General features: G+C 72.6%; 49 protein-coding genes and 1 pseudogene (1 of these 50 cut by a window edge). 21 read left to right on the top strand and 29 right to left on the bottom strand.

The window, feature by feature from the left end; genetic code table 11:
* From QSK45_RS01045 to QSK45_RS01030, 4 genes are all read right to left on the bottom strand, one after another.
* A protein-coding gene (locus tag QSK45_RS01045) for an eCIS core domain-containing protein (protein WP_285552249.1) crosses the window boundary here: on the bottom strand, positions 1-290 show its start. Its footprint begins 1,534 nt before the window's first position; only the first 290 of its 1,824 coding nucleotides appear in the window; it begins with the start codon at positions 288-290; its stop codon lies off the left edge, out of view.
* 196 nt (positions 291-486) lie between these two features.
* A complete protein-coding gene (locus QSK45_RS01040) occupies positions 487-1,095 on the bottom strand; it encodes a histidine phosphatase family protein (protein WP_285552248.1) in 609 nt (202 codons plus the stop codon).
* Entirely contained in the window at positions 1,092-2,444 is a 1,353-nt protein-coding gene (locus QSK45_RS01035; RefSeq protein WP_285552247.1) for a cation:proton antiporter, read from the bottom strand. Before QSK45_RS01035 ends, QSK45_RS01040 begins: the two co-directional genes overlap by 4 nt.
* A gap of 194 nt (positions 2,445-2,638) precedes the next feature.
* The gene (locus tag QSK45_RS01030; RefSeq protein WP_285552245.1) at positions 2,639-4,000 is read right to left on the bottom strand and encodes a hypothetical protein; all 1,362 of its coding nucleotides are present in this window, start codon (positions 3,998-4,000) and stop codon (positions 2,639-2,641) included.
* 117 nt (positions 4,001-4,117) lie between these two features.
* Between QSK45_RS01030 and QSK45_RS01025 the strand changes: the two genes are divergently transcribed.
* A complete protein-coding gene (locus QSK45_RS01025) occupies positions 4,118-4,609 on the top strand; it encodes a MaoC family dehydratase (RefSeq protein WP_285552243.1) in 492 nt (163 codons plus the stop codon).
* Between the two features lie 17 nt (positions 4,610-4,626).
* Here QSK45_RS01025 and QSK45_RS01020 read toward each other — a convergent pair whose 3' ends face one another.
* The 7 genes from QSK45_RS01020 to QSK45_RS00990 are packed head-to-tail and all read right to left on the bottom strand — an operon-like array spanning position 4,627 to position 11,835.
* Positions 4,627-5,592: an ornithine cyclodeaminase family protein gene (locus QSK45_RS01020; protein ID WP_285552242.1), complete on the bottom strand. Its 966-nt coding sequence runs from the start codon at positions 5,590-5,592 to the stop codon at positions 4,627-4,629.
* Complete coding sequence (gene dmpG, locus QSK45_RS01015) at positions 5,589-6,599, bottom strand: 4-hydroxy-2-oxovalerate aldolase (protein WP_285552241.1); 1,011 nt, start codon at positions 6,597-6,599, stop codon at positions 5,589-5,591. Before dmpG ends, QSK45_RS01020 begins: the two co-directional genes overlap by 4 nt.
* Positions 6,596-7,516 carry an acetaldehyde dehydrogenase (acetylating) gene (locus QSK45_RS01010; RefSeq protein ID WP_285552239.1) on the bottom strand — a complete coding sequence of 307 codons (921 nt, stop codon included), beginning with the start codon at positions 7,514-7,516 and terminating at the stop codon, positions 6,596-6,598. The genes dmpG and QSK45_RS01010 overlap by 4 nt, the downstream gene beginning before the upstream one ends.
* A complete protein-coding gene (locus tag QSK45_RS01005) occupies positions 7,513-8,430 on the bottom strand; it encodes an HpcH/HpaI aldolase/citrate lyase family protein (RefSeq protein WP_285552237.1) in 918 nt (305 codons plus the stop codon). Before QSK45_RS01005 ends, QSK45_RS01010 begins: the two co-directional genes overlap by 4 nt.
* Complete coding sequence (locus QSK45_RS01000) at positions 8,427-9,701, bottom strand: 8-amino-7-oxononanoate synthase family protein (RefSeq protein WP_285552235.1); 1,275 nt, start codon at positions 9,699-9,701, stop codon at positions 8,427-8,429. Before QSK45_RS01000 ends, QSK45_RS01005 begins: the two co-directional genes overlap by 4 nt.
* Positions 9,698-10,585 carry a cupin-like domain-containing protein gene (locus tag QSK45_RS00995; RefSeq protein WP_395484368.1) on the bottom strand — a complete coding sequence of 296 codons (888 nt, stop codon included), beginning with the start codon at positions 10,583-10,585 and terminating at the stop codon, positions 9,698-9,700. Before QSK45_RS00995 ends, QSK45_RS01000 begins: the two co-directional genes overlap by 4 nt.
* Positions 10,582-11,835 carry an MFS transporter gene (locus QSK45_RS00990; protein ID WP_285552233.1) on the bottom strand — a complete coding sequence of 418 codons (1,254 nt, stop codon included), beginning with the start codon at positions 11,833-11,835 and terminating at the stop codon, positions 10,582-10,584. Before QSK45_RS00990 ends, QSK45_RS00995 begins: the two co-directional genes overlap by 4 nt.
* A gap of 324 nt (positions 11,836-12,159) precedes the next feature.
* Here QSK45_RS00990 and QSK45_RS00985 point away from each other — a divergent pair, with 324 nt between their 5' ends.
* Positions 12,160-13,617: an aminopeptidase P family protein gene (locus QSK45_RS00985; protein WP_285552231.1), complete on the top strand. Its 1,458-nt coding sequence runs from the start codon at positions 12,160-12,162 to the stop codon at positions 13,615-13,617.
* Positions 13,618-14,218: 601 nt separating this feature from the next.
* Here the strand turns inward: QSK45_RS00985 and QSK45_RS00980 are convergent.
* From QSK45_RS00980 to QSK45_RS00955, 6 genes are all read right to left on the bottom strand, one after another.
* On the bottom strand, positions 14,219-16,495 hold the full coding sequence (locus QSK45_RS00980) for an amino acid adenylation domain-containing protein (protein WP_285552230.1): 2,277 nt from the start codon (positions 16,493-16,495) through the stop codon (positions 14,219-14,221).
* 66 nt (positions 16,496-16,561) lie between these two features.
* Complete coding sequence (locus tag QSK45_RS00975) at positions 16,562-17,275, bottom strand: thioesterase II family protein (RefSeq protein ID WP_285552228.1); 714 nt, start codon at positions 17,273-17,275, stop codon at positions 16,562-16,564.
* A 6-nt stretch (positions 17,276-17,281) separates the two neighbouring features.
* Positions 17,282-19,285, bottom strand: a complete 2,004-nt coding sequence (locus tag QSK45_RS00970; RefSeq protein WP_285553353.1) for a S9 family peptidase — start codon at positions 19,283-19,285, stop codon at positions 17,282-17,284.
* Between the two features lie 28 nt (positions 19,286-19,313).
* Complete coding sequence (locus QSK45_RS00965; protein ID WP_285552226.1) at positions 19,314-19,847, bottom strand: hypothetical protein; 534 nt, start codon at positions 19,845-19,847, stop codon at positions 19,314-19,316.
* Entirely contained in the window at positions 19,828-20,661 is an 834-nt protein-coding gene (locus QSK45_RS00960) for an alpha/beta fold hydrolase (protein ID WP_285552224.1), read from the bottom strand. The genes QSK45_RS00965 and QSK45_RS00960 overlap by 20 nt, the downstream gene beginning before the upstream one ends.
* A gap of 97 nt (positions 20,662-20,758) precedes the next feature.
* Positions 20,759-24,190 carry a non-ribosomal peptide synthetase gene (locus QSK45_RS00955; RefSeq protein ID WP_285552221.1) on the bottom strand — a complete coding sequence of 1,144 codons (3,432 nt, stop codon included), beginning with the start codon at positions 24,188-24,190 and terminating at the stop codon, positions 20,759-20,761.
* A 739-nt stretch (positions 24,191-24,929) separates the two neighbouring features.
* Between QSK45_RS00955 and QSK45_RS00950 the strand changes: the two genes are divergently transcribed.
* The 13 genes from QSK45_RS00950 (at position 24,930) to QSK45_RS00890 (ending at position 38,552) form a co-directional block, all read left to right on the top strand.
* On the top strand, positions 24,930-25,673 hold the full coding sequence (locus tag QSK45_RS00950) for a GNAT family N-acetyltransferase (RefSeq protein ID WP_285552219.1): 744 nt from the start codon (positions 24,930-24,932) through the stop codon (positions 25,671-25,673).
* Between the two features lie 34 nt (positions 25,674-25,707).
* Positions 25,708-26,664 carry a nucleoside-diphosphate kinase gene (locus tag QSK45_RS00945; protein WP_285552217.1) on the top strand — a complete coding sequence of 319 codons (957 nt, stop codon included), beginning with the start codon at positions 25,708-25,710 and terminating at the stop codon, positions 26,662-26,664.
* Complete coding sequence (locus QSK45_RS00940; protein ID WP_285552215.1) at positions 26,624-27,943, top strand: nucleotidyltransferase family protein; 1,320 nt, start codon at positions 26,624-26,626, stop codon at positions 27,941-27,943. The genes QSK45_RS00945 and QSK45_RS00940 overlap by 41 nt, the downstream gene beginning before the upstream one ends.
* Entirely contained in the window at positions 27,940-28,986 is a 1,047-nt protein-coding gene (locus QSK45_RS00935; RefSeq protein ID WP_285552213.1) for an aminotransferase class I/II-fold pyridoxal phosphate-dependent enzyme, read from the top strand. Before QSK45_RS00940 ends, QSK45_RS00935 begins: the two co-directional genes overlap by 4 nt.
* Positions 28,983-30,101, top strand: a complete 1,119-nt coding sequence (gene aepY / locus QSK45_RS00930; protein WP_285552211.1) for a phosphonopyruvate decarboxylase — start codon at positions 28,983-28,985, stop codon at positions 30,099-30,101. Before QSK45_RS00935 ends, aepY begins: the two co-directional genes overlap by 4 nt.
* A 59-nt stretch (positions 30,102-30,160) precedes the next feature.
* Positions 30,161-30,991 (top strand): isocitrate lyase/phosphoenolpyruvate mutase family protein, encoded by an 831-nt coding sequence (locus QSK45_RS00925; RefSeq protein WP_285552209.1) that lies wholly within the window; start codon positions 30,161-30,163, stop codon positions 30,989-30,991.
* 6 nt (positions 30,992-30,997) lie between these two features.
* Positions 30,998-32,017 (top strand): GNAT family N-acetyltransferase, encoded by a 1,020-nt coding sequence (locus QSK45_RS00920; protein ID WP_285552206.1) that lies wholly within the window; start codon positions 30,998-31,000, stop codon positions 32,015-32,017.
* Positions 32,014-33,012, top strand: a complete 999-nt coding sequence (locus tag QSK45_RS00915; RefSeq protein ID WP_285552200.1) for a class I SAM-dependent methyltransferase — start codon at positions 32,014-32,016, stop codon at positions 33,010-33,012. The genes QSK45_RS00920 and QSK45_RS00915 overlap by 4 nt, the downstream gene beginning before the upstream one ends.
* Before the next feature lie 29 nt (positions 33,013-33,041).
* The gene (locus tag QSK45_RS00910) at positions 33,042-34,325 is read left to right on the top strand and encodes an MFS transporter (RefSeq protein ID WP_285552198.1); all 1,284 of its coding nucleotides are present in this window, start codon (positions 33,042-33,044) and stop codon (positions 34,323-34,325) included.
* A gap of 77 nt (positions 34,326-34,402) precedes the next feature.
* A complete protein-coding gene (locus QSK45_RS00905; protein WP_285552197.1) occupies positions 34,403-35,254 on the top strand; it encodes a class I SAM-dependent methyltransferase in 852 nt (283 codons plus the stop codon).
* A gap of 19 nt (positions 35,255-35,273) precedes the next feature.
* Positions 35,274-36,110 (top strand): alpha/beta fold hydrolase, encoded by an 837-nt coding sequence (locus QSK45_RS00900; RefSeq protein WP_285552194.1) that lies wholly within the window; start codon positions 35,274-35,276, stop codon positions 36,108-36,110.
* Complete coding sequence (locus tag QSK45_RS00895; RefSeq protein WP_285552192.1) at positions 36,107-37,450, top strand: glutathionylspermidine synthase family protein; 1,344 nt, start codon at positions 36,107-36,109, stop codon at positions 37,448-37,450. The genes QSK45_RS00900 and QSK45_RS00895 overlap by 4 nt, the downstream gene beginning before the upstream one ends.
* Positions 37,443-38,552 (top strand): pyridoxal-phosphate-dependent aminotransferase family protein, encoded by a 1,110-nt coding sequence (locus QSK45_RS00890; RefSeq protein ID WP_285552190.1) that lies wholly within the window; start codon positions 37,443-37,445, stop codon positions 38,550-38,552. Before QSK45_RS00895 ends, QSK45_RS00890 begins: the two co-directional genes overlap by 8 nt.
* A 67-nt stretch (positions 38,553-38,619) precedes the next feature.
* Here QSK45_RS00890 and QSK45_RS00885 read toward each other — a convergent pair whose 3' ends face one another.
* Positions 38,620-39,039 carry an ASCH domain-containing protein gene (locus QSK45_RS00885; protein ID WP_285552188.1) on the bottom strand — a complete coding sequence of 140 codons (420 nt, stop codon included), beginning with the start codon at positions 39,037-39,039 and terminating at the stop codon, positions 38,620-38,622.
* A gap of 192 nt (positions 39,040-39,231) precedes the next feature.
* Between QSK45_RS00885 and QSK45_RS38280 the strand changes: the two are divergent.
* The 4 genes and pseudogenes from QSK45_RS38280 to QSK45_RS00865 form a co-directional block, all read left to right on the top strand.
* Positions 39,232-39,415 (top strand): annotated as a pseudogene (locus QSK45_RS38280) (family 1 glycosylhydrolase); the annotation flags it as partial.
* A gap of 90 nt (positions 39,416-39,505) precedes the next feature.
* Positions 39,506-40,096, top strand: coding sequence for a hypothetical protein (locus tag QSK45_RS00875; protein ID WP_285552187.1), 591 nt, complete (start codon positions 39,506-39,508; stop codon positions 40,094-40,096).
* Positions 40,097-40,142: 46 nt separating this feature from the next.
* A complete protein-coding gene (locus tag QSK45_RS00870; protein WP_285552185.1) occupies positions 40,143-40,844 on the top strand; it encodes a YcnI family copper-binding membrane protein in 702 nt (233 codons plus the stop codon).
* A 680-nt stretch (positions 40,845-41,524) separates the two neighbouring features.
* The gene (locus QSK45_RS00865) at positions 41,525-41,962 is read left to right on the top strand and encodes a PPOX class F420-dependent oxidoreductase (RefSeq protein WP_285552184.1); all 438 of its coding nucleotides are present in this window, start codon (positions 41,525-41,527) and stop codon (positions 41,960-41,962) included.
* A gap of 28 nt (positions 41,963-41,990) precedes the next feature.
* On the opposite strand, the gene QSK45_RS00860 is transcribed toward QSK45_RS00865, so the two are convergent.
* Positions 41,991-42,869 (bottom strand): NAD(P)-dependent oxidoreductase, encoded by an 879-nt coding sequence (locus QSK45_RS00860; RefSeq protein ID WP_285553352.1) that lies wholly within the window; start codon positions 42,867-42,869, stop codon positions 41,991-41,993.
* A gap of 118 nt (positions 42,870-42,987) precedes the next feature.
* On the opposite strand from QSK45_RS00860, the gene QSK45_RS00855 reads away from it, so the two are divergent.
* Positions 42,988-43,632, top strand: a complete 645-nt coding sequence (locus QSK45_RS00855) for a TetR/AcrR family transcriptional regulator (protein ID WP_285552181.1) — start codon at positions 42,988-42,990, stop codon at positions 43,630-43,632.
* Here QSK45_RS00855 and QSK45_RS00850 read toward each other — a convergent pair.
* From QSK45_RS00850 to tkt, 7 genes are all read right to left on the bottom strand, one after another.
* A complete protein-coding gene (locus QSK45_RS00850) occupies positions 43,598-44,272 on the bottom strand; it encodes a TetR/AcrR family transcriptional regulator (protein WP_285552179.1) in 675 nt (224 codons plus the stop codon). The two genes, QSK45_RS00855 and QSK45_RS00850, sit on opposite strands and share 35 nt — an antisense overlap.
* Before the next feature lie 237 nt (positions 44,273-44,509).
* Complete coding sequence (gnd, locus tag QSK45_RS00845) at positions 44,510-45,388, bottom strand: phosphogluconate dehydrogenase (NAD(+)-dependent, decarboxylating) (RefSeq protein ID WP_285552177.1); 879 nt, start codon at positions 45,386-45,388, stop codon at positions 44,510-44,512.
* Positions 45,389-45,390: 2 nt separating this feature from the next.
* Positions 45,391-47,049, bottom strand: a complete 1,659-nt coding sequence (pgi, locus tag QSK45_RS00840; RefSeq protein WP_285552175.1) for a glucose-6-phosphate isomerase — start codon at positions 47,047-47,049, stop codon at positions 45,391-45,393.
* Position 47,050: 1 nt separating this feature from the next.
* A complete protein-coding gene (gene opcA / locus QSK45_RS00835; protein ID WP_285552173.1) occupies positions 47,051-47,977 on the bottom strand; it encodes a glucose-6-phosphate dehydrogenase assembly protein OpcA in 927 nt (308 codons plus the stop codon).
* Positions 47,974-49,560 carry a glucose-6-phosphate dehydrogenase gene (zwf, locus tag QSK45_RS00830; protein ID WP_285552171.1) on the bottom strand — a complete coding sequence of 529 codons (1,587 nt, stop codon included), beginning with the start codon at positions 49,558-49,560 and terminating at the stop codon, positions 47,974-47,976. The genes opcA and zwf overlap by 4 nt, the downstream gene beginning before the upstream one ends.
* Positions 49,557-50,702: a transaldolase gene (gene tal, locus QSK45_RS00825; RefSeq protein ID WP_285552169.1), complete on the bottom strand. Its 1,146-nt coding sequence runs from the start codon at positions 50,700-50,702 to the stop codon at positions 49,557-49,559. The genes zwf and tal overlap by 4 nt, the downstream gene beginning before the upstream one ends.
* 20 nt (positions 50,703-50,722) lie before the next feature.
* Positions 50,723-52,798, bottom strand: a complete 2,076-nt coding sequence (tkt, locus tag QSK45_RS00820) for a transketolase (protein ID WP_285552167.1) — start codon at positions 52,796-52,798, stop codon at positions 50,723-50,725.
* Positions 52,799-52,943: 145 nt separating this feature from the next.
* Between tkt and QSK45_RS00815 the strand changes: the two genes are divergently transcribed.
* Entirely contained in the window at positions 52,944-53,867 is a 924-nt protein-coding gene (locus QSK45_RS00815) for a helix-turn-helix domain-containing protein (protein WP_285552165.1), read from the top strand.
* Between the two features lie 522 nt (positions 53,868-54,389).
* On the opposite strand, the gene QSK45_RS00810 is transcribed toward QSK45_RS00815, so the two are convergent.
* The 3 genes from QSK45_RS00810 to QSK45_RS00800 form a co-directional block, all read right to left on the bottom strand.
* The gene (locus tag QSK45_RS00810) at positions 54,390-54,791 is read right to left on the bottom strand and encodes a hypothetical protein (protein WP_285552164.1); all 402 of its coding nucleotides are present in this window, start codon (positions 54,789-54,791) and stop codon (positions 54,390-54,392) included.
* 32 nt (positions 54,792-54,823) lie between these two features.
* Positions 54,824-56,227, bottom strand: coding sequence for a glycoside hydrolase family 16 protein (locus QSK45_RS00805; RefSeq protein ID WP_285552163.1), 1,404 nt, complete (start codon positions 56,225-56,227; stop codon positions 54,824-54,826).
* Between the two features lie 191 nt (positions 56,228-56,418).
* Entirely contained in the window at positions 56,419-57,261 is an 843-nt protein-coding gene (locus QSK45_RS00800) for a hypothetical protein (RefSeq protein WP_285552162.1), read from the bottom strand.
* Between the last annotated feature and the right edge of the window lie 6 nt (positions 57,262-57,267).

Below are 57,267 nucleotides of genomic sequence, written 5' to 3'. Positions count from 1 at the left end.
CCCAGCCTGGACTCCATGTCGCCGCGCACCGCGTCGTCCAGGGGGCGGCCGGGGGACCGCAGCACCCCGCGCACCGACGCGGACCGCCGTTGCGCCGCCTCGGACTGTTCCGCGCGGCCCAGCATCTCGGCGACCGCGGCGTTGCCGACCAGCCGTTGCAGGGACGCCAGCGCGTCCGGCCGCGGCGCGGCCTCCCGCCCGGGACGCCGCGGGTCCGCCGCCCGAGCCGGGGCGGACCGGGACGTGCCCGCCGCCGTGGGATTCTCGTGCCGCTTCCTGTGCCCGTGCACAACTCTCCTCACCACGCCGGGACCGGACCCGTCCTTCCGGTGTACGACAGGGACGGTCCCGGCGAACAGGGCGAAAAGGGCAACGCGCGGGCAGAGTCGCTGCCCGACCCGCCCGGTGACGCGGCGCGGCCGGGGTGCGGGCGCACCACCGACCCCGGAGCGGGCACGTCCGCCCCGGGCGAGCCGGTGCCCTGACTCATGTCGTGCGCAGCGGCACCGGCAGGTGGTCCCACAGATTGACATGGGCGAGGCGCCAGCGGCCGTCGGACCATTCGAGCGCGGTGATCCCGCAGTGGTAGAGCTTGAGGCAGAAGGTGTCGGATTCCGCGACCGCCCGGACCACCGTGCTGATCAGTCCGCCGTGGGCCACCGCGAGGACCGGTCGGCCCGACTCCTCGGCGCGGCGGGTGAGTTCGACCAGCGCGGTGCGCGCCTGGGAGCGGAAGTCCAGATAGCGCTCGGAGAGGAGCCTGCCGCGCCGCTTGGTGAACGGTGCGGCGGACGAGGGGAGTTCGGGCGGGACGGGGAAGTCGGCCTCGGCGAGCGTGGGTTGGACCTCGGCCGGCAGGCTCAGCGATGCGCGCAGGTGCTCGGCCGTCTCGCGGGCCCGCGCCAGCGGGCTGGTCACCAGGCTGCCCACGGTGAGCGACGTGTCGCCGTCGAGGCGCCCGTCGTCCGCGAGCCACCGCGCCAGATGACCGGCCTGGCTGTGCCCGAGCGGGCTGAGACCCGTGTCGCGCCCCCGACGCCCCTGGCCGGCCCCCTGCCCCAGCGACTGACCGTGGCGCACGAGATAGATCTTCACCGGACGTCCTCCACCAGCGGTTCCCGGTCCACCGCGGCCCCCGGGTCCTCCTCGGCGGCACCCGGCATGAGCGGCTTCCCCCCGGCCACGATCCGGCCCAGCCAGAAGCCCGCGAACTGGGAGGTGACGATCGACAGCAGCACGAGCGAGGTGAAGAAGTTCTCGTTGATGATCCGCGCGCCGAACGCCACGGACGCGAGCACGATGCCCGGACCGCCGCGGGCGTTCATCGCGACCGCGAGGTTCCCGGCCGCCGCGGAGGTCTCTCCCGCCAGCCGCGCCCCGAGCCACACGCTCGCCGACTTCACCAGGCAGGCCAGCGCCAGGAACCAGCAGAAGAACACCGGGTCGAAGTGACGCACCAGATCCAGCTTGATGCCGACGATCGCGAAGTAGATAGGCACGAAGAAGCCGAGCGAGACCTGGCGCAGGGTCTCCTCGGGCCGCTCCGCCCCGGCCCCGGAGGCGCCCGCCGCGCACATGCCCGCCACGAGCGCGCCGAAGATCGGGTCGATGCCGAGTCCGGCACAGGCGGCGCACAGCAGGAAGAGGACGACCAGCCGGAAGGCGAGCGGGCTGCGCCGCTCCAGCACATTGGCCCGCGACCGCGCCAGCCGCTTGAGGACCCGGGGCCCCAGCCACAGGGACAGCGCGAGGAACAGCAGGGGTACGACGGTGAAGTAGGCGACGGTCGGCGGCAGTTCGCCGGAGCCGTACGACGCCCACAGGCCGTACGCGTCGGCGCCGCGGGCCTGGGCCATGCCGAGGACGATGGCGAGGACGACGTAGAGAAGGATGTCCTCGACCACGGCGACGGCCAGGACGATCCGCGCGAACAGGGTCCGCAGGATGCCGAGGTCCAGCATGATGCGCGAGATGACGGGCACACTGGTGACCGCGACGGCCATGCCGAAGACGAGCGCGAGCGCCGCGGGCGAGCCGTTGGGGCCGGTCAGCCCGTCGGTGTGCACGGCGGAGGCGACGGCCAGCCCGAAGGCGAAGGGCAGGGCGAGACCGGAGACGGCGGCGTAGGCGATGGTGCGCCGCCCCCCGGCCCGGCGGCGGGCGCGCAGCTCGGTGCCGGTCAGGTACACCAACAGCAGCATGCCGAGCTGGTAGAAGGCGCCGAGCACGTACGACGTGGCGCCCGAGGACGGGAACAGCCAGTGCCATGCCCCCGGGGCGAACTGCCCGAGCACCGTCGGCCCGAGCACCAGGCCGCCCGCGATCTCGCCGATCACCTGGGGCTGGCGCAGGCGTGCGAACAACTGGCCGCCGAGGTGGGCGGCGGTGAGCAGGAGGACGAGTGCGAGGAGGAGGTGGGCCACCTCAGCGGCTTCGAGGGACACGGCTCCTCCTTCCCTGCGTATGTGCGCGGACAGGTGTGGAAACCACGGGTGTCCCTTCTGTCAGTCGTGCCCCTGGAACTACTCGTGCGTGGAACTGCTCGTGCCTGGATTTGATCGTGATCCCGGAACCGTCGTGCTCCGGGAGCGGACCGCGCCCCTGGAGCCGGCCGCCGCCCTCCGGAGACGGCCGCGCCCTACACGGCGACCACGCAGTCGTCGGAGCATCCGGCGCCCGCGACGCTGACGATCCCCGTCCTGCCGTCACCGAAGAACCGCGCGAACAGGCCCGCGGGACGGCCGCCGAACATCAGCGGTCCCAACACCGGGGCCACCTCGGTGTCGTAGGGCTCGTCCACCCCGTCGGCCACCACCGCGAGCCGGCAGGTGCGCGGCGCCACGAACTCCTGCACCACACTGGTGCCGGTCTCCGCGGCCGCCGTCACCGCCGCCGCCCACTCGGCCTGGCCGGTCTGCCGGCCGATGACGACCTGCCGGCCGCTCATCCCGATGCTCTCCTTGAGGACCAGCGACTCGCGGTGCGCGACGGCGAACTCCACCAGGTCGACCTTGCGCCCGCCCCGGGTCGTCCACCGGTGGGACAGAACGCGGGTCCAGGGCAGATAGGTGTCGACGAGGGCGCGTTCGGCCGCGCTCATCCACGGGCGGCCCTCCGACAGCATGCCCATGGTCAGCTTGCTCGACAGGAACGTGGAGGTCTGGGTGCCCACCAGGAGGCAGCCGTTGTCCAGCGCGGTCTGCACCGGCGCGGTGTCGATGCCGAGTTCGGCCCAGTCCGGGATGGTGAAGTCCCGCAGCCCCACGGGGTAGCGCAGTCCGGGCGGGCAGTCCCATGCCTCGTGCAGGTCCTCCGGCTCGAAGAAGCGCGCGAGCAGGCCATGGCTGTTGAAGTGGTCCACCTGGAGGTCGAAGTACCGCGTGTGGCCTCCCTGGTCGCGGGCGCTGCCCGCGATCGCCACCCGGGGCGGCACCCCCGACTCGGCACACAGGTGCCGGAACATCTCGGTGCGCACGGCGAACGGGTCCTGGTACTCGAACGGCAACCGCCCCCGGGCGTCGGTGTAGAGCCGCCGCCAGACCTCCATACGGCAGTGGAACTCCACCGGTCCGCCGAGCGCGCCGCTGACGTTGAACTCCAGGAACTGCGGGCCGTTCGGTCCGATCACGACATCGGGACGGGCCACGCAGTCCGCGTACCGCTCCTCGGTGAACCGGTCGGCCAGGAACAGCTGCCGCTCGCTGTCCGGCATGCGGTACGCGGCCAGTCGGCCCTCGGTGGTGGCCGCGGCCTCCAGGGCGGTGCGGCGCACCAGGTCGAGCAGGGCCCGCGAGACGCGGAACAACTCGGCGTAGGACGCGCTCGGCAGCGCGATCGGCGCGGCGGGCAGATGCGTCTGGTACCAGTAGCCCGTGTCCCGTATCTCGTGCCGCAGCATGTCGCGGAGCGTCGCCGCACCGGCCGCGGGCGCCAGCCGGTGGCGGCCGAACCACGGGTGGCCCGTCGCCGGCGAGGGGTCCGCCTCCAGGAGCACGGTCATCCGACTTCCTCTCTCTTCCTTCTTCTGATCACGAGGTGCGGCGCACCGCTAAGGTGTGCGCGGCGCCGCCGCACGACCGGCGCCCGCAAGACCTCAACGCACACGGGAGAAGGTCCGATGACACTGCGTCAGGTAGGCGACAACGAGTACGTCGAGGAACACGGCGGCGACTACGAGGACTTCGAGCCGGGGATGGTGATCAAGCACTGGCCCGGCCGGACCATCACCGAGTCGGACAACACCTGGTTGACGCTGCTGACGATGAACCAGCACCCGCTGCACTTCGACAAGGCGTACGGCGAAGGGGCCGAGTACGGGCGGGTCCTGGTGAACAGCGGGATCACGATCTGCCTCGTCAGCGGCATGACCGTACAGGCGCTGTCCGCGCGGGCCGTGGCCAACCTCGGCTGGGACCGGGTCCGCCTGAAGGACCCGGTGTACGTCGGCGACACCCTGTACGCGACGAGCCGCATCCTGGACAAGCGGCTGTCCAAGTCCCGCCCGGGACAGGGCATCGTCACCGTCGAGACGACCGGCACGAAGTCCACCGGGGAGACCGTCATCGTCTTCGAGCGGTCCTTCATGGTCCGCTGCCGCGAGACGGCCTGACGGCACCACCGGGCACGTCACCGTGCGGTGCCCGCGCACAGGGCGGCCGCGGCGGCCGTGTCCTCGATGGCCAGACCCACGCCGCGGAACACCGAGGTACGGCCGTCCGCCGCGGCCGTACCGCCGACCAGTTCGCCCAGCTCGCACAGCGCCTCGGGGCCGATCAGGCCCGCGGCCAGCGCGGCCCGCACCTCGCCTGCCTCCGCGTGCGCGGCCGCCCGCTCCTCCACGACGACCAGCGCGTCCGCGAGCAGCGCCGGGTCCACCTCCAGCGCGTCCTCGTGGGTGCCGCCGATCACGTTCAGATGGGCGCCCGGGGCCACCCAGCCGGCCTCGACCAGGGGTTCCGGTGCGTCGGTCGACGTCGTCGTGCAGATGACGGCGGCATCGGTGACGGCCTCCCTCACCGTGTCGCACACGGTCACCCGCAGCGCCCCGCCGGAGGTCTCCCGGACCCACCGCGCGAACCGCTCGGTGCGTTCAGGGGTACGGGAGAACACCCGGACCGTGCGGAGCGGGCGCACCGCGGACACGGCCCGCACCAGGGCGCGTGCCTGCACCCCGGCGCCGAGGACGGCCAGGTCGGCGGCGTCCTCGGGGGCGCACAGCCGGGTGGCCAGCGCGGCGACCGCGCCGGTGCGGACGGCGGTCAGCTCGGCGCCGTCCAGGAGCGCGGTGATACGGCCCGTCGCCAGGTCGGTGACGGCGACGACCCCGTGGACCAGCGGCAGGCCGCGGTCGGGGTTGCCCGGCGTCAGCGTGGTGATCTTGACCGTGCCCACGCCGTGCCGCTCCCACACGGAGGCCGCCGCCAGCAGCTCCCCTCCGCCCCGGTGCGGGACGACCGTACGCGGGGGAGAGGACGTGCGCCCGGCGGACAGGTCGGCGAAGGCATCGGCGAGCGTGTCGACCACCCGCAGCAGCCGTTCGGTGCCGGTCATGTCCTCGGCGGTGAGGAAGACGGGGGACGCCGGCCCGCTCACGCGACCGCCTCCCGCGCGCTCAGCTCCGCGACCACGTCCCCGATCATGTCCTCCTGCCCGGCGATGGCCTGTCGCCTGCCGAGTTCGAAGAAGACGTCGCGGGGGTCGACGCCCGCCCGCCGGGCCTGCTCCAGGACCTGGTGCTTGAACCCTGAGAAGACCCCGGCCAGCCCGCTGACGATGCTGAGCGAACCGGTGACGGGGGGCGCCGGCATGAGCTTGTGCTCGGCGAACTCGGCGGCGTCCAGCAGCGCGTACAGGTCGATGCCGGTGTGGAACCCGGTGCGCTCCAGCACCGGTACCAGCACCTCGAGTTGGGTGTTGCCGGCGCCCGCGCCGAAACCGCGCGCGCAGCCGTCGATGATCCCGGCGCCGGCCTGCGCGGCGGCGACCGAGTTCGCCACCGCCATGCCGAGGTTGTTGTGCCCGTGGAAGATCACCGGCACGTCGACGGCGGCCCGGATGGCGCCGATGCGCTCGCCGACGTCGTCGGGCAGGAAGTGCCCCGCGGAGTCCATGATGCCGACCGCGCGGGCTCCGTAGCCGACGACACGGGCCGCGTTCTCGGCGAGTTCGGCCGGGGAGGCCATGTGGCTCATCATCAGCACGCAGTGCGCCTCGGCGCCCTGCTCGGCGAGGAAGCCCAGGTGCCGCTCGGCGAGGGAGCCCTCGGTGCAGTGCACGCCGACGCGCACCACGTCCGCACCGTGTCTCAGGGCCCGGCGCAGATCGTCGGAGGTGCCCCAGCCGGGCAGCAGGAACACCGCCATCCGGCTGTGCTGGAGGGCCTCGCGCACGGTGGACAGCATCAGGTCGTCGGGCACGGCGGCGCGGCCGACCTGGAGGGAGGAGGCGCCGAGGCCGTTGCCGTGCCCCACCTCCACCACCGGGACCCCCGCGGCGTCGGCCGCCGCCGCGTAGCCGCGCAGCGCGTCCACGCCGAGCTGATGGCGCACCGCGTGCTGGCCGTCGCGCAGTGTGGGGTCGTGGATCACCACGGCGTTCACCGGCTCACCCCCTGCTGGGCGGCCGGGGCGAGCCGGGCCGCGTGCTGCTCGGCGACCAGCACCGCGGCCGCGTCGATGATGTCCAGGTTTCCCGCGTAGGCGGGCAGCACCTCGCTGTCGGCGTCGACTTCGAGGGAGACGACGATCAGCTCGCCGCGCACGTCACAGGCGAGGACCCGGTAGCCGGGCGCGAACTCCCTCACCCGCTCGGCCGCTTCGGCCACCACGGCCCGCACCGTCTCGGCGTCGGCCGCGGGCGCCAGCGCGTGCACGGTGGTGCGGAACGCCGCCGGCGGCGCGGCCGGGCTGATGTTGAGGATCGCCTTGGTGGCGCCCACGCCGGTGAACGCGGTCAGCGCCTGCTGGGTCGTCGCGACGTACTCGTCCAGGTTGAGCCGGGTGGCCCGGCCCGCGACGCCGCTGGCGACGGTCGAGACGACCTCGAAGTAGCGCACGTCGAACCGGTCGGCGAGGGCGTGCGCCACCGGGATCGAGGCCTGGCCACCGCAGCTGATCAGGCTGACGTTGCCCTCGGGCGGCGCGTGTACGCCGGTCACGGTCGGCACCACCATCTGCCCGATCTTGCTCGGGGTCAGGTCGATCAGCAGCGTGTCGTACGACCGCAGCAGTCGCCAGTGTTCGGCGTGCGCCCGCGCGTTGGTGGCGTCGAAGACCACGTCGAAGGGGCGGGGCGCGGCGAGGATCGCGTCGATCCCTTCCGCGCTGGTCGGACAGCCGAGCCCGGCGGCGCGCCGCAGCCCCGCGGACTCGGGGTCGCGCCCGGCCACCAGGGCGCACTCCAGCACGGCCGAGCGCCGGATCTTGGAGACCAGGTCCTGGCCGATGGCGCCGGTGCCGATGACGGCGACGGAGGCGGCCGGGGCCGTGCCCACGGCCCTGTCGTCGGTGACGCTCATCGCACCACCCCCGAGTCCGCCGCCCCCGCGTCCGCCAGCGCGTCCGCCTTCCGCGGCGCCGACCTGGCGAACCGCACGCTCCACGCGTCGCCGCGCTCCACCGTCATCCGCGCTCTGCGGGCGAACGGCGGCCCGACCATGGCGCCGTCCAGCAGCGCCACGCCCCCGTCCGCCGCCCGGACCGCCTCGGTGACCCGGCGGGCCTGGCGCAGTTCCGCCGCGTCGGGCCGCAACGCCCGGTTGATCGGGGCGAGTTCGCCCGGATGCACCGCCACCTTGCCGTGGAAGCCCAGCTCCCGTATCCGTTCGATCTCCTCGGCCAGCACCTCGGGCGCGTCGAGTCGGAAGTTGGCGGTGTCGATGCAGGCCGTGCCGTACCGCGCGCAGGCCAGGGCCATCGCCTGGCGGGCGGCGAGCATGCCGGCCCAGGTGATCTCGACCCCCAGGGACGCGGCCAGGTCGGCCGAGCCGAGGATCAGCCCGTCGGCCGCCTCGGCGATGCCGTCCACGGCGCGGACGGCGGCCGGGGTCTCCACCGTCACATAGATCTCCGGGTGCGCCCCGGCCGAGGCGAGGATGTCCCGCAGCAGCCGTACCTCGACCGGCGACTCCACCATGGTCATCACCACGATGCCCGGCCGGACCGGAGACTCGGCGAGCAGCAGCAGGTCGTGCACGGCCTCCAATGTGCCCATCGGGTTGACGCGCACCCCGGTGTTCGCCGGGGCGGGCGCCTTCTCCAGCGCCGCCCGGCACACCTCGCGGGCCGCCGCCTTCCCGGGTGGCGGGACGGCGTCCTCCAGGTCGATCACATGCACGTCGGCGTCGTACGACCAGGCCTTGACGACCCGGTCGAGGGACAGCGCGGGCGTGTACAGGATGCTGCGCGGCAGCGCCCGGGTGGCGTCCGTCATCGGATGGCCTCCCCGGGCGCGGGTATCGCGGGGGAGGCACCGACCTCGGTGAGGACGGCGCACAGCGCGCGGATCTGCTCCTCGGTCTGACCCGCGCGCATCATCACGCGCAGGCCCGCCGTGCCGCGGGCGACGATCGGGAAGAACACCGGGGAGACGTAGAACCCCTCCTCGAAGACCCGCCGCCCGGCCTCGATCACCGTCTCGTCGGTCATCGGCACCAGCCGGATCGGGTAGGTGCTGCCGGTCTGCTCGGTGTGCACGAGGGAGTCGAAGAGTTCGATGTTGCGGTACAACCGGTTCTGCAACGTCGTCAGTTCGGGCGTGCGGTGGATTTCGGCGGAGGCGAGGCCCGCGCCGACCGCGGCCGTGTTCAGCAGCTGGGAGTAGTTCAGGGCGCCGCCGAACCGCTCGATGATCCGCAGCGTCTCCTTCTCGTACCCGTCCAGCACGATGGCCGCGCCGCTGGTGCCGAACGCCTTGTTCAGGGTGACCACCACGATGGTGCGCTCGTCCAGCACCGGACTGTGCGTGCGCACGTACCCGACGCCTCGCTCGCCGTAGGCCGACAGCGAGTGCGAGTCGTCGTAGTAGACCAACAGGCCGTACTTGTCCTGGAGTTCGGCCAGCTCCTTGACCGGTGCGTAGCCGCCCAGGCTGTCGCTGCCGTCGCAGACGTAGGCGACGCGCGCGTACTTCCTGCACGCGTCCTCGATGAAGTCGAGGTCGTGGTGGGGCGAGGTGACGACCTCGGTCTCGTCCGCGCAGACCGGCTTGAGGTTCGCCATCGAGATGTGCGCGTTCTTGTCGAAGATCATCAGTGGCCGGGTGCCGTCGCCCAGATGACCGGAGGCGATCAGCGGCAGCAGCCCGAACGTGGCCGTGCTCGCCGCGATGGAGCACACCACATGGGCGCCGAACAGCTCGCCGAGGGAGTCCTCCAGCTCCAGCATCGCGGGGATCTGCACGCGGCTGCGGGCGATGCAGTGGTCCAGGACGCCGTAGCGGCGCATGGCGTCGATGCCGCCCTCGATCACCTTGGGGTGGGAGTCCAGGTCGAGGTAGGAGCAGCAGCTGAAGTTGACGAACTCGTGTCCGTCCGCCACGAATTCGTGTCCCTCGGTGGTGCGCAGCACACCGGAGTCCAGGTCGGCCACGATACCGGCCAGGCCGTTGCGCTCCGACATGTCCCAGAACTCGTTGCCGATGCCGATGAGTTTGTCGTTGTTGCGGTACCGGTGGGTGGGGGTGATGGAGATGCGCTCGGTCATGACGCCGCCTGTGCCGGTTCGTAGTTGTAGACGCCCTTGAGCTTGCGGAAGACCGCGGTGTAGACCGCCACGCCGAGCACGTACGGCCGGCGCAGGATCTTCGGGTCGCGCAGCCAGAAGTTCACGTTGATGTTCATCTCGTCCAGCGACTCCGCCTGGTGCCACCAGCCCAGCGGCAGATAGAGCATCTGTCCGGGCTCCAGGATGACCTCACGGCGCTGGACGAGCTTGGCCGCGAGCTTCGGGTAGCGCGCCCAGTCCACGTCGTCGAAGTCGAAGACCTGCGACTTGTCGCCGAATCCCTTCTTCAGCGAGCGCGGGTAGTAGGCGCGAGAGCCCGGGGGCGCCATGACGAACCGCTTGCGGCCCTCCAGGGCGACGTTGAAGTTCTCCAGCTCGTCGAAGTGGCTCTGGGTGAACACCCCGCGGTGGCTGATCCACAGGTTGGCCGCGTTGAGCGCGCGACGGTAGTCGAACAGCTTCCCCGCGTCGAAGCCGAGGATCCTGTTCACGTCGGACGGCCGGTTGCGGATGTTGGACACGACGCGGTTCCAGGTGCTCGCGTCCTTCTGGTAGGTGTCGTCGGCGAAGAACTCCGCGAGCCGGATCTCCCTGGTGGTCCAGCGCTCGGGGTTCTGCTTGTCGCTGGGCTCGGTGAACAGGGTCACCGGCAGCTGCCCGAGCAGCTCGGCCACCCCCTCCTTGCCCATGCCTTCGGTGCCGCCCGGCAGGGTGATCACCACGGGGACGTCGGCCCGGATCAGGGCGTCCCGTCCGAAGGCCATGAACTCCTCGAACGACAGCCGCGGCACGGGCAGACCGCCGAGGCCACTCTTCGTCCGGACCGGCTCGCTTGCGTCCACAACTCTTCCCTCTCCGCTCATTGTTCCTGCACCGCCCATTCCGGAGCGTGTTCCACCACCGGCCGTTCGCCGCGCAGCGCCGGCTGCCCCAGGACGGCCAGCGCCAGGGCGAAGAGCCCGCCCCCGACCCCCGCCCAGGCCCCCGCCGCGGACCCGAAGGAGTCGGCCAGCCGGCCCCCCGCCGCCGTGCCCGTGGCGATGCTGAGGGCGCCGGCACTGGTGAGCCAGGAGAATCCCTCGGACAACGCGCCCTTGGGGCAGACCGATTCGAGGAGCGTGCTGCCCGCGATCAGTCCCGGGGAGATCGCGACCCCGGCGAGAACGGCGAGGAAGCCCATCACGAGGGAGGAGGGGGCGAAGGCGAGCGGGAGCACGCCCAGCGTGAGCACGCCGCAGGTGACCGTCAGCAGACGGGCCTGGGTCAGCCGCCAGTTGACGGCGCCGTAGACGGCGCCCGCGATCAGGCTGCCGACCGAGATCAGGGCCAGGAACACACCGCCGAGCCCGGGTTCGTGCTGCTCCTTGGCGAACGCGATCATGGTGACGTCGACCGCGCCGAACTGGAAGCCCATCCCCGCGTAGCAGAGCATCAGCACCCACACGCCGGGCACCTTGATGGCGCGCTCGCCGCCCCGCCCGGCCGCGCCCTGCGGTGCCGGCTCGGAGCGCCGGTGCAGTGCGACCGCGACGGAACCGGCGAGCGTCAGCAGCCCGCAGGCGACCAGCCCGGCGGCCGGGTGCACGGCCGACGCCAGCACGGTGACCACGAGCGGCCCGAGCAGGAAGATCGTGTCGTCCAGGATGGACTCCATGGCGTACGCCGTGCGCAGCGCCTCCGCCTCGACCATCGCGGCCCATCGCGCGCGCATGAACGAGGTGAACGACACCGAGGTGCAGCCGGACGCCACGGCCGCCAGGATCATCAGCACCAGCGGGGCCTTCAGCGTGATGGCGAGGAGCAGCAGCGTCATGCCCGCGACATGCGCCGCGCCCGCGCCGAGCAGCACCCGCCGCTGGCTGATCCGGTCGGCCGTCCGCCCGAGGAGCGGGCTGACCACGCCCTGCGCGAGCAGCATGGCCGCCGCCACGGTGCCCGCACGGGCCATGGAGCCCGTCATCGCGGAGACGAGCATCAGGATGCTGATGGACCGCATGGCGATCGGGGCCCGGCCGACCACGCCCCACAGGGCCAGTGGCGCGGCACCGGGTAACCGGAGCAGTCTCAGATAGGAACCGAACCCCGAATGCGACCCCGAAACCGCAGCGGACACAGCACTCCTGTCGGCGTGAAATAGGCCATGTGGAAAGCTCTGGCAAATCCGGGCCGGAAACTCGGTTCCGCCACATGTCGGGAAACTATTCGCTTCCCCGCCGACCGTGCCGATCTGGTGCGCCCCCGCCCGCTGCCGTGCCGTGGTGATAGTAGGGTGATCATCGCAGGGTGTCAACGGCTTATATTCGTCAGATGAGTTGGGAAATCTGATGCCGGTGCCGGGACACGGACCCGGCTGTTCCGGACTTCCTGTGCGACGGTGATTTATTTCCCCATACGATGACGGACGACCGCAGGTGAACGGGCGGTCCCGACCGATTCGATGCAGGAGGAAAACGTGACCGAGCGGACGTCCGGCGAGCCAGTCAAACAGCGGAAGAACGGCCTTGACCGCGGGATCAGCGATGAACTCGCCGCCAACATGAACCAGGGCTGGGCCGACACCGAGCGCGACGACCTGCGGCCGATACCGCAGGCCGCCCACACCGCCCGCCGCCGCGCCGCGCTGTCCGCCCGCTTCCCCGGCGAGCGCCTGGTCGTCCCGGCCGGCCGGCTCAAGGTCCGCGCCAATGACACCTACTACCGTTTCCGGCCCTCCTCCGACTACGCCTATCTGACCGGCGACCAGACCGAGAACGGCGTGCTGGTCCTGGAGCCCCTCGCGGACGGCGGCCACGCCGGGACCGCCTATCTGCTGCCCCGGTCGGACCGCGAGAACGGGGAGTTCTGGCTCTCCGACCGCGGCGAACTGTGGGACGGCCGCCGCAACAGCCTCACCGAGAACGCCCGACTGCTCGGCCTGCCCTGCGAGGACGTCCGCACCCTGCCGGACGTGCTGCGCGAGGCCACCGGACCGGTCCGGGTGCTGCGCGGTCACGACGCGGTCGTCGAGGACGCCCTCAGCGACAAGGTGACGGCCGAGCGCGACGAGGAACTGCGGGTGTTCCTCTCCGAGATGCGTCGCGTCAAGGACGACTTCGAGATCGCCGACCTGCGCTTCGCCTGCGAGGCGACCGCGCGCGGCTTCGAGGACGTCGTACGGGTCCTCGACCGGGCGCAGGCCACCTCGGAGCGCTACATCGAGGGCACGTTCTTCCTGCGCGCCCGGGTCGAGGGCAACGACGTCGGCTACGCATCGATCTGCGCCTCCGGTCCGCACGCCACCACGATCCACTGGGTGCGCAACGACGGCCCGGTGCGCCCCGGCGACCTGTTGCTCCTCGACGCCGGAGTGGAGACCCGCAACCTCTACACGGCCGACATCACCCGCACCCTGCCGGTCAGCGGGACGTTCACCCCGCTCCAGCGCAGGATCTACGACGCGGTGTACGAGGCCCAGGAGGCCGGCATCGCCGCGGTGCGCCCTGGCGCCGGGTACGGCGACTACCACCGCGAGGCGCAGCGCGTGCTCGCCGAACACCTCGTCTCCTGGGGCCTGTTGGGCGACCTCTCGGTGGACAAGGTCCTGGAGCTCGGCCTCCAGCGCCGCTGGACGATGCACGGCACCGGGCACATGCTCGGCATCGACGTCCACGACTGCGCCGCGGCCCGCAGGGAGATGTACGTCGAAGGCACCCTGGAGCCCGGCATGGTCCTGACCGTCGAGCCGGGCCTCTACTTCCAGGCCGACGACCTCACCGTGCCCGAGGAGTACCGGGGCATCGGCGTGCGCATCGAGGACGACATCCTCGTCACCGAGTCGGGCAACGAGAACCTGTCGCTCGCGCTGCCCCGCCGCTCGGAGGAGGTCGAGGCCTGGATGGCGGGACTCGCGGACTGACACGACTGCCGCCGGCCGGGCGTGCGCGCGGGCCGGCGGCTGTGCGCGGAGGTGGGCCGGCGGCCGTAGGCGGGTGCGGGTTCCCGGTCCCGGTCGTGGTGCTGGGACCGTCGCCCAGGTCGGGGGCCGCGGGAAGGTGTGGTCGTGGGCCGGCTGTCGTGTGCGGGGGCGGACGGTCGGCCCTTCGTGGGTGTGCTCGCGGGCGGGTGCGCGGTGTGCCGAGCGCCCCGGGGACGGTGTGCGGGTCGGCGGTTGCGCGAGGGGGTGGGTGGCGGGTCCCGGGCCGGTGCGGGTTCCCGGTCCCGGTCGTGAGACCGCGCCCCGTCTCGGTCGGGTCGCCTGCCGGGCCGTCCCCGACCGCCCCGGCCGGCCGCTGGTGGGCGCGCGGCGCGCGGACCGGCCCGAGGGCTGGGCCGGGCATGCCGGTCGTTCACGGTGTTCGGCGCGGTGGCGTGCACGGCTCACGGGCCGGTCGCCGGACTCCGTGCGGCGGCAGGCGTCGCTCGCGGGCCGGTCGGCGGGGCCCGTACGGCAGCGCGGTCGGCTCACCGGCCGGTCGGCAGGGCCCTTGCCGTGTACCGGTCGGCCCGGTGCCGCGGTGTCAGCGGGATCGCGCATAGAAGGCCGCCAGCAGGCGCGGTGTCTGATGTCGGTAGAGGTCGGCGAGGCGGGCCGAGGGGAGACCGGATTCGCGCAGGGCGGTGACGAGGCGGGCGGCGAGCAGGGAGTTGCCGCCGATGTCGAAGAAGTTCTCGTCCAGGCCGGCCTCCAGGCCCATCGCCCTGTCCCAGCAGGCGAGCACCAGGGCCTGGGTGTCGTCCACCGGGTCATCGGTCCGGTCGGCGCGGGGGACGGGGAGGGCCGCCACGTCGAGCTTGCCGTTGGGGGTGAGTGGCATGGCCGGTACGGCGGTGAGCGTGGCCGGGAGCATGTAGTCGGGCAGGGCCGCGGCCAGCCCGCGCCGGACCTCCTCGGCGTTCCAGGGGCCCGCGTCCGGGGCGGGCACGACATAGGCGTCCAGCCGGTCCAGGGCCGGGTCCCCGGGTGCGGGCCGACGGACTACCACGGCGGCGGCGAGCACCTCCGGCCGCGCCAGCAGCACCGCGCGGATCTCGCCCAACTCGATCCGGTGCCCCCGGAGTTTGACCTGCTGGTCGAGGCGGCCGAGGTGTTCCAGGGAGCCGTCGGGCAGCATGCGCCCGAGGTCACCGCTGAGGTAGATCCGCTCTCCGCCCACCGGATCGGCGACGAAGCGCCGGGCGGTCAGCTCCGGGCGGTTGACGTACCCGAGGGCGACACCCGCCCCGCCCACCGCGATCTCACCCGACGCACCGGGCGGCAGCGGCCGCCGGTGCGCGTCCACCACGCGGACGGACCAGCCGGGCAGCGCCGGGCCGACCGACCGGGAGGCGGCGGCCACCAGTTCCCCGGTGATCTCCTGTGCCGTCACATGGACGGTGGTCTCCGTGATGCCGTACATGTTCACCAGCCGGCACTCGGCCGCCGGATGCACCGCGAACCAGCGTCCCAGGCCCGCCGTGTCGAGGGTCTCCCCGCCGAACACGACCAGCCGGAGGGAGAGTTCGGTGCGCGCGCGGCACTCCAGTTCCACCAGTTGCAGGAAGCTGGAGGGCGTCTGGTTCAGCACCGTCACCCCCTGCTCGGCCAGCAGCGCGCGGAACTCGTCGGGAGCGCGTCGTACGGACTCCGGTACGACGACCAGCCGCCCGCCCGTGAGCAGGCATCCCCAGATCTCCCACACGGAGAAGTCGAACGCCACGGAGTGGAACCAGGTCCACACGTCGTCGGGGCCGAAACCGAAGGACGGCGCGGTCGCGGCCACCAGGCTGAGCACGCTCCGGTGCGCGACCTCGACGCCCTTGGGCCGGCCCGTCGAGCCGGAGGTGAAGATGACGTACGCCGGGTCCGCACCGCCGACGACCGCCTTCCGCGGCACCGGCGCCGGGGCGGCGTCCCCGAGCCGCCGGGCGGTGACGGCGGGCAGGCCGAGGGGCCGTACCCGCTCGGCGTCCTCGGTGACGACGAGCGCCAGGCCGCTGTCCCCGGCCATGAACGCGAGCCGTTCGTCGGGCACGTGCGGGTCCATGGGGACGTAGACCGCCCCGGACTTGAGAACGGCCAGCAGGGCGGCGATGGTTGCCGCGGAACGGTCCAGGAGCACGCCCACCCGGCTGCCGCGGACCACACCGGCCGCCCGCAGCCGGCCGCCGATCTCGTCGGCCCACTCGTCCAGTTCCCGGTAGCGGACCCGCCCGTCGGCATCCGCCACGGCCACGGCGTCGGGAGTGCGCTCGGCCTGCGCGGCGAAGGCGGCCGGGATGCTCGCCGGAAGGTCCACGGAAAGCTCCGGAGCGCGGCCGAGCGACACGGACTCCCGCTCCCCGTCCGGTCCTTGGAGCGGTATCTCGGCGAGCGTCCGGTGCTGCCGCGCGGGGTCCGTGAGCTGGTCGCGCAGATGGCTCACGCCGGCGCCCAGCCGCTCCGCCAGCCACGCGGGTACGTCACCCGGCCCGGCGGTCACCGAGGTCCGGCCGCCGTCGGGGTCCCGGGTCACGACGAGCGACGGGTGCCCGGCGTCCTCCTCCGCGGCTTCCACGAGGAGCCGGGCGGGAACGTCCTGACCGGCCGGTGCCGTGACCTTCTCGTAGTGGCGCAGCAGGGCTTCCCGGTACGCGCCGACGGTCGTCCCTTCTTCCGCCCGGACGTCCACCGCCTGGTAGTCGCCGAGGCCCACCCGGACCTCGACGTCCCGCTGTCCGGCGAAGCGGGAGACCGCGAGCACGGCCGCCGCCAGTAAGTCCTGTGGTGGATCGACCGGGGTGCCGGCCCCGGCGTTCGACGACCGCTGTGCACGCATCCGCTCCAACTCCCAACGTCCTCGAAGATCGTGTCGACCGCGCACGGGGGAACCGCGGCGCGTGGATCAGGCTCCGCCGCCGAGTTCCTTCTCCAGGTGGGCCATCAGCGGCCCCCACTGCTCGGTCAGGTACATGTGGCTGCCGGGAAGCTCGAAGGAACCGAACCGGCCCGTCGTGAAGTCCCGCCAGCGGGCCGCGGCTTCGGCGTCCACGAGCGCGTCGCGCTCGCCGCGCACGGTGACGACGGAGCAGGAGGCGAGGGGGTCGGCGGGGGGCTCGTACGACTCGTGCGCGGTCACGTCCGCGCGCAGGGCCGGCAGGATCAGTTCGCGCAGTTCGGGGTCCTCGGGGATGGACCGCGGCTCGCCGGCGTTCAGGCCGACCTGGTTCAGGAGGCCCTCGTCGGGCAGGTCCGCCGCACGCGTCCAGGGGATCTCGCCGGGGGCGGCGGATCCGCTGGCGAAGAGGACCAACTCCCGGGTGGGGCATTCCACTTCGAGGAGCCGGGCCAGCTCGTACGCGACGATCGCGCCGAAGCAGTGCCCGAAGAGGGTGATCCGGCGCCGGTCGGCAACCGCCGTGATCGCGGCGGGGAGTATGGCGCGGGCGAGCCCCGGAACGCTGTCGACGGGTTCTTCGAACAGCAGCTTCTCCTTTCCGGGCAGATCGATCGGGGCCACGTCGAAGACGGACGAGGCCCCGTTCCAGGGGGCGAAGAAACTGGGTCCGCCACCGGCCGGCGGAAAGCAGAGCAGGATGTCCGAACGGGAACCGTCCATGCGTGGTCAACCTTCCGAAGGGCTGAACGTGTCGAGGTACAGGCGCAGTTCTGCTTCCAGCGCGGCGATGATGTTCTCCTCGCGGCGGAATCCATGGCCTTCGCCCTCGAACAGGAGATGGGTGCGCACCAGGTCCGGGTTCTTGACGCGGGCCAGGAAACGATCGCACTGGGCCGCCGGGCAGACCGGGTCCTCGGCGCCGTGGAAGAGCGCGAAGGGCGTGGTGACGCGCTCGGCGTGGTGGATGGGGGAGCGCTCGACGAAGCGTTCCGGGACCTCGTCCGGGCGGCCGATCAGCCCCTCCACGTAACGCGATTCGAAGTCGTGGGTCTCACCCGTGACGGTGGCGGCCGCGTCGAGCAGCGGGTAGTAGATCGCCGCGCACGCGTAGCGGCCCCCGGCGAGCGGAGAGGCCAGGGAGGCCGCGGCGGTCCAGCCCCCGGCGCTGCCGCCGCGGATCGCCACCCGCGCGGGGTCGGCCAGTCCCTCCGCCACGAGCGCCGAGACGACGTCGGCGCAGTCCTGGACGTCGCCGACCCCCCATTGGCCGCGCAGCCGTTCCCGGTAGGCGCGGCCGTAGCCGGTGGAGCCGCTGTAGTCGACGACCACGACGCCGATGCCCCGTGAGGCGAAGTAGGCGATCTGGACGTCGAGGGCCTTCGGTGTCCGGGCGGTCGGGCCGCCGTGCACCCACACCACGAACGGTGGCCTCTCACCCTCCGGGCCGGTGAAGTCGGGGTTGCGGGGACGGTAGAGGCACGCCTGGATCTCGCGTCCGTCCGCGCCCTCGAAGGTGCGCGGCTCCGGCAGCGGGCAGTAGGCCGGATCGAGGCCGGCCCCGGGGGAGGCGGAGACGACCTTCGGGGCCAGGGTGCGGGCCGACGTCTCCACGACCTCGTAGCCGGACGCCGGTCCCGCGGCCACACCGAAGACGCGGTCGCCCCGTACCGCCAGCGTGGGTGCCCACTCGGTCCACGGCCCCGCCACGTCGGTCAGCGTCCCCGTGCCGGGGTCGAGGATGCCGAGGGCGAGCCGACCGTGCCCGTGCAGGACGGCGATCCGGCCGTCCGGAAGCACCCGGAACCATTCCATGCCCACCTGCCACAGCGCCCCGGCGAACTCCTCCCGGGCCGGGTACAGGTTGCGCGCCCGGCCCGTGGCGGCGTCCACCCGGTGCAGGTTCCACCAGCCGCTGCGGTCGGTGCTGACGATCAGCTCGTCGGCGGTGTACCACTCCACCTGGGCGATGGACTCGCGGGACGCGACGGCCTGCCCGCCCCCGTCCGACGTGAGCGTCAGCGTCCGCCGCTCGCGCAGGCCCCCGCCGGCATCGACCTCGGCGAGGTGCAGCGCCGTCGCGTCCCACGGCATGTCCGGGTGATCCCACGACAGCCACGCCGCCCGTCCGCCGTCCGGCGACAGCACCACACCCGTGAGGAACCGGGGCCCGTCGTCGGTCAGTTCCCTGATCCTGCCGCGGTCCCGGGCAGCCGAGCCGTCCAGCGGTACGGCCGCGAGGACGCGGCGGACATCGCCCGGCTGCGGACCCGTGTGCTCCTCCAGGACGCACCAGACCTCACCGCCGCCCGGCCCGACGCGGGGCGCGCACCAGCGCAGCCTGCGTCCCTCACCCGCCGCGGCCACCGGCGTCAGCGCCCGGGGCGCCTCGTCGCGCGCCGGGGCGTACGCGTACAGCCGTTGGTCCGCGTGATGCGTGAACACGACGAGCGGGCCCCCGGTCGCGCGCTCGTGACAGGTCCAGGGCCGGCCGCCGTACTCGTGCACGCTGTTGCGGACGTTCCAGGGCGCGGGCAGCACGTCATGCTGCTGTCCGTCGCGCAGGCACAGCAGGGCCTGCCGGCCGCCCTCGCTCGGGCGCAGCTCGGTCCACCACACCTCGTCCCCGACGCAGCCGAGCCATTCGGCCCGGCCGGGGTGTGAGGCGGCCGCCTCCTCGGTGACGGGGGAGGACCAGGTCCCGTAGGGGGCCGGGTGCGCGGGGCGGGTCATGGTGAGCCTTTCGTCGGCGGCTTCGAAGTCAGCCTTCGAACCAGATGGCGCTGCGGTCATGGAATTCCTGGTCGCGGTCGTGGCAGCAGACGTCCTTCTTCCGCGCCAGCAGATGGGTGCCCGCCCGGGGGTCGTCGCTGTCGTGCAGTCCGCAGGACGCGAGCAGTTCCCGTACTTCCGCGCACCGCTGCGGACCCGCGAGGAGGACGGCGCCGTGCGGGACGACGAGGTCGGCCAGCGAGCCGATCAGCCGGGCGGCCGGTACCTCGTCCAGCTGGGGGCAGGCCGGCTCGACGTAGGCGCCGGGGAAGCGCCGACGGCCGCCGAGGGCCGCCGGGTCCTCGCGGACGACGTCGTGCGCGGTCACCCCGAGCACGGCGAGCCCGCGCCGCGCGAGCGCCGCACGGAGCGCGGCCTCGACCTCGCCGACGGCGAGGACGCAGGGGGCGATGCCCGGGTTGGCCTGGGCGGACATCGAGGCGAAGAGGGCGAACTTGTTGAAGGCGAGGGCGAGGGGGCCGGTCCCGGGGGCGGGCGCGGGCTCAGTCTGCTGAGGGTTCACCGATCTCCTTGAGGAATTCCAGGATCGCGGCGGCGATCGTGGCGGAGTGGCCGGTCGGGACGTGCGCCGCCCCGTCGATCTCCAGGTAGCGGGCGTCCGGCATCGTCTCGACGGCGCGCCGGAGCAGGGCCGGCGGGAACATGCGGTCCCACTCGGAGGCGACCACCAGGGCGGGGACCGTGAGCCCGGCGAGTTCGGTCAGATGGTCCTCGCGGGCCCACTGAAGGGTCGCGGCGGTCTGTCCGACCACGCCGGCGTCGGCCGGCCCGGCGATGATCTCGGCCGTCAGCTCCCGCGCCTCGGCCACCGCGCGGGCGTCGTGCCAACGCGTGGGCGGGACCAGCCCGTCGGCGGCGAGCCAGCGCAGCGCGGCCGGGGGCGGCGGGTCCAGCTTGTACAGCTCCGCCGTGGCTTCGAGCACCGGTACGGCGGCGGGGGAGAGGTCACCGCAGCCCTGGAGGAAGGTGACGGAGCGGACCAGGTCGGGCCGGCGCAGGGCCACCGCCTGGGTGACGAGGCCGCCGAGCGACGACCCGATCACGTGGAAGGGCCCCATGCCGAGGTGTTCCATCAGACCGATGGTGTCCCCGACCAGGTCCTCCCACGTGTACGGGGCGGCGGGCACCGCCGAGGGCGGCATGCCCCGGTTGTCGAAGACGACGGTGCGGTAGCCGGCCGCCAGCAGCGCCGGCACGGTCTGCATCTCCCAGACGACCGACGACTGACCGGAGCCGGCGACATGGAGCACCGGGGCGCCCCGGTCGCCGTCGACCGCGTACGAGAGGTCCGTTCCGTTGATCCTGGCGAGTGGCACGACGGCGAACTCCATGGGGCTGGGCGGTGGGGGGTGGTTCGGCACGGCTCGTTTCGCGTGGCCGGGGGGCGGGGCGGACAGCGGAGGGCGCCGCGGATCACCTCGTACCCGGCGCCGGCCCGGAGCTCCGGGCGATGGTGCGCAGGAGGCCGGCCAGGGTCGGCGACCGCAGGAAGTCCCGCAGCCCCACCTCGACGCCCAACTCCCTTCGGAGCAGCCCGACGAGGCGGACCGCGCGGGTCGAGTTGCCGCCCACGTCGAAGAAGTTGTCGTCGTCGCCCAGCTCGTCCCGCTCCAGGACCTGGCAGAGGAAGCGGGCGACCTCGGGCCGCCGTGCGTCCTGTCCGGCCGGTGCGGCGGGCTCGGCGGCCACCCGGCCGAGCCCGGCGAGCCGGGCGCGGTCGGTCTTGCCGTTGGCGGTCACCGGGATCTGGTCCACGATCGCCCACAGCCCCGGCACCATGTACGCGGGCAGCCGCTCGTCGAGGAACGCGCTGAGTTCGGCCGTCGAGGGGGCGGAGCCGGGGTCCTCGGGGACGCACGCGGCGAGGAGTTGCCTGCTCACGCCGCCGTCGTCGCCGACCACCACGGCCGCGTCCCGCACCCCGGGGTGTTCGCGCAGCGCGGCCGCGATCTCGCCGGGTTCGATCCGGAAGCCGCGGATCTTGACCTGGTCGTCCACCCGGCCGAGGAACCGCACCCGGTCCCTGGAGTCCAGGCGGACCAGGTCGCCGGTCCTGTAGAGGCGTTCGGGGACGTCCGCCGAGAAGTGCCCGAAGCGCTCCCCGGTCCCGTCCGGGTCTCCGGCGTAGTCGAGGGCCAGCCCGTCCCCGCTCACGTACAGCTCCCCGGCGGCTCCGGGCGGGAGCAGCCGGCCGCGCTCGTCCAGGACGTGGACGCCGGAGCGGGGCACCGGGACGCCGATGGGCAGCGGGTCCTCGACGTCCTCGGCGCGTCCGACGGTGTGCACGGTGGAGAAGGTGGTGTTCTCCGTCGGGCCGTACCCGTTGGTGACGAGCAGGTGCGGGTGACGTGCGAGGAGTTCGGCCACCTGGCGGGCGGGCACCACGTCCCCGCCGGTCAGTACGTGCCGTACGCCGGTGAACCCGTCCGGGGCGAAGTCGGCCACCAGCCGGAACAGCCCCGACGTCAGCCAGCACACCGTCACCCCGCGCCGCCGCAGGAAGCCGCCGATCTCGCCCGGCGTGGGCAGCCCGGCCGGCATCACCTCGATCGCCGCGCCGGACAGCAGCGGGCCCCAGATCTCCAGGGTCGACGCGTCGAAGCTCAGCGGCGCGAACCGCAGCATGCGCTCGCCGGGGCCGAGCCGCAGGTAGCGCACGTCGTGCACCAGGCGGGCGACCGCCCGATGCGGGACGCGCACGCCCTTGGGCGTACCGGTGGAGCCCGAGGTGAACGCGAGATAGGCGACCCGGTCGGGGTCCCCTTCACCGGCCGGCCGCACGGCGGTGTCCTCGGCGCCGGCCGGCCACGGCTCCACCAGCGGCAGCCCGATCTCGCCCAGCCGTCCCAGATCCGCCCCGGGCCGAGCCACCACCGCGGCGGGCTTCACGCGCTCGAACATCTGGTCGACACGGCCCGCGGGCAGGGCCGGATCCATCCCCAGGTAGGAGGCTCCGGCCCACAGCGCGCCCAGGACGGCCACGATCTCGGCGACCGACCGGTCCAGGGCGATCACCACGGTGTCCCCGGTCCTGACCCCGACGGCGTGCAGCCGCGCCGCCTGCCGGGCCGCCGCGTCGGCCAACTCGGCGTAGGTGAGGGTCTGTCCGCCCTCGCGCACGGCCGTCGCCGAGGGCTGCCGTTCGACCTGGGCGAGGAACAACTCCTCGACCGTCTGCGCCGGATACGGCTGCTCGGTCCGGTTCAGCCGGTCGAGCCGGTCCCGTTGGGGCGGGGACACGGCCCGCACGTCTTCGAGGATCTCGGTCACCGAGTCCTGCGCCAGACGTGCGACGGCCTCCCCGAAGTCGGCGAGGAACGCCTCCGCCTCCGCCGGAAGCAGCACGGCGGTCGCGTACTCCAGGCTGCCCGCGAAGGAGGGATCGCTGTCGCTGACGAACAGCGTCGCGTCGAACTGCGAGCCACCGCCGTGCAGTTCCTCGATCCGCACGGCGAGATCACGGGTGGCCAGCTGCCGGGGAACCAGCTGGTCGTGCATGCCGAAGCAGAACTGCACCAGCGGGTGGCGGCTGGTGCTGCCGCCCATGCCCAGCCGGGTGACCAGCGCGTCGACGGGCAGCGAGCCGTGTTCGAGGCTGAGGGCCAAAGAGCGCTGCACGGCGCGCAGGTAGTCGCCGATGCCGTGGTCGTCGTCGACGTCGACCCTGACCGGCACCAGATTGCCCGTCACCGCGACCAGTTCGCGCAGTTCGGGGGTGGTGCGGCCCGCGAGGGGCACGCCGATCAGCAGCCGCCGGGCGCCGGTGTAGCGGCTGAGGGTGAGGGCGTAGCCGCCGAGGAGGAGGGCGAAGGGGGTGACACCGCACTCCCTGGCCCGCGCGGCGATCCCGGCGGAGGTCTCGGCGCCGAGGTCGAAGGGGGCGCGGGTGCCGGACGGGTCCTGCAACTCCGGACGCCGGCGGTCGGTCGGCAGCTCCAGCACCGCGGGGACGCCCGCGAGATGCCGCTCCCAGAACGTGCCCTGCCGGTCCCACACCCCGCTGCGGGAGAGGTGCTCCTGATGGTCCAGCAGGGACTGGAACCGGGGGGCGGGCGCCAGCGGCCGGTCGGGGCGGTCGTAGGCGTCGAAGAGCTCGCGCAGCAGCAGGCCGACCGACCAGCCGTCGAGCAGCAGGTGGTGGGCGATCAGCACCAGGGCGTGGCGGTCGCGTCCGGCCGACGCGAAGAGGAAACGCAGCGGGGGAGCGCCGGCGAGGTCGAACACCACCCGCCCCTCCCGGGCCGCCGCCGACCGGTCGAAGGAGTCGAAGTCCCCGTCGCGCTCCGCGTCGTAGGCCAACTCCTCGACCGAGACCGTGAACTCGTCGTCCACCTGCCGGTCGACCCGGCCGTCCACGTCCACGAAGCGGGTGCGCAGGTTCTCGTGCCGGCGGCCCACCGAGGCCACCGCCGCGGCCAGCGGCTCCCGTCGGAGGGGGCCCTCCGCGAAGGCGAGGAAGACCAGGTTGTACGGCGAGCCGCCGACCGCCCGCTCGGTGAGCCACATGCCCTGCTGCGCGTGCGACAACCGCCCCTCTCCAGGGGCGGGTTCGTCGATCCGGCGCCGCTCGCCGGCGGGAGCGGGCTCGGCGCCGGGACGAGGCTCCCCGGGGCCGGTCGCGGTCCCCGCTCCGGCCGCGTCCGCGAGGACCGCGTGCAACGGCTCGTCCGCCAGCAGCCGCCCGAGGGGAACGGCGACACCGAGCTTTTCCTCGGCGAGCGAGACCAAGTGCATCGCCCGCAGGGAGTCGCCACCCAGTCGCACAAAGCTCAGTTCGGCGAGTGCGGCCGTGTCCGCCTCCCCGGGGAGTACCGAAAGCGCGAGTTCCTCAAGGAGATGAGCCATCCTGCGACTCCTTAGGGCGTTCAGATGCTCAGGTGGGCAGGAATAAATGTTTTGACAAAATCCGGAGTGGCCGCACGCATGAGGGCAGGCCGGACCGGCAGGGGTAAGAGGAGATTAGTGGCAGATGGTTCGGGAGCTAATCACGGACCGTCGCGGGGAGTCAACAGCCGCCCCGTCAATAGCCCGAGGCGACTTCTACTCAAGGCGAAGTCGACATAACGGGAAATCGGGACATCTCCGCACGGTCGCGGGTTTGACGATGATCCTCTTGCCTCGCTCTCGGCTGTGTGTTTGACTGCATCGATCATTCGGGCCGGTGTCTGTGATGGATCTGTGCGCGACGGGGGATCTACCCATGCCTCATGTTCGGCATCTTGGCGAGCCAGAAACGACGAAAGCCGCATTAGCGATTGAAGCGGAGCCAGGTGTTCCCGGCTCCTGGGACGACATTGTCGCCGCTACTCCCGCACCCGTCCCCGCGACCACGACGGATCGCTGGTTGCGTCTCGCGCCGAAGCGTCTGCCGGGGGAACGCGTCACCATCTCCCTGCGCGGGATGTCGGGTGAGCCGGAATTAGCGCTCCACGGCTCGGTGATGACGGGTCCTTCACCGAATACGCGCATCGATCCGTATTCGATATTCTCGGGAGCCTCGTCCTATCAGGGCCTGGCGACCGGGGGTCCGCACCCTTGGCGGACGCTCGAACCCGAGGACGTCTATCCCTGCCTGCTCGTGCTGATGCCGCATTACGAGGCGCTCCCGTTGGGCAGGCTCGCGAAGGACCCCGACGCCTGCGGCGTGCTGCTGGAGCGGCTGCGGCAGTGGGCCGGCGACCAGGGGCTGCGGAGCATCGCCTTCGAGTACCTCGCCCCGGAGGCGGCCGTCCTCACGGACGCCCTGCGTGCGGCGGGATGGCCGGTGGTGGAGTTCGCGGCCCGCTGCGACCTCCATGTCACCTGGTCCGACTTCGATGGCTACATGGACACCCTGTCCTCGCGCCGCCGGGTGCGGGTGCGCCGTGAACTGCGCGCCCTCGACGAGGCCGGGGTGCGCGTGGCCACCCGCGCCCTGCGGGACGAGGAGCCCGAACTGGTCGACCTGCGCTGCCAGCTGGTCGTCAAGTACGGGGGGACCGCGGACCCCGCCAAAGAGGCGTCGATGATCCGCCGGCTCCGGTCCTGCTTCGGCGACGACGAGATCACCGTCGTCACGGCCGAACGCGGGGGAAAGACACTGGGATTCGGCGTCTTCGTCCAGGACGGCGAGACGTGGATGCCCACGCTCGCCGGGGCGGACTACACCGACCCCCACTCCCGGCTCACCTATTTCGCCACGCTCTTCTACAAGCCCATCGAGCTGGCACCCGAGCGGGGCATCCGGATCATTCCTTACGGCCTCGGTTCATGGCAGGCCAAGCAGCTGCGAGGATGCGTCGCCGCCCCGCTGTACGGCGCCGCTCTGCGCCTTGACGGCCACCTATAGCGATCCTTGACGGGCATATACAGGGAAAGGCCCCATGACAATCGAAGACGAACGGGCCATTCGAGAGGGAAAGTCTTTCGATGAATCGGTCTGGCAAACTCACGCGTTCTGCCTGATCAGTCCGGACAGTCTGCGCGAACAGCGAGTCGGCGCCATACTCGACCATCTCGCGGTCGCGGGTTTCAGACCCGTCGGGTGGCGGGAAGTGAGAGTGACCGCCCAGCAGATCGACGCCATCGCCGAGATTCAGAACGTCGGCGCCGGGAGCACATTCCGCTATCGGGCCCTCGACGCCCTCTTCTCTCTCGGGCCCTCGGTGGCCGTCCGGCTGCTCGACGAAGTCTCGCGCACGGCCGAGGAGCGATACGCCGTTCTCCACGAAATCAAAGGCGGCACGCCGCCCCGAACGCGTCCCGGTTCGATCCGGCACGAGGTCGGCTCGGTGAACGCCATTCTGAGCCTGCTCCACCTGTCGGACAGCCCCGCGAACGCCGCCCGGGAATCGGCCGCGATACTCGGCCCGGAACCGCTCGCGGCATTCCACGACGGCGGGACGCTCGACGGGTACCTCTCGGTGCTCGCCCGGACCCAGCCCCGGGAATCCCGCGACCACGTCGCCGTCCTCGGCGCGCTGCGCGGCCGCATCGTCGCCGCGCTGTGGACCGACCTCACCGACGAAGGCCGGGCCCTCGCCGACCGGTTGGCCGCCCGCGGCGAACTCGCCCGGCCGGACGCCGGCGCCCGGCTCGCCGGACTGGTCCGTCCCGAGGCCGCCGCCCACCCGCTGCTCGCCGTCCTCGCGCACCCCTTCGACCCGAGCGCGGCCCCCTGGGACCTGTCCGAGGTGGACCTCGTGCTCCGGCGCCACGGCTGCGCGTGCGACTCCTGGGAGACCGCGGTCCTGACCACCTCGCAGTACTTCGAGCCCGTCCTCACCACGAAAGGCGCGCATGGACACGCAGACCGCGATCATGACCTTGGGACGGACTGAGCCGCCGTCCTCGACCGTCGCCGCCGCCCTGAACACCCTGGACGGCGAGATCACCCCCGAGGATCTGTACGCGATCCTCTCCCGCTCGAAGGTCACCCGCCTCGCGCACGCAGCCCTCGACGGCCACACCGGCTCCGCCTGGGCGGACCGGCTGCGCGAACTCCTCGCCGAGGAGGTCCGCCAGGACGACGCCTGGCAGGCCGATGCCGCCCCGAAGATGCGCGAGGTCGTCGCGGCCGTCGAGGAGTTCGGCGGACACATCATCAAGGGACTGTGCGCCCAGTCGGTCTACCCCCGCCCGGAACTGCGCCATCTCGGCGACGTGGACGTGCAGTTCCCGCAGTGGGCCGCCGCCCGGCCACTGGTCGACTGGCTGCGCGAGCGCGACTGGGTGTACGACACCGACGAGATGCCCTGGCTCAAGTGGCATGACAACGGTTCCCTGTACGGCCAGGTCTCGCTCGTCTACCCGGACAACGAGAACCCGTACGCCCGCGTCGACCTGCACATCGGCTCCTTCTCGGTCGGCCACGCCGGACTGCTCCCGCTCGTCGGCTGGCGCTCGGGCACCGCGCTCGGGCTGCCCGCCACCGTGCCCAGCGTCGAGACCTCGATCGCGATCACCGCCGCGCACGCCCTGTGCGACCAGATGCTGTCCGTGAAGGACGTCAACGACCTGCACGCCCTGGTCAGCCACACCACGCCCGACTGGGTGTCGGTGAGCGAGCTGTGCCGCTCGGTGCGGGCCGAGGGCGCCCTCGCCCGGGTGGTCAACGCGGTCCGCCAGGCCTACCCGGAGAGCACCGCCGTACTGCCCCCGGACCTGGGGGAGGAGACGGGCCTGGAGCTGACCCCGCCGGGAGCCGAGGCACGGGCCGAGGCGTTCGCCTCCCTCGCGTACGAGGACGAGCGCGCACGCGGCGCCGGAGAGGCGGCCGCGACCGCTCTCGCCGACTCCGCGCGCCGCTACTTCTCCGCCGACCTGAGCCCGCGCGTCGCGGACCCGGACGGCGGCGCTGCCCCGGGTGATCCGGGACGGGACCGCTGCTGGCGGCTGGTGCCGCGGGAGGTGTGGGAGCCGCTCGCCGGGACCGGGACCGGGGCCGACGCCCCCGCGGAGGTCACGAGCACCGAACTCGCCGCCGGCATCACCCTGTTCGGTGCCGCGAACGCCTGGGCCGTGCGGTACGGGAACGACGTGCTCGTGCCCACCGTCTGGGGTGGGATCAGCCGGGAGAGCCTCGCGCTCGCCCGCCGCCTCACGGCAGGGCCGGCGTGATCGACCTCAGCGGATCTCCCGCCCCCTGGCCGGACGAGGCCACCCGGCTGTGGGCCGACCGGGTCGCCCTGGCGGCCCGGCAGGCCGACCTGTGGACCGTGCCCGCCCCGCGGGGCGACGAGGTCCTCCGGGAGGCGCTGGCCGCACGACTCGGGTTACCGGCCGAGCAGTTGACGATCACGTCCAGTCTGCGGGCCACCGCGCTGACCTATGCCCGGCGCTTCGGGCACGTGGTGCTGGAACGGCCCACCTACCCCGGCGTCGTACCCGTCCTCGCGGGCGCCGGCGCCAAGGTCACCCGGGCCTCCTGGGACGAACTCCTCAAGGGCGCCGTCGGCGGCCCGCCCCGGGACACCGTGCTGTGGCTCACCTCGCCCGGACGCAACCCGGACGGCGCCACGCTCACCGACGAAGGCCGCGACCGTGTCACGGAGTTGGCCGCCGAGGGCTACCGCGTCGTCGTCAACGAGACGTACGCCTGGTTCTGCGGCCACGCCGGCACCCCGGCCGGGGCCGACAGCGCCGGCACCCTGCACAAGCTCCGGGGCGTCGGCGCGCGCCTCGGCTGGATGGCCGGACCCAGCTGCTTCGAGGAGGCGTTCCCCGAACTGCTGGGCACACCGCCCTCGCCGGTCTGGCAGCGGGCCTGGGGCCTGTTCTTCCGGGACGGCGGTCTCGACCTGCTCCGGGACGGCCTGCTGGCCGAAGTGGACGCCGCCAAGGCCGCGTTCAGGGACCGGCTGGCCTCGGCGCACGGCATCGCGTTCCCCGCCTTCGACGGGCCCAACGCGCTGATCCCGCTGGCCGCCCAGGCGCCACCGGAACCCGGGGCCCCGGCCGCCGAGCACGTGGAGGAGTCCGCGCTCGCCGCGTTCCAGGAGGAGGGGTTCAAGGCCGTGGCCGCCCGGCACTTCGACGCCGACCGACCCGCGCTGCGCGCCACTTTCCTCGGGGTCGGCGCCGCCGAGGCCATACGCTTCGCCGACGCGGTGGCCCGCTCGCCGCACACCGCACTCCGGCTCCGATGTCAGGGACACACATGACCAACACGACACCAGCACTGCCCGCCGACCTCCTCGACCGGGCGCTGCGCGACAGGGGCGTCGACCGGTTCGCGGGCGTCCCCTGCTCCTACTTCGCCGGCCTCATCCCGCTGCTCCAGCGGGACGGCCGCTACGTGGCCTCTGCCAACGAGGGCGCGGCCTTCGCCACCGCCTGCGGCTTCTCCCTCGCCGGTTCGCCCGGTGCCGTACTGGTGCAGAACTCGGGCCTCGGCAACCTGGTCAACCCCCTCACCTCGCTGGCCGCCCCGTACGACATCGGTGTGCTGATGTTCGTCAGCCACCGGGGCGACCCGGACGGGCCGCCCGACGAGCCGCAGCACCGGCTGATGGGTGCCGCGACCGTCCCGCTCCTCGACGCGCTCCGGGTACCGCACTGGAAACTGTCGGGCGAAGCCGCCGAGCTGGGCCCGACCCTGGACGCCGCCCTCGACGCGGTCCGGTCCGGGCGCACCGCCGCTCTGGTCGTCCCGCGCGGCGTGATGCAGAAACCGGGCCCCGCCGGGGAAACCCCCGAGACCCCCGAACGACCGGGCACCCAGGACGTGGTGGCCGCGCTCGGCGCGCTGCTCGAAGACGAACTGGTCGTCTCCACCACGGGGTTCACCTCCCGCTGGCTGTTCGCCGGCGCCGACCGGCCCGGCAACTTCTACATGCAGGGCTCCATGGGCCACGCGATCTCCCTCGGCCTCGGCCTGGCACTGTCCCGCACCGACCGGCGGGTGTTCGTGCTCGACGGCGACGGCGCGTGCCTGATGCACATGGGCGCGCTCGGCACCGTCGGCGCCCAGGCCCCCGGCAACCTCGTCCACGTGGTCCTGGACAACCAGCAGTACGAGTCGACCGGCGGCCAGCCCACCGCGGGCGCCCGCACCCGGTTCGAGGACGTCGCCCGCGCGAGCGGCTACCGCTGGGGCGGGCGCGTCACGGCCCTCAGCGAGCTGAAACCCGCCCTGGAAAACCTCGGTTCGCGGCCCGGACCCGCCCTGCTGGTCATCGAGACCACGGCCGGCGCGGGCGCCGCGCCCCCGCGGGCCACGGCCAGCCTGGAGCCCGAGGCGATCCGTACCCGATTCATGACCGCGGCCGCCGGCTGAGCGCCCTACCCGCCCGCCGCGGCACCACCGGACACCCCCCTCCCGAAGGACTTGAGACCATGACCGTGCACGACACCGCCCTGAGGCCGACTCCCGCCACGTCCGTCGGAGTCGGCGTCCACGACGCGCTCACCGCGCGGATGGTGCAGAGCGCCGGCTTCGACCTGCTGTGGCTCGGCAGCCTGGAGGTCTGTTCGCGCTTCGCCATACCCGACCGCAACCTGCTCACCCCGACCGAGATGACCTCCGTCATCCGCGAGGTCAGGGCGGCCACGACCCTCCCCGTCTACGTCGACGCCGACAACGGCTACGGCAGCGACCTGACCGCCGCCCGCGCGGTACGCGCCTTCGAGGACGCGGGCGCCCACACCGTCGTCATCGAGGACAACGTCTTCCCCAAGCGCAACTCGCTCGCCGCCGACGAGTCCCGCGACCTCATGGACACCGAGGAGTTCGCCCAGCGCCTGGAGCGGGTGACCGCCGAGCGCAAGAACCTGCGCATCGTCGCCCGCTGCGAGGCACTGGTCGCCGGACTGGGCGTCGACGAGGCGGTGCGCCGCATGCGCCGCTACGCCGAGACCGGCGTGGACGGGCTGTTCGTGCAGGTCAACAAGAAGTGCAAGGACCAGCTCTTCCCCGCCCTCGAACAGGTCCGCGGACTGCTGCCGATCACCCTCGCGCCCACCTCGCTGCCGGAGGTGCCGCTGGAGAAGTTCGCCGAGTACGGCGCGACGACCGTCCTCTTCGCGAACGTCGTCGTGCGCCGCATGCTGGCGACGCTCCCCGGCATGCTCGGTACCCTGCGCAGCGAGTGCCTCCTCTCCGCCGTCGAGCCGGACATCGCCCCGGTGGAGCAGGTGCTGCGCATGACCGACGAGCGAGTGGGCTAGCCTCCGATGCCGGCCACAGGCATACGGATCTCCTCCCACACCCGGATCCCGGACCCGCACGGCTGGGACGCCGTGGTCGCCGCCGCGGGCGCGCCGGTCTTCTACCGGTCCGCACTGCTCACCTCGTACGCCGCCCGCCCCCTGCAACCCACCCTCGACGTCCGTTACCTCACCGTCGGCTCCGGCGACGACCTGGCCGCCGTCATGCCGCTGTACCTGGTACCGGCCCGGGACCCGTTCGGGAAGCAGACCACCGACGGCCCGCCCTGGGCGGTGAGCCACTTCTGGCACTGCTACGACACCCGGCTGCCCCTGCGGCACGGGGAGAAGGAGCTGGTGGAGCCGCTGTGGGACGCGATGCGGGCGCAGGCCCGTCAGTGGGGCGCGGCCGAGTTCGGGTTCATCAACATGGCGCTGGACTCACCGCTCACCCCGCTCATGGAGAGCAGGGCGCGCCGGGTGCCGCGCAACCACCGCTTCCGCATGCCCCTGACGGCCGTCGGCGGCTTCGCCGAGCACCTCGAACGGCTTCCCGGCCGGGTACGGCAGGACGCGCGCCGGCAGCTGCGGCTCGCGGCCAGAGCGGGGATCACCGGACACGTCTACCGCGACCCGCTGCCCGAACGCGTCGTGCGGGACGCGTGCCGGCTGCTCAAGCTGACCGCCGACCGCTACAACCCCGGCTACTACGAACAGGGGCCGCTGTCCCACCTGTTGACGAACGTGGGCGCGCCCGCGTGCGTCTTCACCCTGGAGGACGCGGGGCACGTCGTCGCCGCCTCGGTCTCCTTCATGGACGGACGGACCCTGCACAACTGGGCCATCGGCGTGGAAGGCGAGGTGCGCCGCGACTTCAGCCCCTACCTGGTGCTGTTGGAGCTCTCCGTCGACTACGCGGTGTCCCAGGGCTGTGAGGTCATCGAGCTGGGCCGCACCAACCCGGCGTGGAAGCAGCGTTTCGGCGCGGAGCCCGTCGAGCTCGTCTCCTGGATGTGCAACTCGGAAGATCGAAGGGAATTTTCATGACGAAGCCGGCCACAGCGCTTGCTGAGGTCTTCGACCAGGGCATACCGGTGCTCGCCGTGCTCGGCGCCCAGCGCGCCGGTCTCCTCGCGGCGCTCCTCGAACGGGCCGCGAGCGCCGAGGAGTTCGCGGCCGACCTCAAGCTGGACCCGCTGGCCACGCGGCTCACCCTCAACGTCCTCGTGCACAGCGGGGCGGCCGTCCACGCGGACGGCCGGTACCAGGCCTCACCCGAGCTGGCCGAGCGCGCCCGCAACGCCCCGGGCGGCGTCGAGCTGCACCTGAACCTCTTCGACCACCTGCCCGAGCTGCTCGTCTCCGGCAAGCCGCTGCTGTCCATGGACGGCACGCTGGAGGAGCGGGGCCGCCACTACGCCCAGGTCGCCCAGGGACTGGGGCACATGTACCCGGCCGCGGCGGCCGAGCTGGCCGCGGCGCTGGAGGGGGAGCCCTACGGCCTGGGCCGGGGTGCCCGCTCCGTGCTCGACCTCGGCGCCGGCTCCGGCGTGTGGAGCCTCGCCGTTGCCGCGCGGATGCCCGAGGCCCAGGTCACCGCCGTGGACCTGCCGCCGGTCCTCGAAGGACTGCGGCACAACGCGGCCGACGCCGGCGTCGAGGCCCGGGTCACCACGCTGGAGGGCAGCTACTTCGACGTCGACCTGGCCGACGCCGCCCACGACCTGGTGATCCTCGGCAACATCCTGCACCTGGAGACCGCCGGGGACGCCGAGCGCCTGGTGCACCGGGCCGCCGCCGCCGTCAAACCGGGCGGGACGCTCGCCGTGATCGACATCCTCGGCGACGGGCCGTACGAGACGAACCCGGTGCGCGCCCAGTACGCCCTGTTCCTGGCCGCCCGTACCAGCAGCGGGGCCATGTACTCCCGCGCGGAGGTGGCGGACTGGCTCACCGAGGCGGGCCTCACCGGCATGCGGACGGTCGAACTCCCGAGCGCTCCACCGCACTTCACCTGCCTCACGGCCGTACGACCGCTCTGACGAACCGAAACCCCTGAGAGATCGAGTACATGACGGATCCCAAACCCAGCATGTTCCTGCCGCTCAAACACCGGGACTTCGCCTTCCTGTGGACCGGGCAGTCCCTGAGTTCCATCGGCAACGCCATGTTCCCGATCATCCTGGCGATGGTCGTCCTGGACCGCGACGCCGGCGCCACCGGGCTCGGTGTGGTCCTCGCGGTGCAGGGCATCGCGCTGGCCGTGGGCACGGTCCTCGCGGCCTCCATCGGCGACCGCTGGCGGCGCACCCGTGTGATGATCGGGGCGGACGTCGTGCGCGCCGTGGGTGTCGCCGCCATCGCGATCGCCCCGGTCCACCTGAACACGGCCGTCTTCATGGTCCTGGTGATCGCCATCGGCATCGCCGAGGGTCTCTTCCTGCCCGCGTACAGCGCGGTGCCCCCGCGGCTGCTGCCGGAGGACGCCCTCCAGGGCGGCAACGCGCTCAGCGCCCTGTCGCAGTACGTCTCCATGGTGGCCGGGCCGACCCTGGCCGGCGTCGTGATCGCCGGGGTGGGCCCGGGGCCCGCGCTGTGGATCGACGTCGGCACCTTCGCCGCCAGCCTCGCCACCCTCGTGTTCATCAGGGAGACCGACGCCGCCGACGCGCGCGACGAGTCCCCCGGTGACGAGGAGCCCGGCGGCATCATCCGGCGCGGCCTGCGCGACTTCAACGAGGGCATCCGGGAGATCCGCTCCCGCCCCTGGGTGGGCGCCTCCATCGGCATGGCGACCGTCGTCATGACCTTCTGCGTGGCCCCCGCCTTCCTCGCCGCCCCGATCGTCGCCGAGAAGAGCCTCGGCGGGTCCGCCGCCTACGGCGGCGCGTTCGCCGCACTCGGCGTCGGCTCGATCATCGGCTCGGTCGTCGGCGGCAGGATCCGCACCCGCCGCCCGGGAACCGTCGCGGTCTGCGGCATCTTCACCATCTTCGGATCGGTGGGCTCGCTCGCCGTGCTGCCGCTGGTCGGCGTCCTCATCTGCTGGGCGATCGCCGGCGTCGGCGTCACCGTCTTCTCCATCCTGTGGATGACCGCCCTGCAACAGGACGTCCCCGACCGGGTCCTCGGCCGCGTCATGGCTCTGGACTGGCTGGGCAGCCAGGGCCTGATGCCGCTCGGCTACGCGGCGGCAGGCGTCGTCGCGGCCAGCATCGGAACCCGCGACATGCTCATCGTGAGCGCCTTCATCGTGCTGGTCGCCGCCCCGCTGCCGCTGCTGGTGCGCGGCGGTTCGACGTTCTCCTCCCGGCCCGCGGCCGTGGAGAACGAGCCGGCCGAGAGCACGGTCTGACGGGCCCGACGCGGTCCGACCTGCCCGGCTCCGTCCAGCCCGGCTCCACTCGGTTTGATGCCTAAGGAGGCAGCATCATGCTCGGTGCACAGATGCAGTTCGAACTCAGCAGACTGGTCGACGCGGCCTGGGCCGTCGCCGCCTACGCCGCGCAGGGCCGCGACGACCTGACACCGCAGCAGCGCGCCGCGGTGGAACGGGCGCTCACCCTGTCCGGGCTGCCGGTCGGCTCCCACGATCCGGAGTTCGCCGCCGCCCTGACCAGCCAGCTCGCCCAGGCCGCGGCGTTCGCCGAGGGCCCCACCAAGGGCTGGGGCGACATGCCTGACGAGGTCCTGCTCGCCCAGGGGCGCGGCTCGCGCCAGGTCGCCGACTGGATCGTCGACGAGGCCGCCCCCGTCCTCGGCCTCACCGGCATCGCCGAGCGGACGGACGCCGTCTTCCTCGACGTCGGCGTGGGCACCGGCCAGCTCGCCGCGCGCATCGCCGAACGCTGGCCGCGCGCCCGCGTCGTCGGCGTGGACCGCATGGAACGCGTGCTGGGTCTCGCCCGCACCGTGATCGACGACGCGGGCTGCGCCGACCGGGTCGAGCTGCGGCACGGCGACGTCACCGACCTCGCCGACGACGCGGTGTACGACCTGGCCTGGCTGCCGCTGAGCTTCATGTCCCCCGACGCGATCCCGAAGGCGCTGGAGGCGGTGCGCCGGGTGCTGCGGCCCGGCGGCTGGGTGATCGCCACCACGTTCGCCGCCGACTCCGAACTCCCGATCGTCAACGCGATGTCCGACCTGGTCACCGCGGTCAACGGCGGCAGCTCCCTGACCCAGGAGGACCTCCTGGTGGAGATCCGCGCCGCCGGTTACAGCGAGACCGTGTCGCTGCCGTCCACCCCGCTGACCGGCGCGCTGACCGCCGCCCGCGGCTGAGCCAGCACGAGGAGAGAACATGACGCACCACGAGACCGGCTTCGCACCCGTCAACGGAACGGAGCTGTACTACGAACGCGCGGGCTCCGGCGACGCCGTGGTCCTGCTGCACACCGGCAACGGCAACACCACCATCTGGGACGGCCAGTTCGAGGAGCTGGCCAAGGACTACACCGTGGTCCGCTACGACTGCCGGGGCTTCGGCCGCTCCGGGTATCCGGACGAGCCGTACCAGTCGGCCGACGACCTCGCCGCCCTCCTCGACCACCTGGGCATCGAGCGCGCCCACGTGATCGGCCCCTCCTTCGGCGGCCGGATCGCCGTCGAGTTCGCGGTGCTGCACCCCGGCAAGGTCCGCTCCCTGCTGCTCGCCGCGCCGGTCAGCCGCGAGCACGTGTGGACCGACGAGGTGAACACGAACCGGATGGCCGAGGAGGACCTCATCTGGGCCGGGGACTACGACAAGGCCCTCGACATCAGCCTCGGCAGCTGGGTCGCCGGACCCAAGCGGACGCTCGCGGACATGGACCCGACACTGATCGCGCGACTGCGGGTCTCCGCCACCATGGGCTACGACCGGCGGCGCAGGACGGTCGCCGAGACGGGCAACGAGCCCGACGAACTCGAACTGGTGCCCAACGCCGCCGAACGCCTCGGCACCATCCAGGTCCCCACGCTCGTCCTGATCGGCGGCATGGACCAGCCGGACGCCATCGAGATCGGCGAGCGCCTCGCGCGCGACATCCCCGGCGCGAGCGCCGAGTACATAGCCGACCTGGGCCACATGATCACCATGGAGCGGCCCGAGGAGTTCCTGGAGAAGGCCCGCGCCTTCCTCGCGAGGGCGGCACGATGACCGGACTGCTCGCGCCCCGCTCGCTCACCGCCGAGGAACTGTCCGCCGTCACCGCCGAGCTGGACGCCGTACCGGTGCCCTTCCGCTTCGCCCTGTCGGCCGCCCGGCTGCCCAGGGCGACGTTCGGGCAGATGTCCCGCACCTGGCAGACGTTCCGGCGCGGCGTCGAGGCGTTCATCGACCGTCACGACGGTGACGCCGGCCGCATGGCCAAGGCCCTGGGCCTGCCCGAGCAACTCGTCCCGATGTGGGAGTCGCTGCCGGCGCGGGACTGGCACCTCATCGGCCGGCCCGACATGATCCTCGGCAGCGCCGACGGCACCGGCCCCGAGCGCTGCGTCATCGTCGACGTCAACGCGGGCTCCCTCGCCGGGCTGTTCCCGCTCAACGACATGCTGCTGCGCGCACACCAGGCGGACGTGCTCAGGCCGGAGTTCGGCGCGTGCGGTGAACCCCGTTATCTGATGGGCCGGTTCGCGGACGTGCTGCGCCGGCACATGACGCACGAGGACGGACTGATCGCCCTCACGTACTACGCGGACGAGGCGGCCGGCGACGACCACTTCGACAACTGGCACTACCGGTCGCTGGTGTTGGAGCTGGCCCGGCACGGACTCACCGCGCGGTCCGTGCACATGGAGGACATCGAGATCCGCGAGGGCGCCGCCTGGCACCAGGGCCGGCGCATCGGGCTCGTCCACCGCTACTTCCTGCCGGATGCGGACAACGCCCACCACATGGCGGAGTTGGGCAGGATCTCCGCCGCGGCCCGCGACGGGGCCCTCAGGTCCATCACCGGTCTGTGGGGAGAGATCCTCGCCACGAAGGCGACCCTCGCGATGCTGTCCGACGAGGAGTTCACCGGCGAACTGCCGCCCTCCCTCGCCGCCGGCCTGGCCGAGGCGGTCCCCTGGACCAGGCGGCTCACCGAGCGCCACACCTTCTGGCGGGGCGAGCGCGTCGACCTGCTCGACTGGTCCCTGCGCAACCAGCACCGGCTGGTGGTCAAGCCCGCGCTGGGGGAGAAGGGCCGGGACGTCCTCATCGGCCGCGAACTCACCGCCGCCGAGTGGTCCGGCCTGATCGAACAGGCGGCCACCGCCGAGCGCCCCTGGGTCGTCCAGGAGCTGATGACGCCGACCCCGAAGCCCCTCTCCTTCCAGGACGAGGCCGGCGACCTGCACGAGATCACCGTCCCCGTCGTCTACGGCTCGTACGTCCTGGACGGCGAGTTCGTGGGCGCCATCCGCCGCTACGGCATCAAGGGCGACGGCCACCTGATGATCAACGGTCTTCAGGGCGCGATCCCGGCACCGGTCTACTGGAGCGACGATGAGTGACCTCGTCCTGCTCAACCCGGGGCCCGCGTGCACCTCCCCGGGGGTGCGCGAGGCCATGCTCCGGGGCGACCTGTGCCACCGCGAGCCCGAGTTCGCCGACCTCATGGGCCGCCTGCGCACCTCGCTGGCCCGGTGCCTCGGGGTGGCGGGCACCCACGAGACGGTGCTCATCACCGGCTCCGGCACGGCGGCCATGGAGACGGCCGTGATCGGCTCCGTCCGCGCCGGACGCAAACTGCTGGTGGTCGACAACGGGGTCTACGGGGCCCGGCTGCTGTCCATGGCCGAGGCGCACGGCGTGGAGACGGTCGTGGTGGAGGGTCCGTGGACCAGACCGGTCGACCCGGGCGCCATCGCCGACCTGCTGCGATCGGACGGTCGCATCGACGCCGTCGCGTGCGTCCATCACGAGACGACCACCGGGCTGCTCAATCCGATCGCGGAGATAGGGGCGATCGTCCGTGACCACGAGGCGGTCTTCCTGGTCGACGCGATCAGCTCGACCGCCATCGAGTCACCCGGTCTCGCCGAGGTGCACGCCGACATCGTCTGCGGGACGGCGAACAAGGGGCTGCACGGCGTTCCCGGCGTCTCCTTCCTGCTGTTGTCCACCGTCAAGGGCACAGGCCGGGTCGCGGCGGCGCCCCGGCGCAGCGTCTACCTCGACCCCGCCGCCCAACTGAGGTCCCAGCAGGCCGGGGACATCCCGTTCACCCCGGCGGTCCAGACGTGCTACGCGCTGGACGAGGCCATCGCACAGTACGAGGGGGCCGGCGGGTACGAGGCGCGCCTGCGGCTGTACCGGGAACGCGCGGCCGTGGTGCGCGCCGGGTTCGCCCGGCTGGACCTGCCGGTCCTGATCGAGGAGCCGCACCGCGCGAACTCGGTCACGGCTCTGGGCCTGCCCGCCGGCGTCACCTACCGTGCCCTGCACGACGAGCTGAAACAGCGCGGCTACGTCATCTACGCGGGGCAGGGCCGCCTGTCGGAGACGCACTTCCGCATCGCCACCATGGGCGAGATCCCGATGCCCCGACTGGTCGAGCTGGAGGGGGCGTTGGAGGAGTCGATCCGGCACCTCACCAAGGCGCGGGGCGAGTAGGGGCCGTGTGACGAGGGCGGGCCCCGCCGGGCGTCGACCGGCGGGGCCCGATGCCGGTACGGGGCCCTCAGTCCTCTGCGTCGACCACGCGGAAGCGCTCGGCCACGACCAGGGCGTCGTCGTCCACGACCGGCGTGTACCCGAGAAGTTCGGTCACCTGCGCACCGCGGAAGAAGTCCCGGTGTGCGGCGGCCCACTCCTCGACGTCGGCGTACCCGCGGCCCTCGTCCAGCGCGAACCGGTCGTCCACCTCGCGAAACGGGATCACCCGGGCCTCGGTCAGTTCGATCACGACGGCCGTGCGGTCCTCCGAGTCGAGCACCGCGTACCGCTGGCCGACCTCCGGGATGGGCTGCCCTATCCGCTCCAGGATCTCGACCAGCGCCGTCATCGCGGTCTTGCGACCGCTGATGATGGCCTCGACCCCGCTGTCGCGCTCCGGACCGGGGAAGGCAAGGGCAAGCTTGGGGAGATCGTCAGCGCTCATGCCGCCGAGCGTACCCGACAGCGCCCTTCAACTCGTTGATCCGAAAACCGAGTTGGCGCGGTCACGCGGTCCGGATCATTCCCGGACCACTTGGTGAAGGCCGCGGTCCCGTTCGGGGTGCCGAGACCCGTCGGGCCGTCGTAGCCCGTCCCCGCCTGGCACAGGCAGGCGACGTCGCACGACCCGTTCGAGCCGCTGGTGACGTCGTTCAGCTGGTCCGGGCCGGACAACTTCGAGTGGGCGTACGGCTACGACAAGCGCTTCGGCCTGGTCCGTGTCGACGACGGCACCCAGGCCCCGCACCGTCAAGGGGAGCGGGTACCGGTACGCGGAGGTGGTCCGGGCCGATCGGGAGCGGAGCCGCGGCGCGGACTGATCCGCGGCCGGCGACTCCCCGGGCGGCCGGCTCCGCCGGACGCCACGCGCACGGCGCGCGCCCCTTTCCGCCGTGGGAGGATCTGTCACCGTGAGCGCATCCCCGGCGGTGAGAGGCCTGCGGGCCGCGGTGTTCGCCGCGGTGTGCGTGCTGCTCGCCGCCGCCGGCCATGGACTGGCCATGGGGGAGATGCCGTCGCCGGGCTCCGACGGGGCCGGCTTCCTCGCGGTGTTCGCGCTCGGCTGGACGCTGGGCGGTCGGGAGCGGTCGGGGACCGGCATCGGCGCGACCATGCTGCTCACCCAGGCGGGCCTGCACGCGTGGTTCGACGCGGACCGCGCCGGCCCCCCGATGGCCGGCATGCCCGGCATGACCGGGACCTCCCTGCGGATGACGGCCGCCTCCGCGCACACCACGGCCCATGCCACCGCCGCCCACCTCCTCGCCGCCCTCGCCGCCTCCTGGTGGCTGCGGCGGGGCGAGGCCGCGCTGTGGGCCCTGCTGCGGCGCACCGCCGCACTCGTCCCCGGCCTGCTCACGCGGTGGCGCCCCGCCCCGCTGCCCGACGCCGCCGAGCCGGTCCCGCGGACCCGCGCCGGTCACGGGCCGCCGCGCCGGGTGCCGTTGCGGCACGCGGTCACCCGGCGCGGACCGCCCGTCCCGATCCCGTACTCGCCCTGACCCCTGACCCGCGTCACACGTCACCCGTACGGAGACCGACTCACCCATGTCCGCAGCACGCATCACCCCGCGCCGCGCCGGAACCGTCACGGCCGCCGCCCTCGCCTCGGTCCTGCTCGCCGCCGGCGTCGCCGAGGCCCACGTCACCGTCCACCCCGAGAGCTACGCCAAGGGCGCCACCGACGGCGTGCTGACCTTCCGCGTGCCCAACGAGGAGGACCACGCCTACACCAGCAAGGTCCAGGTCTTCCTGCCCACCGACCACCCCGTCCTCGGCATCCTGGTCCGCCCCCGGGACGGCTGGACCGCCAAGGTGACCACCACCAGGCTGAAGACGCCGGTCAAGACCGACGACGGCACCCTCACCGAGGCGGCGTCCGAGATCACCTTCACCGGGGGGAGGATCGCCGCAGGGCAGTACGAGGACTTCGATGTCGCCTTCGGTGAACTGCCCGAGGACACCGGTCAGTTGGTGTTCAAGACTCTCCAGACCTACTCGGACGGCAAGGTCGTCCGCTGGATCGGGGAACCGGTCTCCGGCGGCGACGAGCCGGACAATCCGGCCCCGGTCCTGACGCTCACCGCGGACGACCCCTCGCCCGCCGCGGCCCCGGCCGGCGCGGCGACCGCCGGGGCGAGCGACTCCACCGCGCGCGGGCTGGGCGTCGCCGGGCTGGTCGTCGGCGTCCTGGGTCTGGCCGCCGCCGCGTTCGCGCTCGTACGGAGCAGGTCCGCGACACGGTCGTAAGAGGGACAGCCGGTGGGCCCGCACGTCGCGCGGCCCACCGCGCGGGCCGTCGCCACGGTCGGCGCCGCCGGCACCGACCGTGGCGTCACGGAACAGCCGGCCGCCCGGACGCCGGCGGCGAGTCCGGCGGGCTGGGCCGCTACGACGGTCACGACGTTCCCGACGCCGGGGAGCGCGGTGGTCGTCGGTACGCCGGGCCCCGCCACCGCCGCCAAGGCCCCGAGCGCGGTTCCGGTGCCCGCGACGTGCGGCGTGGCCGCCACGGCCACCGCCGCGGCGCGGCCGGGGTGTTCGGCACGGTCCGCCCCCGCCCGCCGCCTCGAACGCCCGGGAGTGCACGGGTCGGGCGTGAGCAGCGTCATGACCGCGCCCCTCGTAAGGCGGGCACCGAAGCGGCGCGGCGGCGGACCGGAGCCGACGGCGGTACCGGGCACCGACCGCGCGACCGGAGCGTGCGCCGGCGGCCGAGCGCCACTACGAGAACCGGCGCGCCCGGCCGGTCCAGCCGGGTCCGGCGGGCGCCGCCCGACCGGCCCCGGCCGGTCCGGCGCCCCGCCCGCCAACGCGCCCGTGGCCGCCGCGAGCGCGCTCGCGGACCGTGTCCACGAGCGGGCCGCCGGGTCCGCCGGACGGAGTACGGCCGGGGAATGCGCCCCCGCCCGTGGGCCGTTGAACCCCGCATGACTCAGGACTCCACGCAGGACGCGCTCCTCCCGCTGCTCTCCGAAGGACACGGCGGCGTACTGGTCACCCTCCGCCGCGACGGCCGCCCCCAACTGTCCAATGTCAGCCACGCCTACGACCCCGACGAGCGGATCATCCGCGTCTCCGTCACCGACGACCGTGCCAAGACCCGCAATCTGCGCCGCGACCCCCGCGCCTCGTACCACGTCACCAGCGACGACCGCTGGGCCTACACCGTCGCCGAGGGCACGGCGGAACTGTCCCCGGTCGCCCAGGATCCCCACGACGAGACCGTGGAGGAGCTGATCCGGCTCTACCGCGCGGTACTCGGCGAGCACCCGGACTGGGACGACTACCGCGCCGCGATGGTCCGCGACCGCCGCCTCGTGGTCCGGCTGCACGTCGCACGGGTGTACGGCATCCCCAAGCGCTGACCCGTGCCACCCCGAGCGCTGACCCGGACTACGCCTCGCCGTCCGTCCGCGCCTCGATGGCCTTGAGCACGGCGACCATGTCCTCGCCGCCGTGCCCCTCGGCCACGGTCTCCTCGAACAGGGCGTGGCAGACGTCGAGGAGCGGGGACGCCACGCGGGCCTCGCGGGCGGCCTCGGCGACGAGCCGGTTGTTCTTCAGGACGTCGAGCGCGGCCGCCTGCACGGCGAAGTCCCGCTCGCGTAGCTTGGGCGCCTTCATCCGGGAGACCGGGCTGGCCAGGGGACCCGCGTCGAGGACGTCCAGGAACAGGCGGGGGTCCAGGCCCTGCCGTTCGGCGAAGTGGAAGGCCTCGGTCAGCCCGGTCACCAGGGTGATCAGGAACAGGTTGACCGACAGCTTCATCAGCAGCGCGCCGGGCGCCGCGCCGCACGTGAAGATCTCGTGGCACATCGGGGCGAGCAACGGCCGTACGGCGTCCACGGCCGCCGGCTCGCCCGCGAGCATGGCCACCAGCCGACCCTGCTCCGCGGGTACGCGGGACCCGGAGACCGGTGCCTCGACATACCGGCCGCCGGCGGCGCGGATGTCGGCCTCCAGAGCGCCGGAGTACCCGGGCGAGGTGGTGCCCATGTGGACGACGGTCCGCCCGGCGACCCGCGCGGCCAGCTCCGGGGTGCCCCGGGCGAGGACCGCGTCCATGGCCGCCCCGTCGGCGAGCATCAGCAGGACCACCTCGGCCCGCGCGAACACCTCGGCGGGGTCCGCGGCGACCTCGGCGCCGGCCGCGCGCAGCGGCTCGGCGCGGTGCGGGGTGCGGTTCCAGACCACCAAGGGCGTACCGGCGGACGCCAGGCGCAGGGCCATGGGCCGGCCCATCACTCCGAGACCGATGAATCCGACGTGCACGGGCAGCCCTTCGTCCGGCGAGCCGATTATGACAGCGGTCATAGTAGCGGGCGTTATGACGGCGGTCATAGAGTCGCCTCGGTCATAGAGTTGTCCCAGGTGAGGAACGGAGGCCGGAATGAGCGAGCGACAGCGCGCGCCGCGCGAGCGGATGGTGTTCAGCGCGGCCCAGCTCATCCGGCGCGACGGGGTGAACGCGACCGGTATGCGCGAGGTCGCCGCGCACGCCGGGGCACCCCGCGGTTCCCTCCAGCACTACTTCCCGGGCGGCAAGGAACAGCTGGTCGGCGAGGCCGTCGCGTGGGCCGGGCGGTACGCGGGCAACCGGATCGGACGCTTCGTCGAGGGGCTGGCCGATCCGACGCCGAGCGCCTTGTTCGCGGCGATGTGCGCGCAGTGGACCGACGAGTACGAGCGGGACGGTTTCGGCGCGGGCTGCCCGGTCGCCGCCGCCACCGTCGACCGCGCCGCGGCCGACGACGCCACCCGTGCGGCCGCGGCCGCCGCGTTCACCACCTGGCGGACCCCGCTCGCCGAGGCGCTCACCGCCATGGGCGTGCCCGCCGGCCGGTCCGCGGCGCTGGCCACGCTGATGATCAGCACTCTGGAGGGCGCGATCCTGATGGCCCGCGCCGAACAGGACGTGCGCGCCCTGACGACGGTGGTGCGTGAACTGGGCCCGCTGCTGGACGCCGCCGTGACCCGGCCGGCGTCGGGCGAGCCGGGGGTCAGCGGCCGGCCGGGGCCGCCCCGTCGCTCGTGAGGTACGCGACCACCATGTCCCCGAGCATCGTCCGGTAGTGCTCCCGCCACCGCGGTTCCTCCAGGTCCCGCCCGAACACCGCGCCGAACGTACGCCGGTTGACCGTACGGAAGAAGCAGAACGAGCTGATCACCGCGTGCAGGTCGACCGCGTCCACGTCCGCCCTGAACACCCCCGCCTCCCGCCCCGCCGCGAGGATTCCCCGCAGCACGTCGAGCGCCGGGGAGCCGACCGCGCCGAGTCCCCGGGAGGCCGTGATGTGCTCGGCGCCCTGAAGGTCCTCGATGCTCAGCAGGCGGATGTAGTCCGGGTGCCGCTCGTGGTGGTCGAAGGTCAGCTCGGCCAGGCGCCGGATCGCCGCGACCGGGTCCAGGTGGGCGACGTCCAGCTGCCGCTCGGCCTCGCGCAGTGCGCCGTAGGCCCGCTCCAGGACGGCGGTGAACAACTGCTCCTTGCCGCCGAAGTAGTAGTAGATCATCCGCTTGGTGGTGCGGGTGCGGGCGGCGATCTCCTCCACGCGGGCGCCCTCGTAGCCGGCCCGCGCGAACTCCCGGGTGGCCACGTCGAGGATCTCGGCCTTGGTGCGGGCGGCGTCGCGTGCCCGCCCGTCGGGCCGTGCCGGTTCTTCGACGCTGGTCATCGGGTGTTTCCTTCGGGCCTCGGTCCGCCGTGCGGTGCGCTGGGTGCCGACGATTCTAAGACGCGAACATGACAGCACGGTCGTCCGTGACGCGGGACACACGAGGTGCCCCGGGCCGCGGACGACCGTGCCGCCGGGCTGGGAGGACCCCCGGGAAACGGCCGTGGGCGACGGGCGCCAGGCCACCCGTCCCCCACGGGCGAGGACAACCGCGGGACGGACCGGCGGGAGGTCCGGTCAGCCCCTCTTCTCGACCGCGTGGCCGCCGAACTGGTTGCGCAGCGCCGCGATCATCTTCATCTGCGGCGAGTCGTCCTGCCGGGAGGCGAACCGGGCGAACAGCGAGGCGGTGATCGCCGGGAGGGGCACCGCGTTGTCGATGGCCGCCTCCACGGTCCAGCGGCCCTCGCCGGAGTCCTCCGCGTAGCCGCGCAGCTTCTCCAGGTGCTCGTCCTCGTCCAGCGCGTTGACCGCGAGGTCCAGCAGCCAGGAGCGGATGACCGTGCCCTCCTGCCAGGAGCGGAACACCTCGCGGACGTTCTCCACCGAGTGCACCTTCTCCAGCAGCTCCCAGCCCTCGGCGTACGCCTGCATCATGGCGTACTCGATGCCGTTGTGGACCATCTTGGAGAAGTGCCCGGCGCCGACCCGGCCCGCGTGCACATAGCCGTACGGGCCCTCCGGCTTGAGCGCGTCGAAGATCGGCTGGAGCCGGTCCACGTGCTCCTTCTCGCCGCCGACCATGAGCGCGTAGCCGTTCTGCAGGCCCCACACACCGCCGGAGACGCCGGCGTCCACGAAGCCGATGCCCTTGATGCCGAGCGCCGCGGCGTGCTTCTCGTCGTCCGTCCAGCGGGAGTTGCCGCCGTCGATCACCGTGTCGCCGGGCTCCAGCAGGTCGCCCAGCTCGTCCACGACGGTCTGGGTGGCGGTGCCGGCCGGGACCATCACCCACACATGGCGGGGCGCGTCCAGCTTCTCGACCAGTTCGGCGAGGCTCTTGACGTCGGAGACCTCAGGGTTGCGGTCGTAGCCGATGACGGTGTGGCCGGCGCGGCGGATCCGCTCGCGCATGTTGCCGCCCATCTTGCCGAGACCGATGAGACCGAGCTGCATGATCAGTTCTCCTGAACGTTCTTGAGAGTGCGGTAGGCGGCGACGAGGGCCGTGGTGGACGGGTCGAGACCGGGCACGTCGGCGCCCTGGGTGAGGGCGGGTTCGACGCGTTTGGCGAGGACCTTGCCCAGCTCCACGCCCCACTGGTCGAAGGAGTCGATGTTCCACACCGCGCCCTGGACGAACACCTTGTGCTCGTACAGCGCGATCAGCTGGCCCAGCACGGACGGGGTCAGCTCGGCGGCGAGGATCGTCGTGGTCGGGTGGTCGCCGCGGAAGGTGCGGTGCGCCACCTGCTCCTCGGGCACGCCCTCCGCGCGGACCTCCTCGGCGCTCTTGCCGAAGGCCAGCGCCTGGGTCTGGGCGAAGAAGTTGGCCATCAGCAGGTCGTGCTGCGCCTTGAGTTCGTCGCCGAGCTCGCCGATCGGGCGGGCGAAGCCGATGAAGTCGGCCGGGATCAGCTTGGTGCCCTGGTGGATCAACTGGTAGTACGCGTGCTGCCCGTTGGTGCCGGGCGTGCCCCACACCACGGGACCGGTCTGCCACTCCACCCGGCGCCCCTGCCGGTCCACCGACTTGCCGTTGGACTCCATGTCCAGCTGCTGGAGGTAGGCGGTGAACTTGGAGAGGTAGTGGCTGTACGGCAGTACGGCGTGCGACTGGGCGTCGTGGAAGTTGCCGTACCAGATGCCCAACAGGCCGAGGATCAACGGGGCGTTGGCCTCGGGAGGCGCGGTGCGGAAGTGCTCGTCGACCAGCCGGAAGCCGTCCAGCATCTCCCGGAAGCGGTCGGACCCGATGGCGATCATCAGGGAGAGGCCGATCGCGGAGTCGTACGAGTACCGGCCGCCGACCCAGTCCCAGAACTCGAACATGTTGTCCGGGTCGATGCCGAACTCGGTCACCTTGGCCGCGTTGGTCGAAAGCGCCACGAAGTGCTTCGCCACGGCCTTCTCGTCGCCTTCGAACGATCCGAGCAGCCACGAGCGCGCGGAGGTCGCGTTGGTGATCGTCTCGATCGTCGTGAACGTCTTGGACGCGACGACGAACAGCGTCTCCGCCGGGTCCAGGTCGCGGGTGGCCTCGTGCAGGTCGGCGCCGTCCACGTTCGACACGAAGCGGACGGTCAGTTCCCGGTCGGTGTACGGGCGCAGCGCCTCGTACGCCATCGCGGGACCCAGGTCCGAGCCGCCGATGCCGATGTTGACGACATTGCGGATCCGCTTGCCGGTGTGCCCGGTCCAGGCGCCGGAGCGGACCCGCTCGGCGAAGTCGCTCATCCGGTCGAGGACGGCGTGCACCTTGGGCACCACGTTCTCGCCGTCGACCTCGACCACGGCGTCCCGCGGCGCGCGCAGCGCGGTGTGCAGCACCGCCCGGTCCTCGGTGAGGTTGATCCGCTCGCCGCGGAACATGGCGTCCCGCAGGCCGAACACGCCGGTGGCGACGGCGAGTTCCTGGAGCAGGGCCAGGGTCTCGTCCGTGATCAGGTGCTTGCTGTAGTCGATGTGCAGGTCACCGACCCGGACGACGTACCGCTCGGCGCGGCCGGGGTCCGACGCGAACAGCTCGCGCAGATGCCGGGTCCCCTCGGCGCGGTGATCGGCCAGCGCGGTCCACTCGGGCCGATGGGTCAGGTTGGGATAAGGGGCGTCTGCCATCTCAGGCGTTCTCCTTGGCGGCCTCGCCGGTCAGGGCGATGGCGTACATCTCGTCGGCGTCGAGGCGGCGCAGCTCCTCGGCGATGAGTTCGGAGGTGGGACGGACCTTCAGGGCGAGGGTGCGCGGCGGCTGGCCCGGCAGGGTGAGCGTCGCGAGCGGGCCCTCGGGGCGGTCCAGGACGATCTCGCCGTCGCGGGTGCCCAGCCGTACGGCGGTGACCACCGGGCCCTCGGTGACCACCCGGTCCACGCCCACCCGCAGCCGCGCCTCCAGCCAGCGGGCCAGCAGCTCGGCGCTGGGGTTGTCCGCCTCGGCCTCCACGGCCGCCGACGTCACCTTCGTCCGGGCCTGGTCCAGGGCCGCGGCCAGCATGGACCGCCACAGCGTCAGCCGGGTCCAGGCGAGGTCGGTGTCGCCGGGGGCGTAGTTGCGGGCGCGGGCTTCAAGGACCTGCATCGGCCGCTCCACCGCGTACAGATCGGTGATCCGGCGCTGGGCGAGAGCGCCGAGCGGGTCCTCGGAGGGGGTGTCGGGCGCGTCCACCGGCCACCACACGACGACCGGGGCGTCCGGCAGCAGCAGCGGCAGCACCACGGAGGCGGCGTGGTCGGACACCTCGCCGTAGGTGCGCAGCACCACGGTCTCACCGGTGCCGGCCTCGGAGCCGACCCGGACCTCGGCGTCCAGGCGCGAGTGGGTGCGGTCGCGCAGGGTGCGGGCGTGCCGCTTGATGACGACCAGCGTGCGCGAGGGGTGCTCGTGCGAGGCATCCTCGGCGGCCCGCATCGAGTCGTAGGCGTTCTCCTCGTCCGTGACGATGACCATCGTCAGGACCATGCCCACGGCCGGGGTGCCGATCGCTCGGCGGCCGGTCACCAGCGCCTTGTTGATCTTGCTTGCCGTGGTGTCGGTCAGGTCGATCTTCATGGCCTGCGCCAGCTCCGTCCGTCTCGTGCGAGCATCTCGTCGGCTTCCCTCGGTCCCCAGCTGCCCGACGCGTACTGCGCCGGACGGCCGTGCGCCGCCCAGTACTCCTCGATCGGGTCGAGGATCTTCCAGGACTGCTCCACTTCCTGGTGACGGGGGAAGAGGTTGGCGTCGCCCAGGAGCACGTCCAGGATGAGACGCTCGTACGCCTCCGGGCTGGACTCGGTGAACGACTCGCCGTAGGCGAAGTCCATCGACACGTCCCGGATCTCCATGGAGGTGCCGGGCACCTTGGAGCCGAAGCGGACGGTCATGCCCTCGTCCGGCTGGACGCGGATGACGATCGCGTTCTGGCCCAGCTCCTCGGTGGCGGTGGAGTCGAACGGGGAGTGCGGGGCCCGCTTGAACACCACCGCGATCTCGGTCACCCGGCGGCCCAGGCGCTTGCCGGTGCGCAGGTAGAACGGGACGCCCGCCCAGCGCCGGTTGTCGATGCCGATCTTGATGGCGGCGAAGGTGTCGGTCTTCGACTGGGGGTCGATACCGTCCTCCTCGAGGTAGCCGACGACCTTCTCGCCGCCTTGCCAGCCGCCCGCGTACTGCGCCCGCACGGTGTGCCGGCCCAGGTCCTCCGGGAGCCGCACCGACTTGAGCACCTTCAGCTTCTCGGTGAGCAGCGCCTCCGCGTCGAACGCGATGGGCTCCTCCATGGCGGTGAGCGCCATCAGCTGGAGCAGGTGGTTCTGGATGACGTCACGGGCGGCGCCGATGCCGTCGTAGTAGCCGGCCCGGCCCCCGATGCCGATGTCCTCGGCCATGGTGATCTGGACGTGGTCGACGTAGCTGCGGTTCCAGATCGGCTCGTACATCTGGTTGGCGAAGCGCAGCGCCAGGATGTTCTGGACGGTCTCCTTGCCGAGGTAGTGGTCGATCCGGAACACCTGGTCCGGCTCGAACACCTCGTGCACGATCGAGTTCAGCTCGCGGGCGCTGGCCAGGTCGTGGCCGAACGGCTTCTCGATGACCGCGCGCCGCCAGGAACCCTCCGGCGGGCTCGCCAGGCCGTGCTTCTTCAGCTGCTGCACGACCTTCGGGAAGAACCTCGGCGGCACCGAGAGGTAGAACGCGAAGTTGCCGCCGGTGCCGCGGGAGGCGTCCAGCTCCTCCACGGCGTCCTTGAGCTGCTTGAACGCGGTGTCGTCGTCGAAGTCGCCGGGGATGAAGCGCATGCCCTCGGCGAGCTGCTGCCACACCTCCTCGCGGAACGGGGTGCGGGAGTGCTCGCGCACCGAGTCGTGGACGACCTGCGCGAAGTCCTGGTCCTCCCACTCGCGGCGGGCGAAGCCGACCAGGGAGAAGCCCGGCGGCAGCAGACCGCGGTTGGCCAGGTCGTACACGGCCGGCATCAGCTTCTTGCGGGACAGGTCACCGGTCACACCGAAGATGACCAGGCCCGACGGACCCGCGATGCGCGGGAGGCGGCGGTCCCGGGTGTCCCGCAGGGGGTTCACCCACTCCGCGGCCGGGGCGATGGGCACCCGCACCTCCTCGGGCGCCGGGGCGGGGCTCGCTTTGTCGGTCATCGCGCGTCAACTCCCTTGCTCTCCAGGGACTTCGCCACCGCGTCCAGCAGGTCCTGCCAGGCCGACTCGAACTTGGCGACGCCCTCGTCCTCCAGCTGCTGGACGACCTCGTCGTAGGAGATGCCGAGCCGCTCGATCGCGGCGAGGTCGGCACGGGCCTGCGCGTAGCCGCCGGTCACCGTGTCGCCGGTGATCTCGCCGTGGTCGGCGACGGCGTTCAAGGTGGCCTCCGGCATCGTGTTGACCGTGCCCGGCGCGACGAGGTCGTCCACATACAGGGTGTCCTTGTACGCGGGATCCTTCACACCGGTGGACGCCCACAGCGGACGCTGCTTGTTCGCCTTGTCGCCGGCGAGCGCCAGCCAGCGGTCCGCGGCGAAGACCTCCTCGTACGCCTCGTAGGCCAGGCGCGCGTTGGCGAGGGCCGCGCGGCCCTTGAGGGCGAGGGCCTCGTCGGTGCCGAGGGCGGTCAGCCGCTTGTCGATCTCGGAGTCCACGCGGGAGACGAAGAACGACGCCACCGAGTGGACGGTGGACAGGTCGATGCCGCGCTCGCGGGCCTTCTCCAGACCGGCCAGGTAGGCGGCCATGACCTCCCGGTAGCGCTCCAGGGAGAAGATCAGGGTCACGTTGACGCTGATGCCGAGGCCGACGACCTCGGTGATGGCCGGCAGACCCGCCTTGGTCGCCGGGATCTTGATCATCACGTTCGGGCGGTCGACCAGCCAGAACAGCTGCTTGGCCTCGGCGACGGTCGCCGCGGTCTCGTGCGCCAGGCGGGGGTCGACCTCGATGGAGACGCGACCGTCGCAGCCGTTCGTCGCCCGGTACACGGAGTCCAGGACGTCGGCGGCGGCCCGCACGTCGGCGGTCGTCATCATCCGTACGGCCTCGTCGACGCCCACGCCGCGCACGGCCAGGTCGGTGAGCTGCTCCTCGTAGCCGTCGCCGGAGCCTATGGCCGCCTGGAAGATCGACGGGTTGGTGGTGACACCGACGGCGCTGCCGCTCGCCACCAGGTCGGCGAGGCTGCCCGAGGTGATCCGCCTCCGCGACAGGTCGTCCAGCCAGACGGACACACCCTCGTCGGCGAGGCGCTTGAGGGCTCCCGGGGTCGCGATTGCTTCGGTCACAGTGATCATCTTTCTTCGTCGTGTCGGTGTCAGGCGCGCGCGGCGGCGAGCGACTCGCGGGCCGCCGCGGCGACGTTCTCGGGGGTGAAGCCGAACTCGGTGAACAGGGTGTCGGCGTCGGCGGAGGCGCCGAAGTGCTCCAGGGAGACGATCCGGCCCGCGTCGCCCACGTAGCGGTACCAGGTCAGCCCGATGCCGGCCTCCACCGCGACCCGGGCCTTCACGGCAGGCGGCAGCACCCGCTCGCGGTAGGCGCGCGGCTGCTCCTCGAACCACTCCACGGACGGCATCGACACCACCCGGGTGCCGGTTCCCTCGGCCTCCAGCCGTTCCCGCGCGGCCACGGCGAGCTGCACCTCGGAGCCCGTCGCGATGATGATCACCTCCGGGACCTCCGTGGAGGACTCGCGCAGCACGTAGCCGCCCTTGGCCGCGTCCTCGTTCGGCGCGTAGACCGGCACGCCCTGGCGGGTGAGCGCGAGCCCGTGCGGGGCGGGGCCGGTGGCGTGCCTCTTCAGGATCTCGGCCCAGGCGATCGCGGTCTCGTTGGCGTCCGCCGGGCGGACGACGTTCAGACCGGGGATCGCGCGCAGCGAGGCCAGGTGCTCGACCGGCTGGTGGGTGGGCCCGTCCTCGCCGAGGCCGATGGAGTCGTGCGTCCACACGTACGTCACCGGCAGTTGCATCAGCGCGGACATGCGCACGGCGTTGCGCATGTAGTCGGAGAACACCAGGAAGGTGCCGCCGTAGACGCGGGTGTTGCCGTGCAGGGCGATGCCGTTCATCTCCGCCGCCATGGCGAACTCGCGGATGCCGAAGTGCACGGTACGACCATAGGGGTCGGCCTCCGGCAGCGGATTGCCCTCGGGGAGAAAAGAGCTGGACTTGTCGATGTTCGTGTTGTTGGAACCGGCGAGGTCGGCGGAGCCGCCCCACAGCTCGGGCAGGACCGGGCCGAGGGACTGGAGCACCTTGCCGGAGGCCGCGCGGGTGGCGACCGCCTTGCCCTCCTCGAAGACCGGCAGGACGTCCTCCCAGCCCGCGGGCAGCTCGCCCCGGCTGACCCGGTCGAACAGGGCGGCCCGCTCCGGCTGGGCGGCGCGCCACTCGGCGATCCGCTTGTCCCAGGCGGCGTGCGCCTCGGCGCCCCGGTCCAGGGCCCGCCGGGCGTGCTCGAGGACCTCGTCATCGACCTGGAAGGACCGCTCGGGGTCGAAGCCGAGGAGCCGCTTGGTGGCGGCGATCTCCTCCGCGCCGAGCGCCGAGCCGTGGGAGGCCTCGGTGTTCCGCGCGTTCGGGGCGGGCCAGGCGATGATCGTGCGCATCGCGATGATCGAGGGCCGCTCCGTCTCCTCGCGCGCCGCCTTCAGGGCCGCGTACAGGGCGGGCGCGTCCACGTCGCCGTCGGCGGTGGGCTCGACGCGCTGGGTGTGCCAGCCGTAGGCCTCGTACCGCTTGAGCACGTCCTCGGAGAAGGCGGTCGCCGTGTCGCCCTCGATGGAGATGTGGTTGTCGTCGTAGAGGAAGACCAGGTTGCCGAGCTTCTGGTGGCCGGCGAGCGAGGACGCCTCGGCGCTGACACCCTCCTCCAGGTCGCCGTCGGAGACGATCGCCCAGATGGTGTGGTCGAAGGGGGAGGTGCCCGCGGGGGCCTCCGGGTCGAACAGGCCGCGCTCGTAGCGGGCGGCCATCGCCATGCCCACCGCGTTGGCGGCGCCCTGGCCGAGCGGCCCGGTGGTGGTCTCCACTCCCGCGGTGTGCCCGTACTCGGGGTGGCCGGGGGTGCGTGAGCCCCGGGTGCGGAACGCCTTCAGATCCTCCAGCTCCAGCTCGTACCCCGCCAGGTAGAGCTGGGTGTACAGCGTCAGCGAGGTGTGGCCGGGGGAGAGGACGAACCGGTCACGGCCGGTCCACTCCGGGTCCGCCGGGTCGTGCCGCATCACCTTCTGAAAGATCGTGTACGCGGCAGGCGCCAGGCTCATCGCCGTGCCCGGGTGACCGTTGCCCACCTTCTGCACCGCGTCGGCCGCCAAAAGACGGGCGGTGTCCACGGCACGCCGGTCGAGGTCGGTCCACTCGAAGTCACCGGAGGTCTGCGTGCTCATCTTCAAGAAGTCCTCGTTCAGTGCGGAAAGCTGGCCTGATGCGTTCAAAGTTAAAAGTCTGACTTTTTCGACGGAAGGGCGAGGTGTGTCACCCTGTGGTGAATCTGGGACAGTGATCGCGGAGCAGGGACGGCACGAAAGGGACATGGCTGACATAACGCCCCAAGGCGGTGCCGCCGGGGTCGGCGGCGGGGACGGCACGGCCGGCCACGGCATCAGAACCCTCCCCTTCCCGACCGAGCTGGCCGTCGGCGGCGTCGGCATGCGGATCGCCCGCATGGACGCCGACCGCGCCTGGCACTCCGACGTCCCGCCGGACCGCGTCCACCGCATCGACTTCCACGTGGTCCTGCTCTTCACCGAGGGCCCCGTACGCCACATGGTCGACTTCACCGAGTACGAGGCCGCGGCCGGCGACCTCCTGTGGATCCGCCCCGGACAGGTCCACCGCTTCTCCCGCGACTGCGTGTACCGCGGAACCGTGCTCACCATGCAGCCCGGCTTCCTGCCGCGCGCCACCGTGGAGGCGACCGGCCTGTACCGCTACGACCTCCCGCCGCTGCTGCACCCCGACGCGGCCCAGCTCGAAGCGCTGCGGGCGGCGCTGGAGCAGCTGCGCCGCGAGTACGAGGACACCGCGACCCTCCCGCCGAGCCTGCACGCGGCCGTCCTGCGGCACGGCCTGACCGCGTTCCTGCTGCGCCTCGCCCATCTCGCCGTCAGCTCGACGCCCGGCTCACGGCAGCAGCCGGACAACACCTTCACCCTGTTCCGGGACGCGGTCGAGCGGGGCTTCGCCACCAACCACAGCGTCAGCGCCTACGCCGACGCGCTCGGCTACTCCCGCCGCACCCTGGTGCGCGCCGTCCGCGCGGCCACCGGCGAGACCCCGAAGGGCTTCATCGACAAACGCGTCGTCCTGGAGGCCAAACGCCTGCTCGCCCACACCGAGCTGCCGATCGGCCGGGTGGGCGCGGCGGTCGGCTTCCCGGACGCGGCGAACTTCTCCAAGTTCTTCCAGCTGCACACCGGGAGGACGCCGGTGGCCTTCCGCGCGGAGCCGCGTTAGCCGCCACCGGCCGGGTCCGCCGCCGCTCCCGGCCTGGCGCGCGCTCCGGATCCGGGCAGGGGCCGCGTGAACACCACCGACCCGCGGACCGTCCTCGGGACGACGGACTTCGCCGCCCGCGTCGACCGCGACCGGGCCTTCGCGGTCCGCGGCTCCTTCGCGACCGGGCCTTCGCGGTCCCCGGCTCCTTCGTCGCGGGCGGCCGTCGCCCCTCGACAGCACCGACCGCCACGCGCCCCGGGGTGGTCCACGCGGCGCCGGCGAGCGTGTCCCCGGCGCATGGCTGCGAGCCGGGCGCGCGACGCCGGTGCGGATCGCCACGGAGGTCCGCCGGAACCCGCCCGTGCCGCACTCCTGGCGCGGGGCGCGGCATCGCGGGCTGCGGGCTCCGCCGCCGTCCCGCGTGCCGGGCGGCTCCCGCAGGACCGGGTCTCCTTCCCGCGCGAGCACCCCCGCCGTCCGGCGCGGCGGGCCGCGGGTCCCGCACCGGGTCATGGCGGTCCTCGACGAGGGGACCGCCGGCTACGGCTCAGCGCCGGGGGACCCGCGCTCGGCCCGCGCCGTCCGCTCCAGCGCCTCGCGGGCCGCGAGGTACCCCGCGACCCTGAACGCCCGTTCGCTGGAGCCGACGGCGTCCGCGCGGGCCTGCCGCAGCACCACCCTCGCGGCGGCCACGACCCCCTCCTCCGGCAGGCTCAACCGCTCCTCGACGCCCGCGGCGACCGCGGCGAAGAAGCGCGGCAGGTCCTCGGCGGGCTCGTACTCCACCGTCAGCCCCTCGGCCACCTCCAGGACGACGCCTTCGGCCGCGGGCTCGAAATCCACCGTGATCAGCGCGAACTGCGGCGCGCAGTTCTGCTTCCGGTGCAGCACCCGCACGCCGCGGATCGGGTACGGCGGAAACCGGGGCGGTCCTGACGTCATGCCAGAACGCTACCCCGGCCCCCGCGGACGGGTCAGTGCCCGAAGTCGAACCAGTTGACGTTCACGAAGTCGGCCGGCTGCCCGCTGGTGAACGTGAGGTACACGTCGTGCGTACCGGTGACCGACCCGATGTTGGCCGGAACCGTCCGCCAGGACTGCCAGCCCCCGGTGTCGCCCACCGCGAAACTCCCGACGGGCGCGCTCGTACGGCTGTCCAGCCGCACCTCCACCAGGCCGCTGACCCCGCTGCCCGCGCCGCTCGCCACCCGGCCGTAGAACTGGGTGGCCGCCGTGGAGCCGAAGTTCACGCCCTTGTAGAGCGCCCAGTCGCCATTGGCGAGGTAGCCCATGTCCTGCCCGCCGCCGGTGTCCGTGGTGGTCTCGGTGGCCACGCCGGACTGGTCGTCGTACGACTCCGCCTGGATCGCGCTGTAGGCGTCCCGGTTGCCGGTCGGCGGCGGGGGAGTGGTGCCGCTCCCGCCGCCCGAGGACTGGAGCACCTGGACGTAGTCGACGACCATCGGGTGGCCCGGCTCGGTGGCGCTGGTCGGGCCGCCGCCGAAGGCGCCCGGGAAGCCGCCGCCCATCGCCACGTCCAGGATGACGAAGAAGCCGTGGTTCGTGGCGTTGGTCCAGGTGGCCGCGTCCATCTGGTTCGCCGTGACCGTCTGGTAGTTGACGCCGTCGACGTAGAAGCGGATCGCCTCCGGGCTGACCGAGCGGTCCCACTCCATGGTGTAGGTGTGGAAGCCCGACTGGCACGTGGTGTTCGGGCAGGCGGTCGAGTTGCCGATGCCGCTGGTCTCGTTGCAGGGGCCGCCGGGGCTGGTCCCGCAGTGCATGGTGGCCCAGGTCTTGTTCAGGCCCTGGACGTTCTCCATGATGTCCAACTCGCCGACGCTCGGCCAGTTCTGGTAGTTGCCCCGGAAGGGCGCGCCCAGCATCCAGAACGCGGGCCAGTACCCGGCGGCCGCGTTGCCGGTCACGTTCGGCATCTGGAGGCGCGCCTCCACGCGCAGCTTGCCGCCGGCCGGGGGCTGGAAGTCGGTGCGGGTGGTCTCGATCCGGCCGGAGGTCCAGTTGCCGGACGCGTCGCGGCGCGGGGTGATCAGCAGGTCGCCGGTGCCGTCGAGGGAGACGTTGCTGGTGCTCGACGTCATCGACTCGACCTCGCCGGTGCCCCAGTTGCCGGCCCCGCCGGGGTACGAGGTCCCGGTGTCGAACTGCCAGTCGGAGGTGTTGACGCTGCTGCCGGCCGCGCCGTTGAAGTCGTCCAGGAAGACCTGCGACCAGCCGGACGGCGGCGCAGGGGCGGAGGCGTCGGCGGACCCGGTCGCCGCGGTGGCGACGGCCGCGGCCAGACCGAACGTGGCGACGGCCGCGACGAGGGCGCGGCGCAGGGAGCGGGGTCTGGGGGTGCCGGAGGATTCACTCATGGGTGGCCTCTCGGGGAGCGGGGGGTGTGCGGGGGAACCCGTTGAGAGCGCTCTCAAGGTGCCGCCAATGTGCTCCCCGACTCGGAGGCCGTCAAGACTTGAAACAGCGAAAGTCCGGTGGGCGCGGAAGAGTTCACCGGCTGAAGGGGGCGGGCGGCGGGCGGCTCGCGGCCGCCCGCCGGGCCGCCTTCCTACTCCAGGCGGTACGCGTACACGGTCGTCGCCGCCGCGCACACGCCCGGTGCGATCACCTCGGCGCGCAGAATGCCGGTGCCGGAGTCGTAGTCGACGCCCTCGGCCTCGAACGTGCCCTTGCACACGCTCCGCTGGGGCAGACCGAAGAGGCTGCTCACGCGGCCCGTGACCGGCTCGCCGTCCAGCGGGTGCGGGAGGTCGACCTGGAGCAGCGGCCTGCTCTGCGGGAAGAGTCCGCCCGAGCCGTCGTCGGACGCGCACAGCAGACGGGTGGCGGTCACGAAGTCGCAGCCCTGGATGTCGCGCACCGGTCTGTCCAGGCTGATCTGCCCGGCCTGGGCCAGCGCCCCGCCGGTGCGCGGGGTGGCCGGGTTGAGCAGCGGCGCCGGGAACACCTGGAGCCGGTCCTGGACCTCCCACTCGCCCGACACCAGCCACTGCCCGTCGGGCGAGACGGCGGCGAAGGAGTTGTTCACCTTCTCGCCCGGATCGAGCGGGTGCACGTAGTCGTACCGCTTCCCGCCCGGCGTGGTCACCGCGTACATCTTCGACGTGGCCGTGTCGGCGCCCTGGTAGGCGTCGAACACGTAACCGCGCGCGACGTCCGGGTCGCCCACGTGGTTCCAGCCCCTGATCCGCAGGTCCAGCGGGATGTCGAGCAGCCCGCGGTGCAGCAGCGAGCCGTCGGCCCGGCTGGCGAGGCCCTGGCCGCCGCCAAGGGTGTCGGTGTACGACGTCCCGGCCGCGGTCCACCGGGCCGGCTCGGCCGCCGACGCGCTCGGGGCGGCACACACGAGCGCGCCCACCAGTGCGGTGAGCGCGGCGATTCGACGCTTCATCAGGCT

Origin of the sequence: Streptomyces hygroscopicus subsp. hygroscopicus, assembly GCF_030269125.1 — a bacterium.
Taxonomy (GTDB): domain Bacteria; phylum Actinomycetota; class Actinomycetes; order Streptomycetales; family Streptomycetaceae; genus Streptomyces; species Streptomyces hygroscopicus_C.
This window is presented reverse-complemented; position numbering and strand designations above follow the sequence as displayed.

Bases quoted from the DNA above. Each gene is read 5' to 3' on its own strand.
- QSK45_RS00980 (WP_285552230.1), bottom strand. From the start codon at position 16,495: ATGCGTGCACAGCGGTCGTCGAACGCCGGGGCCGGCACCCCGGTCGAT.
- QSK45_RS00810 (WP_285552164.1), bottom strand. From the start codon at position 54,791: ATGACGTCAGGACCGCCCCGGTTTCCGCCGTACCCGATCCGCGGCGTG.
- QSK45_RS00950 (WP_285552219.1), top strand. From the start codon at position 24,930: ATGCCGCATTACGAGGCGCTCCCGTTGGGCAGGCTCGCGAAGGACCCC.
- QSK45_RS00800 (WP_285552162.1), bottom strand. From the start codon at position 57,261: ATGAAGCGTCGAATCGCCGCGCTCACCGCACTGGTGGGCGCGCTCGTG.
- QSK45_RS01010 (WP_285552239.1), bottom strand. From the start codon at position 7,516: ATGAGCGTCACCGACGACAGGGCCGTGGGCACGGCCCCGGCCGCCTCC.
- QSK45_RS01025 (WP_285552243.1), top strand. From the start codon at position 4,118: ATGACACTGCGTCAGGTAGGCGACAACGAGTACGTCGAGGAACACGGC.
- QSK45_RS00805 (WP_285552163.1), bottom strand. From the start codon at position 56,227: ATGAGTGAATCCTCCGGCACCCCCAGACCCCGCTCCCTGCGCCGCGCC.
- aepY (WP_285552211.1), top strand. From the start codon at position 28,983: ATGACCAACACGACACCAGCACTGCCCGCCGACCTCCTCGACCGGGCG.
- QSK45_RS00815 (WP_285552165.1), top strand. From the start codon at position 52,944: ATGGCTGACATAACGCCCCAAGGCGGTGCCGCCGGGGTCGGCGGCGGG.
- QSK45_RS00895 (WP_285552192.1), top strand. From the start codon at position 36,107: ATGACCGGACTGCTCGCGCCCCGCTCGCTCACCGCCGAGGAACTGTCC.
- QSK45_RS00940 (WP_285552215.1), top strand. From the start codon at position 26,624: ATGGACACGCAGACCGCGATCATGACCTTGGGACGGACTGAGCCGCCG.
- QSK45_RS00865 (WP_285552184.1), top strand. From the start codon at position 41,525: ATGACTCAGGACTCCACGCAGGACGCGCTCCTCCCGCTGCTCTCCGAA.
- QSK45_RS00850 (WP_285552179.1), bottom strand. From the start codon at position 44,272: ATGACCAGCGTCGAAGAACCGGCACGGCCCGACGGGCGGGCACGCGAC.
- QSK45_RS01000 (WP_285552235.1), bottom strand. From the start codon at position 9,701: ATGACCGAGCGCATCTCCATCACCCCCACCCACCGGTACCGCAACAAC.
- QSK45_RS00915 (WP_285552200.1), top strand. From the start codon at position 32,014: ATGACGAAGCCGGCCACAGCGCTTGCTGAGGTCTTCGACCAGGGCATA.
- QSK45_RS00885 (WP_285552188.1), bottom strand. From the start codon at position 39,039: ATGAGCGCTGACGATCTCCCCAAGCTTGCCCTTGCCTTCCCCGGTCCG.
- QSK45_RS00985 (WP_285552231.1), top strand. From the start codon at position 12,160: ATGCAGGAGGAAAACGTGACCGAGCGGACGTCCGGCGAGCCAGTCAAA.
- gnd (WP_285552177.1), bottom strand. From the start codon at position 45,388: ATGCAGCTCGGTCTCATCGGTCTCGGCAAGATGGGCGGCAACATGCGC.
- QSK45_RS00955 (WP_285552221.1), bottom strand. From the start codon at position 24,190: ATGGCTCATCTCCTTGAGGAACTCGCGCTTTCGGTACTCCCCGGGGAG.
- QSK45_RS00920 (WP_285552206.1), top strand. From the start codon at position 30,998: ATGCCGGCCACAGGCATACGGATCTCCTCCCACACCCGGATCCCGGAC.
- QSK45_RS01005 (WP_285552237.1), bottom strand. From the start codon at position 8,430: ATGACGGACGCCACCCGGGCGCTGCCGCGCAGCATCCTGTACACGCCC.
- QSK45_RS00995 (WP_395484368.1), bottom strand. From the start codon at position 10,585: ATGAGCGGAGAGGGAAGAGTTGTGGACGCAAGCGAGCCGGTCCGGACG.
- QSK45_RS00855 (WP_285552181.1), top strand. From the start codon at position 42,988: ATGAGCGAGCGACAGCGCGCGCCGCGCGAGCGGATGGTGTTCAGCGCG.
- QSK45_RS00945 (WP_285552217.1), top strand. From the start codon at position 25,708: ATGACAATCGAAGACGAACGGGCCATTCGAGAGGGAAAGTCTTTCGAT.
- QSK45_RS00910 (WP_285552198.1), top strand. From the start codon at position 33,042: ATGACGGATCCCAAACCCAGCATGTTCCTGCCGCTCAAACACCGGGAC.
- tkt (WP_285552167.1), bottom strand. From the start codon at position 52,798: ATGAGCACGCAGACCTCCGGTGACTTCGAGTGGACCGACCTCGACCGG.
- QSK45_RS00870 (WP_285552185.1), top strand. From the start codon at position 40,143: ATGTCCGCAGCACGCATCACCCCGCGCCGCGCCGGAACCGTCACGGCC.
- pgi (WP_285552175.1), bottom strand. From the start codon at position 47,049: ATGGCAGACGCCCCTTATCCCAACCTGACCCATCGGCCCGAGTGGACC.
- QSK45_RS00905 (WP_285552197.1), top strand. From the start codon at position 34,403: ATGCTCGGTGCACAGATGCAGTTCGAACTCAGCAGACTGGTCGACGCG.
- QSK45_RS00970 (WP_285553353.1), bottom strand. From the start codon at position 19,285: ATGACCCGCCCCGCGCACCCGGCCCCCTACGGGACCTGGTCCTCCCCC.
- QSK45_RS01030 (WP_285552245.1), bottom strand. From the start codon at position 4,000: ATGACCGTGCTCCTGGAGGCGGACCCCTCGCCGGCGACGGGCCACCCG.
- QSK45_RS00890 (WP_285552190.1), top strand. From the start codon at position 37,443: ATGAGTGACCTCGTCCTGCTCAACCCGGGGCCCGCGTGCACCTCCCCG.
- QSK45_RS00900 (WP_285552194.1), top strand. From the start codon at position 35,274: ATGACGCACCACGAGACCGGCTTCGCACCCGTCAACGGAACGGAGCTG.
- zwf (WP_285552171.1), bottom strand. From the start codon at position 49,560: ATGACCGACAAAGCGAGCCCCGCCCCGGCGCCCGAGGAGGTGCGGGTG.
- QSK45_RS00975 (WP_285552228.1), bottom strand. From the start codon at position 17,275: ATGGACGGTTCCCGTTCGGACATCCTGCTCTGCTTTCCGCCGGCCGGT.
- opcA (WP_285552173.1), bottom strand. From the start codon at position 47,977: ATGAAGATCGACCTGACCGACACCACGGCAAGCAAGATCAACAAGGCG.
- QSK45_RS00925 (WP_285552209.1), top strand. From the start codon at position 30,161: ATGACCGTGCACGACACCGCCCTGAGGCCGACTCCCGCCACGTCCGTC.
- tal (WP_285552169.1), bottom strand. From the start codon at position 50,702: ATGATCACTGTGACCGAAGCAATCGCGACCCCGGGAGCCCTCAAGCGC.